We start from the raw sequence: 55,324 nt of genomic DNA, 5'->3' as shown, positions 1-55,324 counted from the left end.
GCCGCAACAGCCGGGCGCAATGGGCGAGACGCGCCCGCGCGCTTGAGGAAAACTGCAGTGACGCGGCGCGCGCCGCGTCACTGCGGCCATTGGACAATGAGAATGTCGAGGTCTTTCTTCGGCGTGAAGTCTTTATGCCGGACCTCGAATTGCGTCGGCGAAATTTTCTTCACGCCCTCGGCGCAGAAGCTCACCAGCGTATCCGGCTTGCCCTTGTCGATGACGAGACGGAAATCACCGATGGGGCCTTTCCAATTGGCGCCCGTCGTCAGCACATAGCCGAGCCAGATTTCGCCATAGATGTCTCTGTTCCCGGTCTTCTGCATGCGCTTGTCGAAGCTCGCGAGCCACTCCTTGTCGATGCAATATTTGCGTTGCTCATTCTTGAAATAGTCGTTCTTGCGCGCGCTCGCGGAGAGCCCGCCCCCGACGCTGCCGCCGAGGAGCGGAACATATTCATGTTCGACCACGACACTCGCATTGGCGGGGAAGGTCTGCGTGCGGGTGACGCTGGTGCGCAGCGACCATAGGGCTGTGTAAAACTGCGCATCCTGCGTGGAGTCGTCGCGCAGGAGGCCTTCGGCGATGAGCTTGTCGCGCTCAGGCTTAGGCGTCTTTTTGACCGCCTCGGCGAAGCTCTGGTCGCGGTAGTTGAGGGGGATTTTCAAGGCGGAAAGCCGGGCCGTGACGTCCATCCCCTTGAAAAACGCTTGCTGGACAATTTCGTGCACGAGCGGCTTGCCGTCGACTGTCGTTTTGAACTTGAGGTCGGCCAGACTGCTCCAGAAAACCTTGTTGTCCAGATAGTCGGGCGGAATGTCGGGCAGGGGGAAGGCGACAAGCGTCTCGATCGGCTGGTCGCTCGTATTGGTGAAGCGATAGGTCACCCGCACGCGGTCGCGAGAGACGTATAAATCCTCGCTGTCCATCCTGATGGAATCGGAGCGCTTCAGCGTCAGCCCGCCGAGCGCGGTCTCCGCCTGGCTGTCATTTGCGTGGGACGGGAATGAAAAGGCGGATGTGAAAGCGAGCGTCACGGCGCCGGCAAAAAATCGAGACATGGCTTCTCCTCTACAGACTTAGCTTAAGCCCCCGAAGTGGCGGCCTCAATCGCCCTGCGCCGCCGCTTGCAATTGTCCGGAGGCCCGGCGACAGTCTCGCGCCTGTTGAGGCGTGAGGAGGGTCTGATGGATGAATTGATTGCGCGCGTTTCGGCTGCGATTGGCGTGGATGCGGGCGTAGCGAGAACGGCGATCGGCCATGTGCTCGCCTTCCTTCGCAAGGAGCTTCCCGACGGCCCGGTCGCCGAATTCATGAACCAGATCGCGGGCGCGCATCAAGCGGCGGACGAGGCTGCGGCGAGCGGCGAGAGCGCGGGCGGCCTGCTCGGCGGGCTTCTCAGCGGCGGGCTGATGGGCCTTGCGACCAAGCTCAATGCGCTCGGCCTCGACATGGGCCAGATCCAAAAGCTCGGCCACGAAGTCTTCGGCTATGCCGAAAGCGTGCTGGGCAAGGAGAAGGTGCGGGAGATCGCCAATTCCGTGCCGGGCTTGTCGCAGTTTCTCTGAGCCGAGAGAATCGCGACTGACCCTCGCGTCAGACGCGATTGATTGTGACAAAGCCTCTGCCGACAAATGCGCCGTCTCGAACCTTCAAGGCGGCGCTTTTTCATGAATTGGCGCGAAACTATTCTCGATTATTGCGAACGCCTCGATGACCGATTCTGGTCCGAGCCGTTCAACGCCGTCTCCAACGCCGCCTTTCTCATCTCGGCCGTCTCCGCCTATGCGATTCTGCGCCGACGCGACGGGCGCGACCTTCCCGCATTGGCGTTGATCGGCGTGACGGCGATAGTCGGCCTCGGCAGCTTCGCCTTCCACACGCTCGCCACGCGCGGCGCCATGCTGCTCGACGTCATCCCCATCGCTATCTTTATCTACGGCTATTTCTTTCTGGCGCTGCGCCGCTTCTTCGGCCTGGGCGCATGGACGGCTGCAGGCGTGACATTCGCCTTCGCCGCCGCGAGCTATACGGTCGACGCGTCATTCACGGGTTTGAATGGGTCGATCGCCTATCTGCCGGCGCTTGCGGCGCTGATCTCTTTTTCGGCTCTCCTGCGTTCGCGCGACCCCGAGACATCCAAAGGGCTCGGCCTCGCCGCAACGACATTCGCCGTATCTCTCGTTTTTCGCACGATGGATCGCGACGTCTGCGGCGTCTTTGCGCTCGGCACGCATTTCGTTTGGCACATGTTGAACGCCCTTGTGCTGTGGCTGCTGCTGACCACCGCGATCAAGCGCGGACCGGCGCGAAGTTCAGGCGATTCCAAGCCAGAAAGCGAGCGAGCCGACGGCCGCATGTGAGGCGGCGACCGGCCAGATGTTGCGCGTCAGCCGATAGGCCGTGGCCCAGACGAGCCCCACGAAAAAAGTATTGGCGAGCAGAAGCGCGTCGCCATAGGCGAGGTGCATCAGCGAGAAGGTCGCGGCGGAAAACAGCACATAATTGGCGCCGCTGATTTGCAGCCTGTCGGCGATGAGCTTGGGGATCGCGCGGCAGACGAGTTCCTGGCAGGGGCTCGAGATCAACACATAGAAGGGCGCGAATCGCATCCAATCGGGCTGCTGCCGGTCGGTGGGGAAGTAGAGCGATTCGAGATAAAGCGCGGCGCCGATGCCAAGGGTGGCGACGCCGCAGCCCAGCCAATGGCGCGCCACCCAGGGCGCATGAAGCCCGAGTTCCGCGATCGAATACCCGGCCAGAAAGCACAGCCCGATACAGAGCAAGGAGATGGCGAGAAGCGCCTCGAAGCGCATGTCGAATGGCAGCAGGCCACAGCGGATCGCCAGGCTCGGCGCCAGCAGAAGCAGGGCGAAACCGAGCAGGGGCCAACTGTCATGGATTCGACGTAGCGCTGTCATGGCAGTGTAATATACAGGCGCCTTGGGGCGTTCCAAGACGATTTAGCGCCAATTTGCCGCGCGATGCGGCCCGTCTCTCCCCGGCGCGTTGGAAGGTTTCCCTGGAGGGCGGAAAAAGCCGCTCGAAGCGCCACAATTTCGCTTCAAACGGGCGTATGAATTCACTCGTTCGTTTGGATTGGGGTTTCCAAAATGCGGAAGAATTTCGACAGCGCTGCGGAGCGGCGGGCGGCTGAAGACGCTCCCTCGATAGTGCGCTTCTCCCTACGCCGTCCGGCGGAGACGAGATCTCGCGCCATATTTCTGGACGCCGCTGTTTGCTTCATGGCGGCCGTGGTCGGCTCGCTCGCGCCGCAGGCGCTCAATTTGCTCGATCTCGCGCCCGATAAGCCGGTCGTGGCGAATGTCGATCCGGAGAGCGGCAAATTCATCGACCGGATACTGGTCGGCGGCCTGCAGCCCTTGTCGTGGGACGACAGGAAGACGCCGCCCCCGCCGGCCTTTCTCTCGGCGCCCGCGCTGCCGGCGGCAGTAGTGGAGACGATCGAGGACGCGCCGAGAAAAACAGTGGCGGCCGTGTCGAAGCCCGTGAAGGAGGCGCAGAGCGTCAAAAAGGCTGAAAGGGCGCCGGAGAAAGCGGCCGAAGCGGCGCCGACGCCGCCGGTGCGCATCGCCGCGGTGGACGCCTCGGCGCCGAACGCCAAGCCAGAGCCCGTTGAGGAAGGATTATTTGCGGCGTTGACGCCATCGAGCGTCTCGACGAAGCTTGCGCCGGTCGGGCAGAGGATGTGGAGCGGGGCGAGATCGCTCGGCGGCTCCGTGGTGGCCGGCGGCTTGAGCTGGCTGGGTTACTGAGGGCTAGGGTTGGAGATACAAGAGAAGGCGCGCGGCGTTACGCGCGCCGCCGAGGCGACGCGGGCGGCGCTCGTCGCGGCGGCGACAGCCGTCTTTGCGGAGCATGGCTACGAGGGCGGCTCGGTGCGCGCGATCACCCAGCGCGCCGGCGCCAATCAGGCGGCGATCAACTATCATTTCGGCGGCAAGGAAGGTCTCTATCGGGCGGTGCTGGAAACCGCCGCGGATGCGCTGGAGAAGGAGAGCTTCCTCGACGCCGAGGAGCTGGATCAGCTCCCGCCGGCGGACGCCTTGCGTCTCTATCTGCGTCAATTTCTGTCGCCGCTCGTCAAGCGTGACCGAGTCAGCCAATATTTGCGGCTCTTCGCCTGGGAGGGCGTCCGCCCAAGCGCGGTCTTCAACAATTTCTTCGAAACGCGCCCGCTGCGCATCTTCCAGCTCGCCGAACGGGTCGCGCGACGCTTTCTGCCAGATGACGCGCCGAGAGACGAGATCATGCTTCGCACCCTGTGGCTGGCGCAGCAGCCAATCTTCTTCGTGCGCGAGACCGAGCGCCTCGCGCGGCCGCCTTTCGCGATGACCTTCGATCAGGCGGGGGTGGAGCGACTCGTCGAACGCCTCGCCGCCTTGAGTCTCGCAGGGCTGACGGGCGCGCAGACGGCGTCTTCCGCGCGGCAAGAGCGCTCGGCGAGCGCCCTTGGTCAGAAGTGATCAGCTTCCGGCAAAGTCAGCCGTCGCATCGATCGACCCCGGGCCCAAGACTACCGGCGTTGACCTCACGCGCGCGGCATGGGAATCCCCCACTGCAAGGGAGCAGTGCGGCATGACTGAAGCCACTGGCGCAAAGGGCGGTCCGGCCCTGGTGACCGGCGCGGCGCGGCGAATTGGACTCGCCATCGCCGGGCGTCTGTCACGCGAAGGACGCCCGGTGATATTGCATGCTTCTCCGCGTTCGGCCGAAGAGGCCGAACTCGCCGCCGAGGCCATCAGACATCAGGGCGGTCAGGCCGCCGTCGCGGTCGCCGATCTCGCCGACCCCGACGCGGTCCAGGGGCTTGTCGGCTTCGCCGCGCGCGCCTTCGGTCCGTTGACGCTCCTCGTCAACAACGCCTCGGTTTTCGAAGTGGACGAAGCCGAGGATTTTGCGCTCGAGCGCTACGAACGCCAGATGGCGATCAATCTGCGCGCGCCGCTGCTGCTGGCGCGCGATTTCGCCGCCGCTTTGCCGGCAGGGGCGCAAGGCGCCATCGTCAACATCATCGACCAGCGCGTCTGGCGCCTCACGCCCCGCTATTTCAGCTATACGCTCTCGAAATCGGCGCTGTGGACGGCGACGCGCACCATGGCTCAGGCCTATGCGCCGCGCATTCGAGTCAACGCCGTAGGGCCGGGGCCGGTGTTTCCCAATGAGGCGTTGGGCGAACGCGACTTCGAGATCGAGACGCACGGCGTGCCGCTGGGCCATGCGGCGGAGGTCTCGGGCGTTGTCGACGCGGTTCTCTTCCTCGCCAACGCCAAGAGCGTCACCGGGCAGATGATCGCAGTCGACGCCGGCCAGCATCTGGCGTGGCGAACGCCCGACGTTGCGTCGGAATGATTGCGTAAACCCTTCGCAAACCATAATTCGATAAATCTGCAACAATTGTTATGCCCTGGACCGCGCGCCTTCAGGCGCGCCTTTTAAAAAGCGCGCCTGAAGGCGCGCGGTCCAAGGTTCACTTGTAGCCTCGGGCGCGCATTTGCGCATGGGCATGAAAAAGGCGCCATCGGCGTCCAGGGAGCGTAAATGCGCGTGCTTGGCATCGAAACCACTTGCGACGAGACGGCGGCCGCCGTCGTGTCGGACCGCCTCGGGGCCGAGGGCGGGGATATTCTCTCCAATGAAGTTCTGAGCCAGATCGCCCAGCATGCGGTCTACGGCGGCGTCGTGCCGGAGATCGCCGCGCGCGCCCATATCGATGTTCTCGACCGGCTGATCGTGCGCGCGCTGGCCAACGCGAAAGTCGACTTGTCGGACATCGACGCCATCGCCGCGGCGGCCGGACCGGGGCTGATCGGCGGCGTGCTGATCGGCCTCACCGCCGCCAAGGGATTGGCGCTCGCCACCGGCAAGCCCTTCATCGCCGTGAACCATCTCGAAGCCCATGCGCTCACGGCGCGGCTCACCGACCCGCTCGACTTTCCCTATGTCGCGCTGCTGGTTTCGGGCGGACATACGCAGCTCGTCGCCATTCGCGACGTCGGCGACTATCGCCGTCTCGGGTCGACGATCGACGACGCGGCCGGCGAAGCCTTCGACAAGGTCGCGAAAATGCTGGGCCTGCCTTATCCCGGCGGCCCGCAGATCGAAAAGCTCGCTCAGGAGGGCGACGCCCGTCGCTTCGATTTTCCGCGGCCGATGCTCGGACGCGGCGGCGCGGATTTCTCGCTTTCCGGCCTCAAGACGGCCGTTCGACAGGAAATCCTCAAGCTCGGAACGCCGAGCGATCAGGACGTGAAGGACATCGCCGCCTCCTTCCAGGCGGCGATTGTCGATGTGATCGTGGATCGCGTGCGCGGCGGCATAAAGCTGTTCACGGAAGGAGAGGGGCGTCCGAGCGGTCTCGTGATCGGCGGCGGCGTCGCCGCCAATGGCGCCATTCGCCGCGCGCTGACGCGGCTTTGCGCCGAGAGCGGCCTGCGTTTCGTCTCGCCCCCGCCGGTTCTGTGCTCCGACAATGGCGCGATCATCGCCTGGGCCGGCCTGGAGCGGTTTAAGCGCGGTTTTCGTGACGATCTCGGCTTCGCGCCGCGGCCGCGTTGGCCGCTCGACGCCATCGCCAGCGGAGCCCACCACGGCAAGGCCTAAAGCGGTGCGTCGCCCATTCGCTTTGGCGCTCGCCGCCATGCTGGTGGCGCCGGAGCCGCAGGCTGCCGGCCCCTTGTCGCAGGAGCCGCTCTTCGCCGGCGTGCGCGTCTATTATGGACCGGGCGAGGCTTTCGAGAGTATCGACGCCAAGCTCATCAATGGCGCGCGCCATTCGATCGACATGGCCGCCTATGTGCTCACCGACCGCGCCCTGGTCGCCGCGCTCGGCCGCGCCGCGATGCGCGGCGTGAAAGTGCGGGTCTATCTCGATGGGGAGGAAACCGGCCGCGGCTCGCCGATCCTGGACGTCGCCGGCGCGCCGAACCTGGAGGTGCGCCGCAAGTCGCGGTCACGCGACCTCATGCATTTGAAATCCTATCAGGTCGACGGCGCCACGCTGCGTTCGGGCTCGGCGAATTTTTCTGTCTCCGGCGAGGTCTATCAGGACAATGACCTGATCCTTATCCAAAGCCCGACCGCGGTGGCCCATTTCCGGGAGGCCTTCGAGCGGTTGTGGGCGAGACCAGATAATCAAAGACAATAGCTGTGAACGGCGCTCAGAATTTATTTTTAGACAATAGTGCTATGTTGACAGTCAAAATTGTTAACGTAGCCAGTCGATCGGGATGATGAATAATATAGTAACAAACGACATAGTGAAATCATTCTCACAATTTCTATCTTCAGCCCTCGAAGCCGGCGACGCCGACTTCGCAGTGTGAAAATAGGAGTGAGAAAATGAAAAAGATTCTTGTCTCGATCGCGTTTGTCGCGATGACGGCTGGGTCGGCTTTTGCGCAAGGCGGCGCCATCACGGTCAATGGCATCTTCACCCCTGGCCCCGTCAGCTTCGGCAGCGTCAGCAACTCCGCCACCCAGAGCCTGACCACGACGGTGACCAACAACTCTCCGGCCTCCGCCGGTAACGCGAGCGCCGCCACGGGAGCCGGCAACAATGGAACGGCGACCGCCCTCTCGGCCGCCTCGACGGTGAACACCCAGACCGTTTCTCCCACCAACTATATCTCGTTCTCGACCAGCCTGGCGCAGCACCTCAACTACTAAGACAAGCGGCCTGGCGCCGAGATTGCGCTAAGGACTGCGGCGGCGCGCAAAAGCCGCCGCAGTCCATCCGAATTTCGAGTGACGACGTTTTCGACTACGCCGCCGTCATTGCGAGCGAAGCGAAGCAATCCAGGGCCATGATGTGGCTCTGGATTGCTTCGCTTCGCTCCTCGCAATGACGGGGAGGTTATATATCAGCAAAAAAGCGCGCGCCGCCGGCTTGGCTCATTTTCCGGTTATTCCAACTCCTCGGCGGCACAGAGGGGCGATGGATGTGGGGGGCCATCGGTCTCGGCTTGAACTTCTTGCGCTTATGCAAATAGTCTTAAATGGTTAATTGACAGCCTGTTTGGCTAATGCCCGCGATCAGTCACGGTAACCGATAAATATACATCCATACGTGTAAAAAAGTGTGCGCTGATTAATCTTCGCTCAATTCTATTTCAAATCACGAAGCCGGCACGCCCGACTTCGCTATGAGTTGAACTAGGAGCGAAACCATGAAAAAGTTTCTTGTCTCGGTCGCGTTCGTCGCTCTGACTGCGGGTTCGGCCTTTGCTGGCGGCGGCTCTATCACGGTCGGGCCCGGCGGGACCTTTGCGCCCGGCGCGGTTTCCTTCGGCGGCGTGTTCAACGCCGCAAGCCAGACCCTCAGCACGTCCGTGAGCAACAATGCCTGGGCGGGGACCGGCGCGGCGACGGCTGCCACTGGCGCCGGCGCCGGTGGAACGGCGACCGCCATTTCGGCCGCTTCGACGGTGAGCACCCAGAATGTTGCGCCCACCAATTATATCCAGTTCTACACCAATCTTCAGCAGAGCCTCAACTACTGAGCAGGCCGCCTGGCGCCGAGACCGCGCGAAGGACTGTGGCGGCGCATTGACGCCGCCGCAGTCTACTTTCTCGTCGGTCTTTCTTGCGTCAGCACTCACGCAATTGCGCCGCACCCACGGAACACCGATCAGAAAAGGACATGATCATGAGGCAGTTTTTGATGGCCGCCGTCGTCGTGATGACCGCCGGGTCCGCTTCCGCCGAAGGCATTTTCGTGAATGCTTCGCCGAACATAAACATCTTGAACCAGGTCATGGTGACCGTGCCGGTCAATGTCAGTCCCGCGACGGCGGTGGCTGTCTCCGTCTACGGGAACGCCGCAGCCAAAGCGACGACGATCAACTTCCAGGGCGTTTCAGCGGCGAACCAAGGCTGGATCAACACCAACTTCGTCTTCGGCAATTAGCGGCGTGGAGCGGCTCCCTTCTTCTAAGGGGCCGCTGCCCGTTCTGTGGCGCGCGACGTCTACCGGTTCGCTGATCCGACGGTTATAGAGACGCGAGGGATATAGCGGATCGGATGGAATGACGCGCGACACGATTGCAGTTCTCGGCGCCGGGGCCTGGGGCGCGGCGCTCGCCAATGTCGCCGCGCAAGGGCGGCGGCGCGTCGCCTTATGGGCGCATGACCCCGGCCACGCCGAGACGCTCGCGCGCGATCGAGAGAACAGACGGCATCTTCCCGGGCTGCCGCTCGCCCATGCGGTCGCGCCGACGAGCGATCTCGCCAGCATCGCCGACGCGCGCGTCGTGCTGGCCGTCGTGCCGGCGCAGGCCATGCGGGATGTGGCGCGGGCGGCGCGTCCCTATCTTGCGGATGGCGCCGCCTTCGTCATCTGCGCCAAGGGGATCGAGCGCGACCGCCGGCATTTCATGAGCGAGGTCGTGGCCGAGGAGCTGCCGCAAGCGCGTCCGGCCGTCCTTTCCGGCCCGAGCTTCGCGGCCGATGTCTGCAAGGGCCTGCCGACCGCGGTGACTCTCGCCGCCGCGGATGAGGCGCTGGCGCAGAGGCTTTGCGAAGCGCTCTCGACCAAGACGTTCCGGCTCTATCGCTCGACCGACATTCGCGGCGTCGAGATCGGCGGCGCTGCGAAAAATGTCTTCGCCATTGCGGCCGGCATGGCCGCCGGGCGCCGGCTCGGCGCGAGCGCGCAGGCGGCGCTGATCGCGCGCAGCTTCGCCGAGCTGACGCGGCTCGGACGCGCGCTCGGCGCGAGAAGCGAGACGCTGATGGGGCTTTCCGGGCTCGGCGATCTGGTGCTGACCTGCGGCTCGGCGCAGTCGCGCAACTTTGCTTTCGGTCAGGCGTTGGGGCAGGGGGCCGCGGTCCAAGACGCTTCCGGCGGCAAGCTCACCGAAGGCGCCTTCACGGCGCGAGTGCTGATCGAGATGGCCCGGAAAGAAGGCGTCGAGATGCCGATCGCCGAGGCGGTCGACGCCATCCTGTCCTTGCGTCTCAGCGTCGACGCGGCGATCGAGGCGCTGCTTATGCGGCCTCTGAAAGCGGAGATCTGAGGGCGCCGGAGATCTGGAAGCCGCCGATCAGATCGGAGAGCCTTCCGGCTTCCATGGCCAAACGACGCATCGTGTCTCGCGTCTCTTCGACCTCCGCGACATTTTCCTGCGTGTTCTTGTCGATCTGTCCGACAGCCACGTTGATTTCCGCCGTGCTCGCGGCGAGGTCGCTCGCGCCATTCGCGATCGCCGCGACGACCGTGTCGATCTTGATCATTTCGGCGAGGATGTTTTCCAGCGCTTGCGCCGTCTGGGCGACAAGCGTCACGCCGCGGTCGACTTCCGTCGAGGAGACCGAAATGAGAGTCTTGATTTGCTTTGCAGCCTCGGCGGAACGCTGGGCGAGCGCGCGCACCTCCGCCGCCACCACGGAAAAGCCTTTGCCCGCCTCGCCCGCGCGCGCCGCTTCGACGCCCGCATTCAAAGCGAGCAAATTGGTTTGGAAGGCGATCTCGTCGATCAGTCCGATGATCTGGCCGATGCTCTGCGACGATTTTTCGATGCGCTCGATGGAGGCGACCGCGTCGCGGACGATCTTGCCGCCCTTCTCAGCTTCGCCGCGCGTCGCGCCGACAATGGCGCTCGCTTTTTCGGCGCCGCTGGCGTTCTGCCGGATGGCGGCGGAATTGCTTTGAAGCGCGCTCGACGCCTCTTCGAGGCTGCAGGCCTGCTGTCCCATCCGCGCCGTCAGATCGTCGGCGGCCTGGGAGATATGATCGACGCTCGCGCCGATGAACGCGACGCAATTCGTCACTTCGGCGATGGCGTCGTCGAGCTGCCGCGCCGTTGCGTTGAGATCGGCCTTCAATTGGCGATAGGTCTCGGGAAGGTCGTCCGTCATCCGATAGCCGAGATCCTTGGCGGAGAGGCGGGAGAGCGCCGCGCCGACGGCGCACAGGGCGCGCTCGCGTTCGGCGTTGAGGGCCTCGGCTTCCGCATTGTGGCGCGCCGCGGCGGCCTCCTTCATGCGGCGCTCTTTTTCGGCTTCCGCCTCCGCCTCGCGCAAGCGTAGCGCGTTGCTGCGGAAATTATTCAGCGCCTCGGCCATATGCCCAATCTCGTCGCCGCGCCCGAGATAAGGGATGTCCGTATCGAGCGCGCCTTCGCTCACGCGCGTCATCGCGTCGATGATGCGGGCGAGGGGAAGCCGGATTTGCATCCCGATAAACCAGAAAGTTCCAGCGACGGCGAGGGCGATCGCGACGGCGGGAATGACGACCAGGAGCATGGCGTTGCGGCGGTGCGCTTCGTCGATCGCGGCGCGACTTTGCTCGAGCTGCGCGAGAGTTTGTTTGGAGAGGCGGGCCATATCGGCGACGATGGCGTCCCGATCCTTGATCGTCGCTTCGTCATTGGCCTGGATCAGCGCGGCCTTGGGAGCGACGTTCAGGCCGAGCTCGATCGTTTCGTTCTGGTAGGCCAAGAACTCGTCGACTCGGAGCTCGAGGCGCTTTCGCTCCTTTTGCGGAAAGCGATCGTCCGGCAGGCGCGAGAACCAATCGGAGGCCAGTTTCGTCTCGGACAAAGCTTGACGCAGCGTCGCGAGGCCCTTCCGGATCTCTCCCTGATCGTCGCGCGCAAAAAGCGAGGTGGCGACGACGGCGACATGTTCGATCGATTGCGCGAGATGGCGCGATTGCAGCGCAAGCTCCCAGGTTTTCTCCATCTGCGCTTCCTGGCGCCTCTGCAGGGACGCCTGCCAATAGGCAAAAGCGGATAAGCCAATGGAGAGCAGCGCAAGGGCGCCAATCACGACGCCGAGTTTCTGTCCTAAACCAAAGCGCATGAAAGCCCCCAGTTGGGTAATGCGGTCGAAATATTTCGCAGCGTCGAGAGCGCTCGAAGAGAGTTCCTGAACGCGTTGGATCGAGCTTGTTTGTTGCGTCAGCGCTCCGAAACCGGCAGGGCCGTATCGGAGGCGATCGCCGTCATCGGCGGGAGGCGCTGGAGCAACGCGGGGCGGAAGCGACGTCATGCCGCCGATGTCTGAAAGTCCGGCCCGGGAACGCCGTAACACTTGATCGTGACAGTTTAATTGCGGGTTAGCGCAGGGCTCAATCTAGGTTAACAATTCCTTCGCAGCCCCGTCATGCCCGCGCTTGTCGCGGGCATCCACGCCAGCACATTACGACACTCGGGGAGAAGAAGCGGCGTTGCTCCCGCTCATGTTCTTAAGCTTTTCTGCGTCGGCGCGGCGTGGATGGCCGCGACAAGCCCGGCCATGACGCTGGAACACAGTCTGCTCGTAAGTCGAATTTCCGAGCCCTTCGGGTTAGCGTCGCGGCCCGGCGCCACGCCGACCGGTCGATTTTACGGCTTTCCATTCGGCAGATTGCCGTGCGCATCGAGAACGGCGCGGATTTTGCGCGCGAGCTGCGCCAGAGTGAAGGGCTTGGTCAGCAGATTGACGTCGGGGTCCAGCATGCCGTCCCGCGCGATCGCGTGCTGGGAATAGCCGGTGATGAACATCACATGCAAAGCGTGACGGCGGAACACCGCCTCGCGCGCGAGCCGGGCGCCGTCCATCTCCGGCATGACGACATCGGTGATCATCAAGGCGATGTCGGCGCGGGCGCGCAGAATATTGATCGCCGCCTTGCCGCTGTCCGCCTCGATCACCGTATAGCCGAGCTCCCGCACCCCTTGCGCCGTGGCGCGCCTGGCTGATTCGTCGTCCTCGACGATGAGCACGATCTCCTCCGGCCTGCCGCGCGGGAACTCCTCCTCCGTCGGGGACGGCTGCGGAATCGCTTCTTCAGCTTCGCGGGCTTCGATATAGCGGGGAAGATAGAGCTTGAGGCAGGTTCCCCGATCGACCTCCGAATAGATTTGGATATGCCCGCCGGACTGGGTCGCGAATCCATGCGCCTGCGAGAGGCCCAGACCGGTGCCTTTGCCGATGGGTTTCGTCGTGAAGAAGGGATCGAACGCTTTGGCGGCGACATCCGGCGGCATGCCGACGCCGGTGTCGGAGATGGCGATCAGGACATATTGGCCGGGTCTGACCTGCGGACGCTCGTCGGCGTAAAGTTCGTCGAGCGTCGTGTTCGCTGTCTCGATGGTGAGCTGGCCGCCGGTCGGCATGGCGTCTCGGGCGTTGACCGCGAGGTTGAGGATGGCGCTTTCGAGCTCATTGGCGTCGACTTTCGTCGGCCAGAGATCAGGGGCGAGCACGGTCGCCAGATGAATATGCGCCCCCAATGTCCGATGCAGAATCGCCGACATGCCGTTGACGAGCGCGTTGACGTCGAGCGGCTGCGGATCGAGCGGCTGGATGCGGGAGAAGGCCAGCAGACGGCGAACCAGCCCCGCGGCGCGATCGGCGCCGTCCATGGCCGAGTCGATCAGCGGATCGAGCCCCCCTTCGTTGCGACGCAGCTTGCGCCGCAAAATATTGAGGCTGGAGACGATGACTCCGAGCATGTTGTTGAAGTCGTGCGCAATGCCCCCGGCGAGATGGCCGAGAGCCTCGAGCTTCTGCGATTGGCGTAGCTGCGCCTCGAGCGATCCGCGCTTGGTGGATTCCGAGATGAGCTCATTATAGGCGTGCTTCAGGGTTTCGCTCGATTTACGGAGCGCGTTCAGTTGCTTTTCAGCCAGAAGAACCGCAAAGACGGCGACGCCGGCGATGAGCACGATCAACGATCCGATCGCCGTTTGCAGCGTGTCCGTCGCTTGCGCCATCTGCTCGTCTCTTCGGCGATGAATCGCATCCTCCTGCGCGATCATTTCCGCGACCAGCGCGTCGATCCGATCGGTTAGCGCTTTGCCTTCGCCCGTCCGCACAATTTCCGCCGCCTCGTCGAAGCGGCCGGCTCTCATGAGGTCGATCTTGCGCTGAAGCTGGTCGAGGCGCTCCGTGAGCAGCGGGCGGAGCTGCGCGAGCCGATCGCTCTGCCCCTCATCATCCGCGACCAGCGCGCCGATTTCCGCGAGCCCCTTCTCGAGCTGCGCGGAAATATCCTCTTTTGGCCGGAGATAGGCGGGGTCGCGGGTGATGATGTAGCCGCGTTCCTCGCTCTCGGCGCGGCGGATGGCGCCGTCGAGCCGGTATAGCGCGCTCTCGACCATGAGCGTGTGGCGCACCCATGCGCCGCTTTCTCGGCGCTGCTGTTCCGTCCGCGCGGTGACGAAGCCCGCGAAGGCCAGAATCGCAAAGGCGACAATCAGGCTGATTGTCTCGACAGAGAGGAACTTTCGCGCCACGGCCATGTGAGTCCATTACGCGACCGATCAGGCGATTTTATGCGACCTTGGGCGCATAACCAGCGTGGCTGCAAAACCGTTCGCTACGGACGCTCCGATAAAGGGAGCGTCCGCCGCCTGATCGCCGCCGGACTCTTACGCTTTCGGAACCTCGCGCACCGCGCCGCGCGCCGCGCTGGTCGTCATGGCGGCGTAGGCGCGCAACGCCGTGGAGATTTTGCGGGGGCGCGGGGTAGCGGGCGCAAAGCCCTTGCCGGCTTGAACCGCGCGGCGGGCGGAAAGTTCCGTCTCGCTTACGGCCAGCGTGATTTTTCTGTTCGGGATGTCGATCTCGATCGGATCGCCGTCCTGCACCAGCGCGATCATCCCGCCCTCGGCCGCTTCCGGCGAGACATGGCCGATGGACAGCCCCGAGGTGCCGCCCGAGAAGCGCCCATCGGTGATGAGCGCGCAGGCTTTGCCGAGCCCCTTCGATTTCAGATAGCTCGTGGGATAGAGCATCTCCTGCATGCCGGGGCCGCCGCGCGGACCCTCGTAGCGGATGACGACCACGTCGCCGGCCGTCACCTCGCCCGTCAGAATGCCGGAGACCGCCGCGTCCTGGCTCTCGAAGACGCGCGCCGGGCCGGAGAATTTCAGAATCGACTCGTCGACCCCCGCCGTCTTCACGATGCAGCCGTCCTGCGCGAGATTGCCGAACAGCACGGCAAGGCCGCCGTCCTTCGAGAAGGCGTGAGCGGCGTCGCGGATCGCGCCTTTTTCGCGGTCGCTGTCGAGCGTGTCGTAGCGGCGCTCCTGGCTGAAGGCTTCCTGGGTCGGCACGCCGCCGGGCGCGGCGCTGAAGAGGGTCTTCGACGTATTGCTCGTCGTCACGCCGATGTCCCATTGGGAGACGGCGCCCGCCAATGTCGCGCTATGGACGGTCGGCCGATCGCCATGCAGCAGGCCGGCGCGCAACAGCTCGCCCAGAATGGCGATGACGCCGCCGGCGCGGTGCACGTCCTCCATATGCACGTCGGCCACGGAAGGCGCGACCTTGCACAGCACCGGCACGCGACGCGACATGCGGTCGATGTCGGTCATGGTGAAATCGACCTCGGCCTCGTGCGCAGCGGCGAGGAGATGCAGCACGGTATTGGTCGAGCCGCCCATGGCGATGTCGAGCGCGATGGCGTTCTCGAAAGCGTCGAAAGTTGCGATCGAGCGCGGCAGCACGCTTTCGTCGTTCTGCTCGTAATAGCGGCGCGCGAGATCGACGATCAGATGGCCGGCCTCGACGAAGAGACGTTTGCGGTCGGCGTGGGTGGCGACGAGCGTGCCATTGCCGGGCAGCGAGAGACCCAGGGCCTCGGTGAGGCAGTTCATGCTGTTCGCGGTGAACATGCCGGAGCAGGAGCCGCAGGTCGGGCAGGCCGAGCGTTCGATCGCCGTGACGTCGCTCTCGGCGACCTTGTCGTCGGCGCCAGCGATGATGGCGTCGACGAGGTCGAGCGCATGTTCCTTGCCCGCGAGCACGACCTTGCCGGCCTCCATCGGGCCGCCGGAGACGAACACCGCCGGGATATTGAGCCGCAGCGCCGCCATCAGCATGCCGGGCGTGATCTTGTCGCAATTGGAGATGCAGACCATGGCGTCGGCGCAATGGGCGTTGACCATATACTCCACGCTGTCGGCGATGATCTCGCGCGAGGGCAGGGAGTAGAGCATGCCGTCATGGCCCATGGCGATGCCGTCGTCGACTGCGATCGTGTTGAACTCTTTGGCGATGCCGCCCGCCTTCTCGATCTCGCGCGCGACGAGCTGGCCCAGATCCTTGAGATGCACATGGCCGGGGACGAATTGGGTGAAGCTGTTGACGACGGCGATGATCGGCTTGCCGAAATCCTCGTCCTTAACGCCCGTCGCGCGCCAGAGGCCGCGCGCGCCCGCCATGTTGCGGCCGTGGGTGGTGGTGCTGGAACGATAGGGAGGCATGGGCGAAGTTTCCTGTCATCAACCGGGTTGGGGAGGCGATAGCCCAGCCGGCGCGCCCCCGCAAGGACCGCGAGCCTTCCGGGACCGCGCGCCTTCAGGCGCGCCCGAAACATGCGCGCCTGAAGGCGCGCGGTCCGGGGGCCAACGTCTACATATGTGGCGAGAGCAAAAGGCGCTATGATCGCTTCATGGCAGCGCTTCCAAAAGACCGCATGACCGTCGAGGAATATCTTGCCTGGAGCGAAAGCCAGGAGGGGCGCTACGAACTTATCGACGGCGTGGTCTACGCTCAGGCATCGGAGCGGGCCGCGCATGCGGAGATGAAAGGGCTGGTTTTCCTGGCTCTTAGCAATGCCCTCAAAGACAAGGGGCGGGAATGCCGCGCCTTGGTCGACGGCATGGGCGTCCGCGTCGGCGCCAAGACCGTGTTCGAGCCCGACGCCATGGTCTATTGCGGACCAAGGCTGCCGCCTGACGCGCTGCTGGTGGAAAACCCGGTCATCGTCGTTGAGGTCCATATCGCCGACATCCGGGCGCAACGACAGCACCCGCAAGCTCGCCGGCTATTTCGCTTTGCCGAGCATCCGGCATTATCTCGTCATAGACCCGGACGACAGGCTCGTTGTGCATCATGAGCGCCGGGACGATGGCGTCGTCGTGAGCCACATATTGACGGAGGGCAGGGTGACGCTCGATCCGCCGGGGCTGTCATTCGCGCTCGAGGAGCTTTACGGCGCGGCCTAGCGCAGGCGCTCTTAAAAAAACGCAAGCCCGAAAGCGCAGGCTTTCGGGCTTTGAGAAAATCCCAAAGGTCACTCTGGCGGTCAGGCGGCCTGGCGGGCGGCGGCGTGGGGGTTCAACTCGTTCAGGCAGGCGACGATGGCGTTGATGGAGGAAAAGCTCTGGCGACGCAGCATGGCCACCGGGAATTCGACGTCGAAGGCCTCCTCGATCGCGAGCATGGTGCGGATGGCCGCGAAGGGAGTCAGGCCCGCTTCATAAAGATCCGCATTGTCGGACAGGGTCTCGATAGGCGTGTGCAGGCGGCCGTTTTCTTGCAGCAGACGGCGGATGGTCTCGATCATCATTCCAACTCCAAAAGCGCGCGCTCGAGGCAAATGCGCGGGGCTCGCGGCTGTCGCTCGAAGTGATGCTGCGATCGTCTCAGGCAATCGTGAACATCGAGGAAAGAAATGGGGCGCCGAGCCTGAACCGAATATGAATTGGTGGAAAATTTGACCGGATTCGCAATATGGTAAGATTAAAGAATGGTAATCGTGTCCGCCGCGATATTGGCGCCGCGCGCGGCGCTGCTTTATGGTTGGGGCGATGAGAAGGCTTGTCGCGCTCCTGACGATTCTGACCGGCCTCGCGGCGGGCGCCGCCCGCGCGCAGCAGGACGAGCCGCCGAGCGTCGGGACCGACGAGAATGGCGGGACCTTTCTGTTCATCCCCGGCGTCGGCAAAATCCCCTTGCCGCCGGGCTCGCGCGGATTTGGCCCAAGCGATCCAACTGATCCTCTCGGGGGGCTCGCGCCGAGGGCGCCCGACCGCAAGCTCGCCAAGCCTCGGCCCGAACCGCCAAAATCGCCAGAAGAGCGGCGCGCCGAGGAGATGAGCCGCCTGTTCGGCCGTCTCGCCGCGGCCGAGGACGACCGCGAGGCGCAAGCCGTTTCGGCCGCCATTCTCGCCCGCTGGTCGGGATCGGGCTCGGACACGATCGATCTCCTCGCCGCCCGGGCGCTTGCCGCAGAGGTCGCCGGCGCGCCGGGGCTCTCCAAAGCCTTGCTCGACTATATCGTCGCTTTGGCTCCTGGCTGGCCCGAGGGGTTCGTGCGCCGGGCGCGTGTCATGGCGTCCGAGGGCGACGCGGCGGGGGCGCTAGCGGATCTGGAAACGGCGGCGCGCCTCGAGCCAAAGCGCTTCGACGCGCTGGAGGCGCTCGGCTCGCTGGCGGAAAAGACCGGCGACAAGAAACGCGCGCTCTCCGCCTATCGTAAGGCCCTCGATATTGCGCCGCGCAACGACGCGCTTCGAAAAAACGAGGAGCGGCTGCGGCTGGAGGTCGAAGGGCGCGATATTTAAGGACGGGCGGGCGGCATAGGGAAACCCGACGTTCTCTCGATCGCTTTCCAGAGAGGGGTATTGCCGGTGACAGACGCGAAACAACTCCCGCCCGACGTCTTGGCGCAGCTTTTTACCGCCGCCCGCACGCATAATGGCTGGCTCGACAGGGAGGTGCCGGACTCTCTCCTGGAGCTCGCGGTCGATTACGCCAAATGGGGGCCGACAAGCGCCAATTGCTCGCCCATGCGGGTGGTCTTCGTGCGCTCGCCCGAGGCCAAGGCGCGGCTCGCGCCCGCCCTGTCGCCGGGCAATCACGACAAGACCATGGCGGCGCCGGCGACGGCGATCGTGGGTTACGACCTCGATTTCCCTGAGCATCTGCCGTTCCTCTACCCTGCGGCGGATGCGCGCGCCTGGTTCGCCGGCAATGACGCGCTGATCCGGGACACGGCCTTTCGCAACGGTTCGCTGCAGGGCGCCTATCTGATCCTCGCTTTACGGGCGGTCGGTTTGGACACGGGCCCGATGAGCGGCTTCGACAACGCCAAGGTCGACGCCGAATTTTTTTCAGGCACCAAGATAAAGTCGAATTTTCTGATCAATGTCGGCTACGGCGATACGGCCAAGCTCTACCCGCGCGGGCCGCGTTTCGCTTTTGAAGACATGGCCCAAATTCTTTGAGGTTTGCATGACGCTCCGAATCATTCCCGCGCGCTTCCTGCCGCATGTGCAGGCGCTGCTGCGCATCGTGACCGCCTTGCTGTTCTTGCAGCACGGAACCGCCAAGCTCTTCGGCTTCCCGCATGTCGCCATGTTCGACAAGGTGACGCTGTTGTCGCTGCTCGGCGCCGCCGGCGTCATCGAGCTTGTCGGCGGCTTCCTGCTGCTGATCGGCTTGTGCACGCGGCCGGCCGCCTTCATTCTCGCAGGCGAGATGGCGGTGGCCTATTTCGGCTTCCATGCTTTCGAGGCGTTCTGGCCGATCCTGAACAAGGGGGAGCTTGCGGCGCTCTACTGCTTCGTGTTCCTGTTCTTCTCGGTCGCCGGGCCGGGCAAATTCGCGCTCGACAAGGAGTAGCCCGTGCCGCGCTCATGGCTGTTGATAGAGATTGTGCTTGGCGGCCAAGGCCATGCCAAATCTATTGACAAGAGAGGCGCGCGACCTATTCCCTTGCTGACATGACCGAGACAGCCGTCACGACCAAGCGACGCTCTCATGCGTGGGCGTTGCCGAACCTGCTGACTTACGGACGGTGTCTCGCCGTGCCCGTGGTGGCCGGGCTGCTGCTCGCCTCGGGCGAGAACTGGACCCGCTGGGCGGCGCTCGGCGTCTATACGGCCGCCGGCGTAACCGATTTTTTCGACGGCTATCTCGCGCGCGCCTGGCAGCAGCAATCGCCGATCGGCCGCATGCTCGACCCGATCGCCGATAAGCTCCTGGTCGCCGCGACGCTTCTCGTGGTCGTCGCCAATCAGACGCTGGTCGGATGGACGATCTGGGCGGCGATCATTATCCTGTGCCGCGAGATCCTCGTCTCCGGCCTGCGCGAATATCTCGCCGAGCTGAAAGTGCGGCTGCCGGTGTCGACCATCGCCAAATGGAAGACAGCGTTCCAGCTTGTGGCGCTCGGTTTCTTCATCGTCGGCCCGTCAGGGGAAGCCGTTCTGCCCGGCTCGCTCAAAATCGGCGAGACGCTTCTTTGGGTCGCCGCCGTTCTGACGCTCTATACGGGCGCCGACTATCTACAGGCGGCGATCGGTCATTTCGGGCAAGACGAGGGGCCATGAAGGCGGTCTATTTCGCTTGGGTCCGCGAGCGGATCGGCGTTTCGGAAGAAGAGATCGCGCCGCCGCGCGAGGTGGAGACGGTGCGCCAGCTCGTCGAATGGCTCGCGGCGCGGGGCGAGGGCTACGCCGCCGCTTTCGCCAATCCCAAGACGATTCGGACCGCCATCGACAAGACCCACGCCGCGCCTGACGCGCCGATCGCAAGCGCGCGCGAGATCGCTTTTTTCCCCCCGATGACCGGCGGCTGAGCGTGGCGCAGATCACGCCCACCATTCGCGTCCAGGCGGAAGACTTCGACGCCGCCCATGAGGAGGCCTTGCTGACGGAAGGGCGCCGCGACGTCGGCGCCGTCGTCGCCTTCACGGGCCTGTGCCGGGACGAGGATGGAACGCTCGATGCTTTGGAGCTCGAGCACTACCCCGGGATGGCGGAGGAGGAAATCGGGCGCGTCGCGGGGGAGGCTCTGTCGCGCTGGCCGCTCGTCGGCCTGACGATCATCCACCGCCACGGCGTCATTCGCCCCGGCGAGCGGATCGTGCTGGTGATCGCCGCCGCGCGCCATCGCGGCGAGGCCTTTGCGGCGGCTGAATTCCTGATGGACTACCTCAAGACCCGCGCGCCCTTCTGGAAGAAGGAGCGCCGGGTCGACGGCGCCGAAGAGGGCTGGGTCGCCGCCAAAAGCGAAGACGACGCTGCGGCGGCGCGCTGGGCGCGATAGCTTTCCCCAGCTTACGGTCGGTCACAAACCGTTCAAAGGCTGAAATTTCTCCCGCAGACGCCAATATCTTATTTGAAAAATCCTACCGTTAGCGCTGGCTCCGATGCGATTTTCGATCTGGGCGCGCGCCTTACTGCCCCGCTTGCTTGCCCCGCTGATCCATATCACTTCTCGGCGCATGAGCAGGGTCGTTGGCGACGTCGAAAATCATGATGAGTCATCCCAGAGCGCCGAGTCCACGACTGTGGAGAGCTGGCGCCAGTGGGAAAATTTTGCGCGGGCGCAGGAACTCGGCCAGATCGGCTGGTGGCGCATGGACACTACCCGAAACATTCTCACCTGGTCGGCCGAGAACTACCGCATTTTTGGCCAGCCCATCGGCGCCCCCCAGACATATGAAACCTTCCTGGCGGCGGTCCATCCTGACGACCGCGCCTATGTCCATGAAAAATGGATCGCCGCGCTACGCGGCGAACCTTACGACCTCGAGCATCGAGTCCTGGTCGACGGCCAGGAGAAATGGGTGCGCGAAAAGGCCTGCCTCGAATTCGACGCGGCGGGGGCGTTGCTCGGCGGTTTTGGCGTCACGCAGGACATTACCGACCGGAAACACGCTGAAATTGCGCTGCAGTGGACCGTGCGTCGCAACGAGCTGCTGACGCGGATCGCGGCGCGGCTGCTGCAGTCGAGCGACGTGCAGGGCGCCGTGGAGGAACTCTGCGCCGACGTCATGCAGTTTCTCGATTGCCAGGCCTTCTTCAATTACCTCGTCGACGAAGAGTCCGGCCGCCTGCATCTCAACGCCTGCGCCGGCATACCCGAGGATCGGGCGCGCGAAATCGAATGGCTCGATTACGGCGTCGCCATATGCGGCGCCGTCGCCCGCGACCGCGAGCGGATCGTAGCCGAGAATGTGTGCGCCAGCGCGGACCCGCGAACGGGGCTCATCGCCTCCTGCGGGATCAAAGCTTACTGCTGCCATCCGCTGATGGCGCAGGGCCGGCTGATGGGCACTTTGTCGTTCGGGGCCAAGACGCGGCTCGCCTTCAGCGACGATGAGATCGAGGTCATGCAGGCGGTGAGCCAGCTCGTCTCCATGGCCATGGCGCGGCTGAGGATGGAGCAGGCGCTGCTCGAAGCCGACCGCCGCAAGGACGAGTTCCTGGCAACGCTGGCGCATGAGCTTCGCAATCCTTTGGCGCCGATCCGAACCGGCCTCCTCGTTCTCAAGCGAACCGGCGCGCAGGGGCCCAACGCCGTTCGCGTTCAGGAGATGATGGAGCGGCAGGTCGATCACATCGTCCGCCTCGTGGACGATCTGCTGGAGGTGTCGCGCATCCGCAGCGGCAAGATCGAGCTCAAGCGGGAGCGCCTCGATCTGCGCGATCTCATGGACCAGGCCATCGAGGCCAGCCAGCAATTTCTCGACGCCAACGGCGTCTCGCTGTCGGTCGTGCGGCCCGACGCGCCGCTCATGATTGACGGCGATCCGGTGCGGCTCGTGCAGGTCATCGCCAATCTTCTCAGCAACGCCGCCAAATACACCCCCTCGGGCGGCCATGCGGAGATCGCGGCCCGGCGCGTCGGGAGCCAGGCGGAATTGACAGTCGCCGACAATGGCGTCGGCATACCGACGGACATGCTCCCGCATGTCTTCGACCTTTTCGCTCAGGTCGATCGGACATTGGGGCGCGCCCAGGGCGGTCTCGGCATCGGCCTCGCCCTTGTGCGCAAGCTGTTGCGCCTGCATGGCGGGCAGGTCGAGGCGCGCAGCGACGGACCCGGCAAGGGGAGCGTTTTCCTGGTGCGTCTGCCGCTCGCCTCAGCCTTTGCGCAGGGCGGGCCGCAACGCGAGGGAGGCCGATCCGCCCGCCGCGTCCTCATCATCGAGGACGATGACGACGTGGTCCATGGCTTGTCCATGCTGCTGCGCGCCCAGGGCGCGAATGTTCAGACGGCTTATGACGGAAAAAGAGGCGTCGAGGCGGTTCAGAGCTTCCATCCCCAAGTCGTTTTCATCGATCTTGGTTTGGAGGGGATGGACGGTTACGAAGCGGCGCGCCGCATCCGCGCCCTGCCGGAAGGCAGGGACGCAATAATCGTCGCCCTCACGCGCTGGGGCGGCGAGACCGCGCGGGAGCATGTGAAAAAGGCCGGCTTCGATCTGCATATCGCCAAGCCGGCTTCCATGGGCGACATCGAACGCGTTCTGGATTTCCGACGCTAAAGACCGTCTCTTAAAGCAGTTGCGCCGGCGCGATCGCCGACACCAGCCAGGCGTGCAAAGCGCCCATGGCCACCGTCAGGAACAGCGCCACCAGCGTGAAGACGTCGAGATTGTCCTTGGGCACCCGCATCATGCGCGTCAGGCCCAGCGAAAAGACGTAGATCCCGTAGAGACCCAGCACGTCGAGGAAACGTAGCCCCGGCACGAGGCCGAAAGCCGAGGCGAGCCAGGCCGGCGTATAGGAATAGGCGGCGAGCGCCAGCGCCCGCCGATCGTCGCTGCGGCCGTCGAAATAGGGCGCCGCCATGGAGATCACGAAGGCGGTCAGGAAGAGCGCGGGCAGGCTCAATGCATATTGCATGACCGCGCGCAGCAGCCCTGCCGCAAAAGTCGGGTGCAGCCCACGCGCGCCAAACAGCCACGACCCCAAAAAGCTCGCGAAGGGCGGTATGGCCGCAAGGACGCCGATATACCGCAGATAAAGGTCGCGGACGGATGTGTTCTCCGCCTCGATCCGCTCCCACTCCTGCCGGGGCGTCAAAATGAGGCCTTTGACCCGGGAGATCATATCCTGCATGGCGTCGTCTTTCCGGCCGGCTTCGGCGCTTCCCCTTGGACCGGCTTGGCCGGCGCTTGTGGCTTGCTCATGACTTGCTTACATGCGAGGGAATGCGCAGGCCAGCATCGACCGCTGACGAAGCCCCAAATAACGTCTAACGCGACAGGCTGCATGAAAAAACTGGCAGAGTATTTCTGGCCCGTCATCGGGCTCGCCGCCGTCATCGGCTCATTTTACCTGCTCTACCACGAGTTCCAGGGCGAATCCGTCGGCACAGAGGTTTGGGCCTATCTCAGGGCCATTCCCGCGTCGGATTATTTCTTTGCGGCGCTCTCGACCTTGCTCGCCTATGCGGCGCTCGCCTGGTACGATCGGATCGCGCTCTTGCATCTGGGCGTGACGCATATTTCGTGGATTTTCATTTCGGTTTGTTCCTTCACCACTTATGCGCTGTCCCACAATATCGGCGCGAGCGTCTTCTCCGGCGCCATGGTGCGCTACCGCGCCTATTCGTCGAAAGGGCTGACGGCGACGCAGGTCGCGACGCTGGTGGTGCTCTGCTCCTACACCTTCGCCTTCGGCAATGTGCTGCTCGGGGGGCTTCTGCTCACCTACGACCCCACGATGATGCAGCGTCTCGCGGGCTTCCTGCCAGACGTCTTCACCCATCCGCACACGGCGCGCACGGTGGGGCTGCTATGTTTGGGCTTCGTCGCGGTCTACATCGTCGGCTCGCTGATGCATTTCAGACCGTTCCGGTTCGGCAAGTTCGAGATCACCTATCCCCGTCCGGCCGTGATGGTCCAACAGCTCTTCGCGGCGCCGGCCGAGCTCATCGGCGCGGCGGGCATCATCTATTTCGCGCTGCCGGAGCAGGGGAATCCGGGCTATATCGTCGTCCTCGCCGCCTTCCTCCTGTCTTTCTCGGCGGCGCTCGTCTCCCATGCGCCGGGCGGACTCGGCGTCTTCGAGCTGGTCTTCATCAATCTGATGCCGGATGTGCCGCGCTTGCAGGTTCTGGCGGCGCTGCTGGTGTGGCGGCTCTTCTACCTCATCGTCCCGCTGCTGGCGGCGCTCGTCGTCGTCGGGCTCTTCGAACGCAAGAAGCTCGTGGAAAAGCTTCGGGGCGAGCCCCGCGCGGCGGAGGGACCGCCGCAGGTCTGAGGCGGTTTGACGCCATTCCGTTTGAACAGCTCGCGTTGGGGCTTGTCATTCCCGGCGGGCTGGCACGCACAACAAAAAAGCCGGCCCAAAAATGGGACCGGCTTTTTTAATTCAGGTCGTAGGATGCGCGCGCCTTACATCCGATATTGCTGCAGGCGCGTCGTGCGCAGTCCTGCGAGGCCGTGCTGGTCGATCGACATCTGCCAGCTCAGGAACTCGTCGACCGTCAGCGTATAGCGGCTGCAGGCTTCGTCGAGGGAAAGAAGACCGCCCCGGACCGCGGCGACCACTTCCGCCTTGCGGCGAATGACCCAGCGCTTGGTGGAAGGCGGCGGCAAATCCGCAATTGTCAGCGGGCTGCCGTCAGGGCCGATGACATATTTGACACGCGGACGGTGCGTCTCGGTCATAATCTTACTCGCATACTCTACGACCACACAGTAACCGCCTTATAGCGCCTGGCCTTTTAAGATTTGCCTAAACGCGCGAGGTCCATAGATAATCAAGTTTAAACCAGATTTTAGGAAGTTTCGGCGCGCCCCAGGCGTCGCCTTGTTTTCGCCAGAGTTTTCGTCCCGTAACCGCACGTCGGAGGCGATCTACTGCCGCTTTATGCACGCAGATTATCGTTAATGCTTCCTGAAATGCTGTGTCTCTATTTGCGTCTCATACCACTTCCGTTTCCCGGCGGGCTGAAAGCCCGAGAATCCAGAGCCACAAGAGCGCTAGTTCTGCCCAGCGCCCGTCATTGCGAGCGAAGCGAAGCAATCCAGGGCGGCGATGCGGCCCTGGATTGCTTCGTCGGCTTCGCCTCCTCGCAATGACGGCGGTGTCCCAACTGCGCGAGCGTCGGGGATGGCGCCGAACCAATTAAGCGGATCTCGTCTCGCTCAGAAGCGGGTGGTCAGCCCGGTCAACCATTCCGGAGACGCCGAGACGAGCGCGGCTTCGAGCGTCTTGTCCGCCCCGCTGAGGATGAGCAGGCCCAAAGCCAGGAAGAGCAGGCCCATCGCCTGTTTCAATCTCTTGCCAGCGGCGAGCAGCGGATCGCGCCAGCGCGCGAAGGCCTTTCTGGACAGGAAGCCCAGGACCAGAAGCGGCGCTGCCGCGCCGAGCCCGAAAACGCCCATGGTTGCGGCGACAGCTCCCAAATCCTCGCCCCGCGAGGCGAGCACGGAGGCGGCGCCGAGCGTCGGGCCAACGCAAGGGCTCCAGATGGCGCCAAGCAGAAGCCCCACGCCGAATTGACCGAATAGCCCTCCCGACGCGCCAGCGCCGCCAAAGGCCGCATTGAGCCGGTCGCTGAACGGACCGCCAGCCGCCGCCACCCGCGCCTGAAGCGCCGGAAAGAGCAGGACGAGGCCGAAGGCCATCATCAGCGCCGCGGCGCCGGCCCGGAAGGCGTCGCCGTCGAGGCCGATGGAGAAGCCGATCGTCGCGACGAAGAGGCCGATCGCCGCGAACGAGAGGGCGACGCCGAGGGCGAGAAGCGCCGGCGCCCATTTATGCTCGGCCGCCGCCGCGCCGAGCACCAGCGGCAGAAGCGGCAGCACGCAAGGCGACAGCGCCGACAGAAGCCCAGCAAGGAAGGCGAGACCGAGGGCGCCGGCGCTCATGTCACAGGGCCTTGTCGAGCAACTCGCCGATCGCCTTGGGGCTCGTCTCGCCGACCGAGCGGCCGACCTCCTGAGCGCCCTTGAAGACGATGATCGTGCTCTGGCTGGTGGCCTTGAAGGCGCGCACCGCATCTTTCTGCCCGTCGAAATCGACGCGGAAGGACTCTACGCCGGAAAATTTGGGGTCGGCTTCGAGCTTGTGCAGGATGGGCTCCTGGGCGCGGCAGGTCGGGCACCAGGGCGCGTAGATATGGACGATAATGCCTTTGCCGGCCTGTTGCGCCGCTGAAAAGGCGCTCGTCGTATAGGCCTGTTCGGCGCTGGCGGGTTGGACGAGAGCGGCGAGCGCCAGAAAAGCGAAGATAATGTTGCGTAACATGGTCATTCCTTGTGCGTTAGCGGGTGAATTCATTCTCGTCGGAGCCAATGAGATAATCCCGTACGAGGGCGCGGGCGCGGCGCAGTCTGCTCTTGGCCGTCGCCAGAGGTATATTTAATCGATCTACAATCTCGGATATAGTAAGTTCCTCGAAATCGCGCAGCAGCACGATCTCGAGATAATGCGCCGGCAAGGATTCCAAAGCGCAAGCAAGCTCGGCCCTCAGCTCGGCGGTCGGGGCGCTGGCGAACCAGGCCTCGAACTTCTCGTCTTCTATATTCTCATGGGCGAGCATCTTGCGCGAGAGGCGCTGACACTCGCGCCGGACCACGGTAAACAGCCAGCCCGCGAAAGACGCCGCGGCCCGCAAGGACGTGACATGGCGGGCGACGACGAGGAGGGTTTCCTGCACGGCGTCGTCGATCTCGCTCGTCGCGCAATGTCGAAGCGCATAGCGGCGGACGTCTGCGCGGCAGTCGACGAGAAGCTGGTCGAGCGCGAGCGCGTCGCCGCGCTTCACGCCCTGGATCAATTGGCTGCGCTCTACGGCCATTCGCTCACTGCTTCAATCGGCGGCCGGCGAGCGCGCAGGCCGGGCAAAAACCCATCATCCCGCTCATCGCCGCCATGACGCCCATCGCCCCGGCGCCAAAACCGATCGCCGTCTTTCCAAGATAGACGATGGCGATCGCAATGAGGACGAGGCCCATGACGACGCGTATTGCACGCTCCCAATTCGGCAGGTTTTTGACATAAAACATCGTCGATCTCCGTGTTCGCGAGGAAGGCCCTCACTGACAAAGAGGGGCTGGGCGGCCGAAAGGATGCGCATGAGGGAAAAAATTTTCGGCGTTTTGCTCGCCGGCGGCCTGTCACGGCGGATGGGTGGCGGCGACAAGCCGCTCTTGGAAATCGGCGGGCGGCCGATCATCGCCCATGCGATCGCGCGCCTCGCACCGCAATGCGACGGGCTCGTGATCAACGCAAATGGCGATCCGGTGCGGTTCGGCGCTTTCGGGCTGCCGGTCGTCGCCGATACGGTAGAGGGTTTCGCCGGGCCGCTGGCGGGGGTGCTGGCGGGAATGGATTACGCCGCCGCGCATCGGCCCGAGGCGACGGATATCGTCAGCGCCCCGGCGGATACGCCTTTCCTGCCTGATGATCTCGTTGCGCGGCTCCGCGCGGCGCGGGAGACGGCTGGCGCGCAGATCGCCGTGGCGGAGTCGGGCGACCGCGTCCATCACGCCGTGGCGCTTTGGCCTGTGGCGTTGCGCGAGGAGTTGCGGCGGGCGCTGGCGGAGGAGGGCGTGCGAAAGGTTTCCGCCTTCATCGCGCGCTACCCGAACGTGAATGTGGCTTGGCCGAAAATACCCCACGACCCGTTTTTCAACGTGAACCGGCCGGAGGAGGTGGAGACAGCCTACGCAATCGCGCAAGGCCGCCCCTAACTCCTTTTTCAGCGACGCCGCGCGCTGTTTCTCTTTAGCAAATAGCCTATTAATGTGCTGGAGTTAACGCGGGCTTTCTCGGACGCGCGGCTTTCAGACATGAGCTTGTCGCGCCTTGCGTATTGTAAATAGACACAATCATCTTTCTGCATATGTTGCGTTTCTGCAACGGCGATGAGCACTTTTCCAACGCGGGAGCGAGGCGCTTGAATTCCTCCTTGAATCATACTTTCATACTAGGAAAGTACGATGATGGAGGGGCGCAATATAATGGCGAAGTGGCGTTTTGTATGCAGACTGCTTTCAAGCACCATTTTGGGCTCTGTTGTCGCCGGAGCGGCCGGAATAGCTCTCGGTCAGGACGCCCAAGTTACGGACGTCGTGGTCAGCAGCAGTGGAAAGGACAAGCCGGGCGAATTGTCGAAACGGAAAATGCAGGTCGAAAAGATTGCGCGGCCAATTGTCGTCATCGATCCCAAGACCGCACAGCGGGAGCAACTGTACAGGCTGGAGGACTTCGCCCAGAAGATCCCGAATTATAGGCCAGGCTCGGGCAATCCCAGAACGGCGCGCCCGGCTATTCGCGGCGTGAGCGCTGGCGCCGGCACCGGGGACGGGTCGGAGTTCGACACGGGTTTCATGCTCGACAATGTGTTCTTCAGACACGTTGGATTTCAATGGGCGGATTACATCGACATCGAATCGGCGGAAGTGGCGCTCGGCCCCCAGGGCACCGCCGGCGGCAAGAACACGACTGTTGGCAGCTTCGTCGTGCGCACCCAATTGCCGTCGTTCGAACGCAAGGCCACTCTCGAAACCCAGTTCGGCAGCTACTCTCACGTGATGCAGCGGGTGAATGTCACGGGGCCGATCATCGACGAAAAGCTCGCTTACCGCATCGCAGCCTATTACGACCATGGCGACGGGTGGTTCCGCGATCAGGTGTCCGGCGCCTCGCTCCTGAACAACAACCGTTGGGGCGCGCGGGGGCAGTTGCTCTATGTTGGCGATAATTTCACCAACAGGTTCATCTTCAATATTTCCCAATCACACGAATACAACAACAACAATGACGGGCCATATGCGGACACGTTTCAAGTGTTCTGGAACGGCACGCGACCCACGCGGACCTATTCGCAAAATCTGAGGCTGCGTCTCGGATTGCCTTTGCTCACCATCGACCCGCGCAAGCCTTTCAACACCGACAATGGCACCCTCGACCAGCGCCTCCACATGGTGTCGAACGAGCTGAACTACAACATCGGCGAAAACGTCTTCACCTCGATAAGCGCCTACGGAAATTTCCGCCTCCTGCCGCGCAACGATATGGGCAACAATCTGACGGAGATCAGCAAAGGCGCCTCCGACACTTATGTCGACCAGTTCTCGCAGGAATTCCGGCTCACCTCGCCGCGCGACGAGCCGCTCGAATGGCAAGCAGGCTTATTCGCCTTTTATGACTATGTCTGGAACCGGGCCAATACGATCTATGGCGGGGACGCCGCCAGATGGTACGGGACCGTCAGCAATGGCGTCGTCACGCCGACGCCTTACCTGCTGCGCGGGATGGCCAGCAATCGCGACGGCAAGGCGCGCGATCTGCAGTTCGCCGCTTACGGAAACGCCACCTATCACGTCGATGAACAACTCGCCCTGACCTTCGGGCTTCGCGATAGCTGGGAGGTGAGATCGGGCTCGAACTTCAGTTGGATCACCGCTGTGCCGGGGAATGGCTCGGTCCTCGACCAGCAGGCGGCGATCGTCGCCGCGGGCGGGCAGCGCTTCTACGATACCGGCGGGCAGAAGGCCACGCTCAACGCGCTGACCGGCATCTTCAACCCGCAATATCAGTACAATGAAAATATCATGCTCTACGGGATTGTCGGCCGAGGCGAGAAAGCCGGCGCCGTCAACACCGGCGCGCAGGGCATCTTCGTCGGCGGGGTCTTCCAGAAATTCCAACCGGTGATCACCAAGCCCGAGACCTCCTGGGATTACGAGCTCGGCGCAAAGTCGGTCTGGTTCGACGGCGGCCTTGTGGTCAACGCCAATCTCTATTGGAACGACATCTATAACTTCCAGACGAACTTCGTCGATACGTCCGTCGTGGACGCCAATGGCGTGCCGACACGGCAGACTTATCTCGGCGTCGCCCCTCACGCGCGCCTGCGCGGTCTCGAATTCGACGGACGCTGGAACGCGTTCGAAGGGTTTTGGTTCAACTTTTCGGGCGCGATCACCGAAGCGCGCTGGATCGACTTCGACGAAGCGCCGATCGACGCCTCCTGGATATGGAATGTTCCCAATAATCCGCCGCCGGGCTTTATACGGCCGCCCACGCAAGTCAGCCGAAGCAACTCGCGCTTCAACGCCGTGCCGGTCTATTCGTTCAATGCGGGCTTCAACTATGAGAGGAAGCTCGGGCGGCTGCTGGAAGGCTTCGGCGAATGGTGGAACCAGCCGGTGACGGGCTTCGTCTACGCGAATGTCGCCTGGCAGGACAAGACGCTCGTCACCGACCCCTACGCCTTCTACCGATATTGGCAGCCAGCCTACGCCATCACCAATCTCGGCTTTGGCCTTCACACGGATGACGAGCGCTACAATCTCAATTTCTGGGTGAAAAACCTGACCAATCAATTGCCCCTGGTGAACAATGGTACGGCAATCGACCCCGGCACAGCGACGGCGCCGTCGACGCTCAACTTTTACCGCTTCCCGCGAACGATAGGAGGAACGCTGCGTATATCCTTGTATTGATCTTCCTTTGAAACACCCCAACTTGGCGCCCTCGCATCGAGGGCGCCCTTTTTGTTTCCTTATCCGTTTCCGGTTGAACAGCTCGCATGGGGGCGTTGTCATTCCCGGCGGGCTAAAAGCCCGACCGGGAATCCAGAGCCAGAAAAGCGCTGGTTTGGCTCTGGATTCCCGATCGCTTCGCTGGCGCGAAGCGTCGGGGACGATACCCGTTACACAAACCCCGGATCGATCGCGACCTGATTCTCCAGCCACTTCGGCGCCGGCAGGTTCAGCCCGCGCAGAAATGCGACGTTGAACAGCTTCGAGGCGTAGCGCGCGCCGCCGTCAGCGAGGATGGTCACGATCGTGTGGCCGGGGCCGAGATCGCGGGCGAGGCGGATTGCGCCGGCCACATTGATCCCCGATGAGCCGCCGAGCAGCAGGCCTTCTTCCTCCGCCAGCGCAAACACGATGTCGAGCGCCTCGCCGTCGGGGATCTGATAGGCGACATCGACCGGCGCGCCTTCGAGATTGGCGGTGATGCGGCCCTGGCCGATGCCCTCGGTGATGGAGGAGCCCTCGGCCTTCAGCACGCCCGTCGTGTAATAGGAATAGAGCGCGGCGCCGAAGGGGTCGGCGAGGCCGATCTTGATCTTCGGATCGCGCGCCTTCAGCGCCAGGCCGATGCCGGCGAGCGTGCCGCCCGTGCCGCAGGCGCAGACGAAGCCGTCGACCTTGCCGCCGAGCTCCTCGTAAATTTCGGGGCCCGTCGTCGCGATATGGGCCTCGCGATTGGCGACATTGTCGAACTGATTGGCCCAGACGGCGCCGGCGGGGTCTTCCTTGGCCAGCCGCTCGGCGAGGCGGCCTGACAGCTTCACGTAATTATTTGGATTGGCGTAGGGGACGGCCGGCACTTCGACGAGCTGCGCGCCCTGCAGGCGCAGCATGTCCTTCTTTTCCTGGCTCTGGGTTTCCGGAATGACGATGACGGTGCGAAAGCCCATGGCGTTCGCCACCAAAGCGAGGCCGATGCCCGTATTGCCGGCCGTGCCTTCGACGATGACGCCGCCGGGCTTGAGCGCCCCCTTGGCGATGGCGTCCTGCACGATGGAGAGGGCGGCGCGGTCTTTCACCGAGCCGCCGGGGTTCATGAACTCCGCTTTGCCGAGGATGCGGCAGCCCGTGGCTTTCGAGGCGGCGCGCAATTCGATGAGCGGCGTGCGGCCGATGGCCTCGATGACGCTGGGGGCGATAGTCATGAAATCTGATTCCTGTCGAACGAGTGACGCCTGTTCCTAACCGGAAGCGGCGCTTCGCTCAAAGGCAAAACTGGCGCCGTGGCGCGCCGTTTCGCCCGGCTGAAGGATGCGCATCGACGGTTTTTCGCAGAGGTCGCCGTGAAAATCCTCCGGATCGCCATATCCGGTCCAGGGCTCGATGCAGAGATAAGGCGCCGGCGGCAGCGTCCAGAAGCCGATATGCGGGCAGTCGTCGAGCCGCACCTTCAGCCGTGCGCCCGCGCCATTGTCGAAGGCGAGGCTGCGGCTCTTCAAATTCAGGAAGCACAGGGCGTCGCGGGCGAACATCTGCGGCTCGAGCGGCAGGCGATTGCCTTCCAGCGGCGTGCGCCGCACCGGCTTCGAGAAGAGCCCGCCGGGGCCGATGATCGGGACGTTGGGGTCTTCATCCTTCTCGAACAGGATGGCGTGCTCGGCCGTCGATCCCGCGAGCGGCCAGCGGAAGGCCGGATGCAGGCCGCAGGCATAGGGCAGGGGCTTGGCGTCGGTATTGGTGACGATCAGATGATTGTCGAGCGCGCCCTTGCGCAGTTGAAACTCCACCTCGAAGCGAAAGGCGAAGGGGTAGAGCGCATGGGTTTCGGCGTCGTCGAGCAGCACGAGCCGCAGATAATCGGCGCGTCGCTCGGCGATCTCGAAGCGCTTTTTCCAAGCGAAGCCGTGCAGGGCCAGCGGATAGGTTTTGCCCTCGACCGTGACTTTGCCGTCGCGCGTCCAGCCCACGACCGGAAAGAGAATGGGCGCGGTCTGGTCCCAGATTTTGGGGTCCTTGGCCCAGATCATGTCGACCCCCTCCGCCCGCCAGGCGGAGAGTTCGGCCCCGAAGGGCAGGATTTCGGCCGTATCGCCGTCGGCTTCGAGAAGAATCGCGTCGCTCATGGTCCTCGACCTTTACACGATTTGCGCCGCCACGGCGGTGCCGGGCGGCGCGCGCATTTCTCAAAGAACGATCGAGGGGCGCGACGGTTTCGCGCGCCGTCGTGACTAGAACTCCACCCACTCCTCCTCGGGAGCGGCCTTCAGCGCCAGATTGCCGCTGCTGCGCGCGCTAGGGACTGCGCGGATTTGCTGCTTGGCGGGCGCCTGAGGCGCACGTGCCCCGCTGATATTGAACTGGGAGGTCAGCGATTTCAGATTGCCGCTGAAACGCGCCAGATTCTGGCTCGTCGCATTGACCTCCTCGGCCATGGCGGCGTTCTGCTGGGTCACGCGGTCGATGTCATGCACGGCGGTGTTGATCTCGCGCAGCACATTCGACTGTCCTTCCGCGCCGACCGCGATTTCATCGACGATGACGAGGATTTTTTTCACCTGATCGACAATCTGGCGCAGGGATTCGCCGGAGTTGTTCGCCAATGTATTGCCCGTCGAAACCTTGGCGTTGGACTCCATGATCAGCTCTTTGATCTGCTTGGCGGCCTGCGTCGCGCGCTGAGCGAGGCTGCGCACTTCCGTCGCCACGACCGCGAAACCACGTCCGGCTTCGCCGGCGCGGGCGGCCTCGACGCCCGCATTCAACGCCAGCAGGTTCGTCTGGAAAGCGATCTCGTCGATGATGCCGATGATCTGGCTGATCTTTTCAGACGAGTGACTGATGTCGTCCATCGCGGTGATGACTTGGCGAACGATCTTCTCGCCGTTCTCGGCGACGGCGCGGGCGCTCTGGACCACTTCGCGCGCATTGCCGGCGCCATCGGCCGTTTCCCTGACCGCCTGGGTGAACTGATCGACGCTGGCGGCCGTCTCCGCGAGAGTCGCCGCCTGGGTTTCGTTGCGGCGGGAGAGGTCGTTGATGGCGCTGAGGATTTCCTGGGCGCTGGCGTCCATCGTGTCGGCGGTCTCGATCACGCCGACCATCGTGGCGTTGAGACGCTCGACGGCGAGGTTGAATGTGCGCCGAAGCTCCTCATAGTCCTTGATAAACTCCTTCTCCAATCTGAACCGGAGGTCGCCCTCGGAGAGCTTCGTCATCCCCGCCGTATATTCTTTGAAGAAGAAGTCGCGGTTCTCGATATACCACTTCGCGCCGTTCTCACGGTCCTTGGCCTGCTCGGCGGCTTTGGCCTTTTGGGTCTGCGCTTCCGCTTCCGCGGTCCGCATCCCGTCGACCACGGATTTGAAATAGGCGACCGACGCGCTCATTTGGCCGATCTCGTCCTGCCGCTCCGCATAGGGCGGTTCCTCCGCTGTCTCGCCCTTTTCCATGGCCGCCATATAGGCGGTCAGGCGGGCGACGGGCTCGGCGAGCCGCTTGCCGGCAAAGAGGCAGAGCGCGGCGACGGCGCCGATGTTCACCGCAGCCAGCGAAAGGCCGGCGCCCAGCAACCAGTAGCTGCTGACAGCCGCGCTTTCGGCGCCGAATTTCAGCAAGAGATAGAAGCCGACGGCTGTCGCAACCGAAATCACGGAAGCAACAATTGATCCGGCCCACAATATCGTACGAGTGATCGACGATTTCATTTTTTGGCTCGCAAAGGGACGTTTGCGTCGGCGGAACGGCCGCAAACAAGCGCAGGGAAGCGCGACGACGTTGTGAGACGATCGGTGCGCGGGGCTTTTTCGGCCCGGATGTCATTCAGGGCTATTGCGAGGCGGCGTCATGCCTTTGGAGGTCGGTCATCGCCGCGTAAAAATGCGTCGGAACTCCAACTCGGACTTGCGACAATTTGAAGCAGGAAGATTGAGAAAACCCTAAGGCGGCATCTGGCAAAAGCGCAACAAAAGCTTGGCTTTTTGGCCAAAAGCTGCAAAAGCGCCGCCATGAGGTTAGACTGGCCTTGGCCTTTGCACAGGCAAGCGTCGAACTCATTTCAACAAGACGGCAATATGTCCCAAACAGTTGCGCCCGCCTTCCTCGGCGTCGAGCGCTCGATTCTCGGCCGGCCGTGGCGGGCGCGGCTCGATCCCGCGGGCGAGGCGATGGCGCTCGCCCTGGCGCAGGCAGAGGGCCTCGACAACCTCCTCGCGCGGATTCTCGCCGGCCGCGGCGTCGGGGTGGCCGACGCGGCCCGCTATCTCGACCCGAGCTTGCGGGATCTGATGCCGGACCCCTCCACGCTGACCGAGATGGACGCGGCCATCGAGCGCATGGCCCGCGCCATAGAGACGGGGGAGCAGATCGCCATTTTCGGCGATTACGACGTCGACGGCGCCTGTTCCTCGGCTTTGCTCATCGATTATTGGCGCGCCGCCGGCGCGCCGGAGCCCTTCCTCCACATCCCCGACCGCATCTTCGAGGGCTATGGGCCGAACGCCGAGGCCATCCGCGCGCTCGCCGAACGTGGCGCGACGCTGCTCGTCACGGTCGATTGCGGCACGGTCTCGCATGAGCCCTTCCAGGTGGCTCGCGCGCTTGGCCTCGACGTGATCGTCCTCGACCACCATCAGGCGCCGCCGGACTTGCCGCAGGCCATCGTCGTGAACCCCAACCGGCAGGATGACCTCTCCGCACAAGGGGGGCTGTGCGCGGCGGGCGTGGTGTTTCTCGCCCTGGCCGGCCTCTCCCGGCTCCTGCGCGGGCGCGGCTGGTGGGGCGCGGCGCGCCCCGCGCCCGATCTTCTCGCGGCGCTCGATCTCGTCGCGCTGGCGACCGTGGCGGACGTCGCGCCGCTTTCGGGCTTGAACAGGGCTTTTGTCGCAAAGGGCCTTCAGGTCATGCGCAACCGCGCCCGCCCCGGTCTCGCGGCGCTGATGGACGCCGCTCGAATGGATGGTCCCCCGCGCGCCTATCACCTCGGCTTCGCGCTCGGTCCGAGGATCAACGCCGGCGGCCGCATCGGCGACGCCGGACTCGGCGCGCGGCTTTTGACCCTCTCCGACACGATCGAGGCGGCGCGTATCGCGCGCGAGCTGGACCGGTTGAACGCCGAGCGTCAGGGCATCGAAAAGCAGGCGCTGGAGGAGGCGATCGCCCAGGCCGAGCTGCAATTCCACAAGTCGAATCGGCTGAGCTGTCTCGTTGTCGAGGGATCGGACTGGCATCCGGGCGTCGTGGGCCTAGTTGCGGCGCGCTTGAAGGAGCGCTTCAACATCCCCTCATTCGCCTTTGCTCTTAATGGCGAAACGGGATCAGGCTCAGGTAGAAGCTTAAATGGCGTCGACATCGGCAAGACGGTTCGCCGCGCCGTCGATCTCGGTCTCGCCATCAAAGGCGGCGGCCACGCCATGGCGGCCGGGGTCACGCTTCTCAAAGACAAACTAGACGATTTCCGCGCCTTTTTAAACGACGCTCTCGCTGACGCCGTCGACGCGGCGCGCGGCGCCGACGCTCTCGTCATCGACGGCGTCATCGCGGGGCGGGGCGTCAGCCTCGACCTCTTGCGGAGGGTGGAGCGCGCCGGCCCATTCGGGCAGGGCAATCCAGAGCCAGTTTTCGCCCTTGCCGAACAGCGGCTGGTCGACGCGGCGATCGTCGGAGAGAACCATATTCGCGCCAGACTGCGCTCGGGCGACGGCGTCGCGGTCGACGCTATCGCTTTCCGGGTCGTCGGCTCGCCGCTGGGCGACGCGCTGTTGCGGGGGCGGGGGGAGCTTTTCCATGTCGCCGGCCGGCTGTCGCCCAATCAATTCCGGGGCGTGGAACGGGTCGAGACCCGAATAATCGACGTCGCCAGAGCATAAGTGGGAGTCCGGCCGAGGTGTGGCTTCGCCGCCACAGCCTGTCTCAAAACAGACAGGGAGGGGCCCGCAAGTGTGCGTGGCCCCAATTTCGCCCCGATCCCGCCCCCAACTCGCCGCCGCGCAATCTTGTCGTTAACGGCAAGTTCAAATTTAAGGGAGAAACTCCCGACGATCGCAACGTATGGCGAATCAACGTCATGCGCGCCGTTTCGAGAAACGCCTGCGGGCGCTGTCGAAGGGGCGATCAGTCGGGAGACGCGGCTGCCCGCCGTCGCTCCCGGGAAGGACCGTTCCAATGCGATCTACCGCGTTTCGGGAGCATGGGCGTTTGTTGACGAAGTTCCAGCCGACAGTCGGCTCCCTGCGCAGATCGCTTCTCCTGCTCTCACTCGCGGCCCTGGCTGGCTGCTCCTCCACCAGCTCGCCGCGCTACGCCGGCGGCGTCGGTTCGAGCGGCGTCGATCCCCGCTACGGGGTCCGGCCGAGCCCGCGAGTCGTTGCGGATGGCGAGGAGGTTCCGAAAGGCGGCGGCAATTATATGGTCGGCAAGCCCTATAAGATCGCCGGCCAGACTTATTATCCGAGCGAAAGGCCCTTGGCCGCCGTCGGCACGGCCTCCTGGTATGGCTCGGACTTTCACGGCCGCCGCACGGCCAATGGCGAGGTCTTCGACCGCGAATCGATCTCGGCCGCCCATCCGACCATGCCGCTGCCGAGCTACGCCCGCGTCACCAATCTCAAGAACATGCGCTCGATCGTGGTGCGCGTGAACGATCGCGGTCCCTATCATGGCGGCCGCGTCATGGATGTTTCGCAACGCGTCGCCGAGGCGCTCGATTTCCGCTCGGTCGGCACGGCGCGGGTAAAGGTGGAATGGGTCGGCAAGGCCGATCTCGCCGGCGACGACGACGCGCGGCTCCTCGCCACGCTGCGCGACGACAGGCAGCCGGCCACGCTCGATGGCGGCGCTCCGATCATGGTCGCCTCGAAGCAGGAGCAGGTTCGTTCAGCGGCGCTCGTTCAACGCGAGCCGGAGCCAGTCCGTCCGGTCGTCAATGACGCCCCTGTCTCTCCTGCGACCGGGGAAAGTGCGGAGATGATGGCTTATGCCCCGGACGCCCGTCCGGAGCCGCTGCCCGAAACACAGACGGCGTCACGATACGAACAATCTGCGAGCGACGCCCAAGGCGCGCCGAATCTGACGGACGGCGGTTCGGTATCCTCCATTCATGGGGTCAAAACAGCGGCTCCCTCGGAGGACAGGATGAAAGCCTTCCAGGCCGCGCCCCTGCCGCCCGTGCGGCCGGCCTCCTTCAGCCGCGATCATGCCTTAGCTCCCGTGCCGCCGATGCGCCAGGCCCTGAACTGAGCCGCGATGGCTAAGTACGCTGCTCGCGTTGCTTTTTAGAGATCGAAGGATCATTCTCCGCCTTGCGTCGCGCAGCCGCTGCGACATTTTTGTGAGCGGAGGGAGCGTTGCTCATACGCCCATTCAGACTGCTGATCGCGATCTTTTTTCTATTGGCCGGCGCCGTTTCGGCCGCCTGGGCGCAGCCTTTTCAAACCAGCGCCCCGCAAGCGATCCTCATAGACGCGGACACCAACACCGTCCTGTTCGAGAAGGGCGCCGACGACTATGTGACGCCCGCCTCGACGGTCAAAATCCTCACCGCCGAGATGATTTTCCATGAGCTGACCGAAGGGCGCCTGAGGCTCGGCGACGAAATGCAGGTCTCCGAATACGCCTGGCGCAACGGCGGCGCGCCGGCCGGCGGCTCGGCCATGTTTTTGAAGGTCAATAGCCGCGCGAGCGTCGAGAATCTGCTCCGTGGGCTCGTCGTCGACTCTGGCAATGACGCCGCGCTCGTGCTGGCGGAAGGCGTCGCGGGCAATGAGGAAGCTTTCGTCATGCGCATGAACAAGCGCGCGGCGGAGCTGGGCCTCGTGAAATCCCGTTTCGGCAATCCCTGGGGCAAGGCGAGCGACGATCAGAAAGTCACCGCCCGCGAGATGGCCAAGCTCGCCCTGTATGTCATCAAGACCTACCCGGATTATTACAAATATTTCGGCGAGAAGGAGTTCACCTGGAACAACATCCGCCAGCAGAACCGCAACCCGCTGCTGACGATGAGCATCGGCGCCGACGGACTGAAGACGGGCAATATCGAGAAGAACGACTTTGGCCTGGTTGGATCGGCCGTCGAGGACGGCCGCCGCCTCATCGTCGCCGTCTATGGCGCCAAGACCGCCAAGGAGCGCGCCGAGGAAGCGCGTAAGCTTCTCCAATGGGGCTTCCGCAACTTCGAGGCGAAGGATCTGTTCAAGGCCGGCGAGCCGGTCGGACCGGCGCAGGTTTACGGCGGGACGAAAGGGTCGATCGAGCTGGTGTCGAAGACCGACGTGAAAGTTCTGCTGCCGCGCAGCTCCAGCGAAAAGCTTTCGGGCAAAATCGTCTATGAGGGGCCGGTGATTGCGCCTGTCGAAGCCGGGCAAAGGATCGGCAAGCTGGAAATCAAGCGCGGCGCGACCGTGATTCTGGAGCAGCCGCTCGAAGCGGCGGAGGCGATCGATCAAGGGTCGCTGCCCGGCCGCGCATTCGACGCGGTTTACGAGTATGCTGCGGGCAAGATTCACGAGAAGCTGTCGGCCAGGAAATGACGGGCGCCGAAAAAGGCCGGTTCATTACATTCGAAGGCGGGGAGGGCGTCGGCAAATCGACGCAGCTCACGCGCCTCGCCGAGCATTTGCGCGGCTGCGGGATCGAAACCGTGACCACGCGCGAACCCGGCGGCACGCCCAAGGCCGAGACCCTGCGACAAATATTGCTCTCGGGACGCGCCGCGCCCTTGGGGACGCTGGCCGAGGCCGCGCTGTTCGCCGCCGCGCGCATCGACCATGTCGATCGGCTGATTGCGCCCGCGCTGTCGCGGGGGGCCTGGGTGCTGTGCGATCGTTTCGCTGATTCGACCCGCGCCTATCAGGGCGCGCGCGGCGGCGTTGAGCGGCAGGTTTTGTCTTTGTTGGAAAAGGCGGCGGTGGGAGAGTTGAAACCCGACCTTACCGTCATTCTCGATCTGGCGCCGGAGGAAGGCCTCGCCCGTGCGGCGATCAGGCGCGAGGCCGCGGGCCTGCGCGTCGACCGCTTCGAGGCGGAGGATGACGGGTTTCACGAGGGATTGCGCCGCGCTTTCCTGGACATCGCCGCCGACGAGCCCGAGCGCTGCTGCGTCGTCAACGCCGCTTTGCCGGCCGATGAGGTGGCGCGCGCCATACGCCAGCTCGTCGACGCCCGCTTCCTCGAAGCGCAGGCCCACGCCGCTCAATGAGCAAGGAGCCGGCGGGGACGCCCGAAAGCGATCGTTTCGACGACGCGCCGCATCCGCGCGAAACGCTGGCGCTCTTCGGCCATGCGCGCGCCGAGCAGGACCTGCTCGACGCCTATCTGAGCAACCGTCTCGCGCAAGCCTGGATCATCGGCGGCCCGGAGGGCGTCGGAAAGGCGACGCTCGCCTGGCGCTTTGCGCGCTTCCTGCTCGCCCATCCGGACCCGGCTGCCGCTGAGGCGCAGGGCGCCCGTAGCCTCGACGTGCCGGCCGATCACCCGGCCGCGCGGCGCGTGGCGACCATGGCGCTCGCCGACATCTTCCTGTTGCGGCGCGAGTGGAACGAAAAGACCAAGAAGCATTTCACCGAGATCCGCGTCGACGACGTCCGCGACATCACGCGATCCTTCCATCAGGGCTCGGGCACGGGCGGCTGGCGCGTCGCCATCATCGACTGCGCCGATGATCTGAACCGCAGCGCCGCCAACGCGCTTCTGAAGCTCATCGAGGAGCCGCCGGAGCGCTCGCTGTTTTTGCTCGTCGCGCATCAGCCGGGCCGCATTTTGCCGACGATCCGCTCGCGCTGCCGCAAACTGATGCTCTCCGCGCTGACGCAGGAGGAAACCGTCGCGGCGGTGGAGGCGCTGGGCGCGCCCTGGACCGATGCGCCCAAAGCCGACATCGCGGCCGCCGCCGCCCGTGCGGAAGGCTCGGTGCGCGAGACGCTGCGGCTTCTGGGCGGCGACGCCATGGTTTTCGACACGAGCGTCGCGCGGCTGCTGCAACGCCTGCCGCAGGTCGATTGGCTGGGCGTGCATTTTCTCGCCGACAAACTCACCGGCCGCGACAATGAAGCGGCCTACGAGACTTTCATGCGCGCTTTGGAGCGCCACCTCGATTCCCGCGTGCGGGCGCTCTCGCAAAACGGCGCGCCAGCCGCGCGGCTGATCGGCTACGCCCGCGCCTGGGACGAGATAAGAGACCTCGCCCGCGAGACCGAGGTGTTCAATTTCGACAAGCGGGCGATGGTGCTGGGGATTTTCGAGCGGCTGGCGGCGGCGGAGGGGGTGAGGTGACGGCTAGGGATGAATATGACTTCTCTCGGGGCGAGCGCGGCAAATTTTTCCGGCCGGACGCAGAACTCTTGCCGCCTGTTCATTCGGGGGGAGAAGTCCGAGCTTTGAGTGCGTTGGTGCGCTGGGATTAGGACCGCGCGCCTTCAGGCGCGCAGATTCTGGCGAGCCTGAAGGCTCGCTCAGATGCTGACAAAGTGGCAGTGACGCCCCTCGTGCTTCGAGACGCCTGCTGCGCAGGCTCCTCAGCATGAGGGGCTTCTAATTCTCCGTCAAACACTTAGGCCTCATCCTGAGGGCGAGCGAAGCTCGCGTCTCGAAGGACGAGGCCGCCTCGGAAATTTGTCAACTAACTTAGCGAGCCTGAAGGCTCGCGGTCCGGGCGCGACGGGAGCGCGCCCTCATTGCCGCCCTCGCGCCGAGTCTGGCTCCCCGGCTTCCTCCAGCAGGCGTAACACAACCGCTGGATCGCGTGGAAATCCCGCCCTTATCCACTCCGCCTGCAGCGCCTTCAACGTCGCGCCGAGCTCGCGCCCCGGGGCGACGCCGCGGGCGATGAGGTCTGCGCCCGTAATGGGAAACGCGGGGGCGGGCGTCTCGTCGAGATATTTCGCCGCCTCTAGCCAATCTCCATCGTCGGGCTCGGCGCGGCTCTCGGTGAAAGCCAGCGCCAGCGCATCCCCCGCCGCCCGGCCGCCGACCAGAAAAAGCATCTCGCGCAGATGCGAGACCGGCGGCGGCTGGTCGATCCCATGCAAGGCCGACAGCGCCTTCGCGGCGGCTACCAGCCGGACGTGTTCGTCATTCGAGAGCCGCAGCCGCGCGCGCAGGCGGTCGGCGTCTTCCACCGTCAGCACGGAAAAGGCGGCGAGGCGCAGCACCGCGTCGGGCTTCTTGCCGCGCGCCGCCTCGAAGGCGGCAAGCCGGGCGAGCCGCGCCGGATAGCCCATGCCCAGCAGCACCTCGATGATCCCGGCATGGGACATGGCGCCCATGACCTCGGGCGCGCGCCGCGCCGGGAGAAGCTTGATGATCTCGGCGCGGATGCGCTCGCGCGAGAGTCGCGCGAGATTTTCGCGGGCGATGATGGACTCATGGAGCCCCGCCCGGTCGAAGCCGCCTTCGCCATGCGAGGCGTTGAAGCGGAAGAAACGCAAGACGCGCAGATAATCCTCGCGGATGCGCGTGGCCGCGTCGCCGATGAAGCGGATGCGCTTGGCGGCGATGTCCGCAAGCCCCCCCGTATAATCGTGGAGCTTGCCGTCGGGCGTGACCGAAAGCGCGTTCACCGTGAAGTCGCGACGCCGGGCGTCCTGCTCGAAATCGCCGCCGAAGCGCACGATGGCGTAACGGCCGTCGGTCTCGACGTCCTCGCGCAGCGTCGTCACCTCGAAGGGCGTGCCGGCGACGACGATTGTCACGGTGCCATGCTCTATGCCGGTCGGCACGCCCTTCAATCCGGCGTCGCGCGCCGCCTTGAGCACCGCTTCCGGCAAAGCCGTCGTGGCGAGGTCGACCTCATGGGGTTGGAGCTTAAAGAGCGCATCGCGCACGGCGCCGCCGACGACGCGCGTTTCGGCGCCGGTCTTGGCGAGCGCGGCGAAGAGCGTCGCGAGACGCGGATCGTCGAGAAGGCGCTCGACCCCTTTCATTGGAACTGGCCCGGGACGAGCCTGCCGTTTTCGACATGGGCCGGGACATAGGCGCCCTGCTGACGCCCGGTGAGGCCTAGGGTCAGCATCCCGGCGATGGCCGTTATGAGCCCCGCGATCGTCAGCAGCGATAACACGCGCCCGTGCCAAAGCTCGGCGACGAAGGGCCAGCGCCTTTGCAGGAGATGAAAGCCCACATAGGCCACAAAGGGCGTCAGAAAGAGCAGGGCGGTTTGAAGCGCGATGCGCCACATGGGCGAGGGGCCTTTATCGAAAATTGCGGTTGTTTCTTAGCATTTTGGTCGCGCTTTCCGTCATTGCGAGCGCAGCGAAGCAATCCAGCGCGGCGGCTGTGGCTCCTGGATTGCTTCGTCGCTACGCTCCTCGCAATGACGATATAGCGGGCTTAGGTGGGTCTTACTGTTCAGTGCTTATCTAGCGGCGGCAGATCGAGGTGCTGCTCCACGCGCCGCATTCGCGCTTCGAGTTCGCTGATGATGACGCCGTGGCCGACGACGGAAGAGTGATAGTCCACAACGGCGCGGCGGAGGCCCACGATCTGGTCGCCAAGCCGCTTTTCAATGGTCAGAAAATCTGACGCCACGTCCGCGCGCAGAGAGTTGATCTCGGAATGGAGATCATCACGGACGCTACGAATTTCCGTGCGAAGGCCATCGCGGATACCGTGCATCTCCGAGCGCATATCCGCCATCTCGCCGCGCATCTCGCGCAGGAGTTGCAAAACCAGGTTTTCGGGTTCGTCGGCCAATGCTCACTCCGCGCCGCTTGGCTGGCTGCCGTAGCTTTCCTCTTTTAGCGCACCCCGGCAGGCGCGTGAAGGCGGCGGCGGCGGCGGCGCTCGAGCGCGGCTATTTCTGCGGCGGCCTGCTTCGCCACAATTCGCGCGCGTTTGACGGCGAGACTGTTCAGCGTCCAAAATCGCGGAAGAGGGACGCCTCCCGCGAAGATTGTTGCGCCCTGGACTGATGCATTCGCGGGCGCCGATCCCTATCTTCTTGGCAACCGTGGCAGATGGACCCCCTCGCGCCCATGAACTCAATCAATGTTGCGCCGCTCGAAACCGCCGTCGCCGAATCGGCCGAGCGGGCGCTGGATCATATCGGGCGCGCCCGCGCCGCCATCGGCGCCGTCATTTTCGGACAGGACGAGGTGGTGGAGCAGGCGCTCGTCACTATTCTTGCCGGCGGCCACGGCCTGCTCGTCGGCGTGCCGGGCCTCGCCAAGACGAAGCTCGTCGAGACGCTCGGCAAGGTGCTGGGCCTCGCCGAGCAGCGCGTGCAATTCACGCCGGACCTTCTGCCTGCTGACATCATCGGCTCGGAAGTGCTGGAGGAGGGCGCCGACCGCACCCGTTCCTTCCGCTTCATCAAGGGCCCGATCTTCGCGCAGCTTCTCATGGCGGACGAGATCAACCGCGCCTCGCCCCGCACGCAATCGGCGCTGCTGCAGGCGATGCAGGAGCATCATGTCAGCGTCGCCGGCAAGCGCTACGACCTGCCGCGTCCTTTCCATGTGCTCGCCACGCAGAACCCGCTGGAACAGGAAGGCACCTATCCGCTGCCCGAGGCGCAGCTCGACCGCTTCCTGCTGCAGATCGACGTGCATTACCCGGACCGCGCCAGCGAGCGCCGCGTGCTGCTGGAGACGACCGGCGACAAATCCGCCGAGGCTGTTCAGGCGCTCGACGCCGAAGAGCTGATGGCGACGCAGCGCCTCGTGCGGCGTCTGCCGGTCGGCGACAAGGTGGTGGACGCTATCCTCGATCTGGTGCGCGCCGCGCGCCCGGGCGAGGGCCATCCGGAGATCGCGCCGCATGTCGCCTGGGGTCCGGGCCCGCGCGCCGCCCAGGCGCTCATGCTCGCGACCCGCGCCCGCGCGCTCGCGACGGGGCGCCTGGCGCCGTCGCTCGACGACGTCGCGGCCCTGGCGGCGCCGGTGCTGCGTCACCGCATGGCGCTGAATTTCGCGGCGCGCCGCGAGACGACTGTCGCGGAGCTGATCGACAAGCTCGTGTCGCGGATCGGCTGATGGCGGTGCGTTTACCCCCTCCCCAACCCTCCCCCGCTTCGCGGGAGAGGGGGCCGATTGTGACCTTCATCGAGAATGCTGATCGTGAGCGTCCCCTCTCCCGCAATAGCCCGTCGAGAGACGGGCGTCTTGCAGACGCCCTTTGGCGGGGGAGGGTCAGGGAGGGGGCGCTTCAGCACCCGCTATGATCCGGCCAATCACCACCACAGCCTACGACCCCGCCGCCCGCACGCAGATCGACGGCGCCGTCGCGGCCGATTTGGCCGCGCGCCTGCCGCGCCTCGTCAATCGCGCCCATGAGATCGCGGCCAGCGTCGCCTATGGCGTTCATGGCCGCAAGCGCGCGGGGCAGGGCGAAACCTTCTGGCAATATCGCCCCTTCACCCATGGCGAGGCGGCGCATCGCATCGACTGGCGCCGCTCGGCGCGCGGCGACCAGCTCTATGTGCGCGAGCGCGAGTGGGAGGCGGCGCACGACTATTTCCTCTGGATGGACTGCTCGCCCTCCATGGCGTTTGTCTCCTCGCTCGCCCAGGATGACAAGCTTTCGCGCGGCGTCACGCTCGGTCTGGCGCTGGCGGATGTGCTGGTGAAGGGCGGCGAGCGCGTCGCCGCATTAGGGCTGACCGCGCCCATCTCCGCCCGCGACGTCATCGACCGCCTGTTGCGCGCGCTCTACGACGGCGCCGCCGATATTTCGCGCGACGAGCTTCCCCCTGAAGCAGCCTTGCGCCCACGCGCGCGCGTCGTGCTCATTTCGGATTTTCTGTGCGACCTCGACGCGCTGTCCGCGCGGCTGCGGGGCTTCGCGGGCGCCGGCGCCTCCGGCGCCTTGCTGATGATCACCGACCCCAGCGAAGAGAGCTTTCCCTTCACGGGCGAGACCATGTTCCTCGATACGGACGGCGGCCCGGCCTTTCATGCGGGCGACGCGCGCAGCCTGCGGGCGGCCTACGCCAAGCGTTTCGACGCGCATCGTGAGGCGGTGCGCGAAGCGGCGCGCGCCAGCGGCTTTCTCTTTCTGCAGCATCACACCGACCGGCCGGCCGCCGAGGCGGCGCTCGCGCTCGCCATGGGCCTGCATGGCGTGGAGGAGACGCTGTAATGGGCGGCCTCTCCTTCGCCGCGCCGCTGGCGCTGATCGGCCTCGCAAGCCTGCCGCTGATCTATTGGCTGCTGCGCGTGACTCCGCCGCGCCCGCGCGAGATCGTTTTTCCACCAACCAAAATTTTGCGCGAGCTGCGGCGCGATGAGGAGACGCCGTCGAAGACGCCTTTATGGCTTCTTCTCATGCGCCTCGGGCTCGCGGCGGCGCTGATCCTCGCCATGGCGGGGCCGGTCTGGAGTCCGTCCGGGACAGTCGCGGCCATCTCAACGCCGACCCTCGTCGCGCTCGACGATAGCTGGGCGGCGGCGCCTTCCTGGGAGAAGCGTGTCGCCGCCGGAGCGTCGATCATTGAAAGCGCCGCGCGCGGCGGCGCCCCGGTCGCCGTCATGACGCTTTCCGAGACCGCCGCGCCGAGCCTCTCCGAGGCGGGGCGCGCATTGGAGAAGCTGCGCTCCGAGCGGCCGAAACCCTATTTCTCCAACCGCAGCGCGGCGGCTGACGCGCTGGCCGCTTTCGCCAAGGCAAATCCTAAGGCGCGGATCGTGTGGATCAGCGACGGTCTCGCGCAGGGCGAGGCGGGCGCCTTCGCCAAGGCGCTGAAGGCCGCCGCTGACGCCGGGGCTCGAGTCGAAGTCCTCACCGACGATCATGCGCCGCTGGCGCTCGCCGCGCCGGCGAATGACGCCGCGACGCTCGGCGTCGACGCCTTGCGCGCTGACGCCTCCGGGCCCGCCGCCGCGACGGTCGTGGCCTATGACTCCCGAGGCCAGATCATTGGCCGCGCCGGCGTCGATTTCGGCGGGGCGCTGCGGGCGAAGGCGACGCTCGATCTGCCGGTGGAGCTGCGCAACGACGTGAGCCTATTGCGCATCGAGGGCGAAAACTCCGCCGGAGCCGTGGCGCTGCTCGACGCGCGCTCGAAGGTGCGCCGCGTCGCTGTTGCCGGCGGCGCCGGACTCGACGAGGCGCAGCCCCTGCTGTCGCCGCTCTATTACCTGGAAAAGGCGCTCGCGCCTTTCGCACAGACCCGCGAAGCCCGGCCCGGCGTAACCGACCCCATCCAGGCGCTGCTCGCCGAGCGACCCAATGTTTTGGCGCTCGCCGACGTCGGTCTAGCGCCCGGCGAAACCTACGAGGCCTTGAGCCGCTTCGTCGAAGAGGGCGGCACGCTCATCCGCTTCGCCGGCCCGCGCCTCGCCAATGCCGCGGACGATCTGCTGCCCGTGCGCCTGCGTCGCAATGGCCGCGTTCTCGGGGGCGCGCTGTCCTGGGAGACGCCCAAGGCGCTCGCCGATTTCGACGCAGCGAGCCCCTTCTTCGGCCTGCCGGCTTCGAAGGACGTCAGCGTCCAACGTCAGGTGCTGGCGGAGCCCGATCCCGGCCTTGCGCAAAAGAGCTGGGCGCGGCTCTCCGACGGCACGCCGCTTGTCACCGCCGAGCGGCGGGGCAAGGGGCTGATCGTGCTCTTCCACGTCAATGCCGATACGAGCTGGTCGAACCTGCCGATCTCCGGGCTCTTCGTGGATATGCTCAAGCGCATCTGCGCCATGTCCGGCGAGTCCGCGCCCTTGCCGGGCGACGAGACGACGGCGACCGCGAGCGACCAGCGGCTGCTGGCGCCGATGAAGGCGCTCGACGGTTTCGGGGCGCTTGGCGCGCCGGGGCCGAACGCTCAGGCGATCACGGCCGATTTCACAGGGGCTGCGAGCGCGGAGCATCCGCCGGGCCTTTACGGGGCGGGCGACGCTTCCGTGGCCTTGCAGACGCTGCGGGCGGAGGACGACATCTCTCGCTTCGATTTCGCGGCGGCGGGTCTTGCAACGAGCGTCCTTGCCTCCGGCGCGCCCATCGACTTTCGTGGCCCGCTGCTCGCCGCCGCGCTCCTCGCCTTTATAGCAGACGCCGTCATCGTTCTGGTTCTCTCCGGCAAGTTGCGCGTGAGGCCGCTGACGGCGGCGGCCGGGGCCGTGATCATTCTTTTGGCTCCCTTGCATGCGCGAGACGCGCGCGCCGAGAACGGCGCGAAGACGGTCGTCTCGCAGCGCGACAAGGAGGCGGCGCTGACGACGCGGCTCGCCTATGTCGTCTCGGGCGATACGAAGATCGACGAGGTGTCGCGCTCCGGCCTCGAAGCCCTTTCGAGAACGCTCGCCACGCGCACGTCCTTTTCGCCCGGCGATCCGATCGGCGTCGATCCGGCGAAGGACGAACTTGCCTTCTATCCCATGCTCTATTGGCCGGTTGTGGCGAGCGCGCCGCAGCCCTCGGCGAAGACCACCGCGCGGGTCGCTAATTATATGCGGCAGGGCGGCACCGTCGTCTTCGACACGCGCGACGCGCTCAATCAGCGGCCCGGCGAGGCGCCGACGTCCGAGACGCAATGGCTGCGCGACTTCACCAAGGGGCTCGATATTCCTGAGCTGGAAGTGATCCCGAGCGATCACGTCATCACCAAGACCTTCTATCTGCTCGACGGCTTCGTCGGACGCTACGCCAGCGGCGAAACATGGGTCGAGGCGTTGCCGCCCGATCCGAAAGAGGGCGCCGCGCGGCCGGTGCGCGCCACCGACAGCGTCTCGGCGATCGTCATCACCTCGAACGATCTCGCGAGCGCTTGGGCGCAGGACAAGCGCGGCCAGCCGCTCTTTCCGCTGACGCCCGGCGGCGCGCGGCAAAGGGAGCTGGCGCTGCGGGGCGGGGTCAATCTCGTCATGTATACGCTGACGGGCAACTATAAATCCGACCAGGTGCATGTGAGGGATTTGCTGGAGAGAATAGGCCAGTGACGCGCGCTCTCGCCCCCTCCCTGTCCCTCCCCCGCTTTGCGGGAGAGGGGACGCTCACGACCAGCATTCGTGCCCCTTCGATGAAGGCGACCATCTGCTCCCTCTCCCGCAAAGCGGGGGAGGGTTGGGGAGGGGGCGCATGACCGATCTCAACCTCACCTTCGCGCCGCTGCTCCCCTGGTCGCTTCTCGCCGCCTTCGCGCTTCTCGGCGCCGCCGCGCTCGCCCTCGGCGCCATGGCGGGCCAGCGCGGAACCGCCCTGCGGGCGCTCGCGCTCGCGCTCGTCCTCGCCGCGCTGACGGACCCGTCACTCGTTACCGAAAAGCGTGATCCGCAAAAGACCGTGGTCGCGGTCGTCATCGACAAGAGCGAGAGCCAGAATTTCGGCGCCCGCGCCGCGCAGACCGAGGAGGCTCGCAAGGCGCTCGACGCGGCGCTTGCGAAATTCGGCGACGTCGAGACGCGCTTCGTCGCCGTCACCAATGACGCCAGCGGCAATGACGGCACCAAGCTTTTCGGCGCGCTGGAGCAGGCGCTCAAAGACGTGCCCCCGGAGCGCGTCGGCGGCGCCTTGCTCGTCACCGACGGCGTCGTGCACGACATTCCCGCCAAGGCCGAGGCGCTGGGTTTCCGTGCGCCGATCCATGCGCTGATCACCGGCAAGGAGAAAGAGCGCGACCGCCGCATCGAGCTTGTCGAGGCGCCGCGCTTTGGCATCGTCGGCAAGGAGCAGACGATCCGCGCCCGCGTGGTCGACACGGGCGGCGACAATGCGCGCGCGCCCATCACCGTGCGGCGCGACGGCGAGAGCCTGCCGACCTACAGCCCCGTGCCGGGGGACATCGTTAATATACCGGTGAAGATCGCGCATGGCGGCGCCAATATCGTCGAGCTGGAAGTCCCGCCCGCCCCGGGCGAGCTGACGCTTGCCGACAATAAGGCGGTCGTCTCCATCGAAGGCGTGCGCGACCGGGTCAAAGTGCTGCTCGTCTCCGGCGAGCCGCATCCGGGTGAGCGTAGCTGGCGCAATCTTCTGCGCGCCGACGCCAATGTGGAGCTCGTCCACTTCACCATCCTGCGCCCGCCGGAAAAGTTAGATGTCACGCCGTCGAGCGAATTGTCGCTGATCGCCTTTCCGACGGCCGACCTCTTCGGGCGCAAGATCAACGAATTCGATCTCATCATCTTCGATCGCTATTCGAGCCAGACGCTGCTGCCCTCGGTCTATTTCGAGAATATCGCGCATTACGTCGAAAACGGCGGAGCCTTTCTCGCGGCGGTGGGGCCGGATTACGCCACGCTGCGCGGGCTTTATTATTCGCCGATCTCGACCATCCTGCCGGCGCGGCCGGACGGCTCATTGTTCGAAGAGGCGTTCAAGGCGCATATCAGCAAGGATGGCGAGAAGCACCCGGTGACGCGCGGCCTGCCCGGCGGCAAGAGCGATCCGCCGCAATGGGGGGAATGGTTCCGCCAGATCGACGCCGATGTGCTGAAGGGAACGCCCATTCTCTCCGGGGCGCGCGACAAGCCGTTGCTCGTGCTCTCGCATGAGGGCAAGGGCCGCGTGGCCTTGCTGCTCAGCGATCAGATCTGGCTCTGGGCGCGCGGCTATGAAGGCGGCGGCCCCAACGCCGACCTGATGCGCCGCCTCGCCCATTGGCTGATGAAGGAGCCCGACCTCGAAGAAGAGGCGCTGCGCGCCGAGGCCCGCGGCCGCGAGGTCACGGTCGAGCGCCAGACCTTGAAGGACGCAGCCGCGCCCGTGACCGCGACCGGGCCCTCGGGCGCGCAGGAGGTGGTCACGCTGAAGCAAAGCGAGCCCGGCCTGTGGCGCGCGCGCTTCGACGCCAGGGAAATGGGCCTCTGGCGCTTCGAGAGCGACGGTCTGACCGCGCTCGTGAACGTCGGGCCGGCGAACCCGCGCGAGTTCCGCGAAGTGGCTTCGACGACCGAGAAGCTCGCGCCTTTGGCCGAGTCGACGGGTGGCACGGTGCGGCGTCTGAGCAAGAATTCCGACGACGTGACCATGCCGCGCCTCGTGGAGATGCGCGACGCGAGCCGCTATGGCGGGTCGGATTGGATCGGCGTTCGACAGACGGGGGCCTCGACGCTCGTCGGCGTGGAGGTGGCGCCGCTGGGGCTCGGGCTTTGGGCGATGCTGGGGCTGTTGGGGTTGGTCGTGGCGGCCTGGGCTTGGGAAGGCAAACGGGGCTGATTTCTACCTTCTATGGCCACTGGGGGCCGTCAATGGACGACGAGGCAAGGCGCCAAAGTGGGCGCCAGCTCAAACCAGCATCCCTAAATGCCGTATTGATCGAGTGTCGCGCCGGGCTCACATTTCGAGCGGGCTGAAGTTCGTTCCGCCGAAGAGGAGGATCAAACATGAAGCGCAGGCATATCCTTGGTTTCTTGATTGGCGCATCTCTGGCGATCGGTTTCGAGCCGGTCGCGGAAGCAATGCCGGCGGCCACGCCCGGAATCGCCGCGGCTGTCGGCGTCTCCAATGGTCCGGTTGTGCAGGTGGTGACGCGCGCTGGCGTCGTGCATCGGTCGACGCGCCGCACGGCGCGGCGTGTGGAACGCCGTCACGCCTACTAAGCGAAGGACGCCTCGTCGCGCTTCGCCAACAAATGGGCGCGGTTCTGGCGGTTTGGGGCGGGGGCTTCTTAGCGGAAGCTTTCGACCTCCACATCCGTCTCCACTCGCGCCCCGCGACGCTCCAGCGTCAATCTTTTCCGCTCTCCCGGCGCGCCGTGAAGCGCGGAGAGAACATTCTCCTTGCTCGCGCCGCGCGCCGCGCCGCCGTCGACCGCCAGTAGCTCATCGCCGATCTCGACGCCCAGCGGCGCTTGCGGTCGAGACGCGGGTTGCGCCACGCCGCCAACGAGGTAGCGTTCTCCCTGGCGCACCAGCGTCACTGGCAGTTGGTCCAGCTCGGCCGCGTCTGGCGCCTTTTGCCGGCGCCAGTAGCTCATGCGGTTCGGATAATCGATCGTCAGCTCGAAATCGCGTAGCGCGTTGGCGCCCAGCCAGCCGATGACGGGCGCGGGCGCCGCCTTGCGCCAATTGTCCCAGAAGAGATCGCCGAACGCGCTTTCCACAAAGCCGCCCAACACCGGGGCCGTGCCGAGAAAGCCTAATTCGCTCAGCTCCACGTTGTCGCCTAGGCGCACGCTCGGGATGCGGAGCACGTCGCCCTCTTTCTCGAAGGCGAAGTCGACCATATTGGCGTTGGCCGCGCCGACGGCGCCATGGGCGCGCAGCCAATCGGGATGGCGGGCGAGCAGATTGCGCGCGATGTCGCCGCGCATCCAACTGTAGCCGCTGCCGGCGTCGATCACGAACGCGCGCGTCTCGCCGTCAATTTGGTCCTCGACGGCGGCGAGCCCCGTTTCCGTATTGAGTTGGATCGGAACGGGGAGGCCTTCCGGCGCCTTGGCGCCCGGCGCGTCCAGCGCAAAGAGGCGCCGGCCGTAGTCGATGCGCAGGACATGATCCGTAAACATCCGCGCCGGCAGCATCGCCTCGACCCGCCGCGGCGCGAAGAGATGGTCGAAAGTCGGAACGCCGACGCCGCCGTCGCCATCTTTGACCTGATCCGCGCGCGCCTCGAAGGCGCGCTCGCCAATCCGGAGGCGCAAGGGCGCGCCGCGATCGAGACCAAGCTCACGATAAAGGTCAGAGGTTAGAACGGGCGCCGCCATGCCCATGTTGAACCAGGCGAGGGCTCTGCGTTCCTGGCCATCCGGCCTCACAAAGGCGACGTCGAGGAGAATGCGGCCCGCATCGAGGATGAAGGGAACGCCGTCTCGCGGCGCCGGAGGTTTCTTGGCTGGCGCGGCGGCGGCTGACACGGCGATCGATAGAGCCGCGACGAGCGACGTAACGATGATGCGCATGCAATGCCTCTTTGAAAATAAAGGGGGAGGGCGCTACCTGGTCTTCTGCTGAAAATTTATTTCTTTGAACGATAATTTTGGCGCTTGGACAAGCCGCGTGTTCGAGTGTCTACGGCAGGGGAGCAACCCCACCCGCCGTCATTGCGAGGAGCGAAGCGACGAAGCAATCCAGAGCCACGTTGCGGCCCTGGATTGCTTCGCTGCGCTCGCAATGACGGCGGCCCCCTATCTGAAATAAACATCTCCGCCGCCACGTTTCAGCCTGCGCGACAAATCACGTAATCTCCTCCCGTTCCCACCCAGGAGATTCGCCCTTGCCCCTCTATCGCGCCATCGGCCTCATGTCCGGCACCTCCATGGACGGCGTCGACGTCGCGTTGATCGAGACGGACGGCGACGCGAGCGTGTCCTTCGGGCCCACGGGTTTCTACGCCTATACGGACGCCGACCGCGCCTTGCTGCGCAATGCGCTGGCCGAGGCCGCGACCATGGACGACCGCGACGCGCGGCCGGGCGTGCTCGCTTTCGCCGAGCGCATGGTGACGGACCGCCACGCCGAGGCGGTCGAGACCTTCCTGCGCGACAACGCTATCGACGCCGCCAGCGTGAATATCGTCGGCTTCCACGGTCAGACCGTGCTGCATCGGCCCAAGCAAAAGCTCACCATCCAGATCGGCGACGGGCAGGCGCTCGCCGATCGGCTGGGCATAGACGTGGCGTACGACTTCCGCGCCGCCGACATCGCGGCTGGCGGGGAGGGCGCGCCCATCGTGCCGGTGTTCCATCGCGCGCTGGTGATGGCGGGCGGCATGAAGGGCGAGGTGGCGCTGCTCAATATTGGCGGGGTGGCCAATGTCACCTATGTCGCTGACGGCGAGCACCCCATCGCCTGCGACACGGGCCCCGGCAATGCGCTCATCGACGACCTCATGCTTCAGCGCACCGGCGCGCCGATCGACCGACATGGCCATATGGCCGCGCGCGGGCGCGTGAACGAGGCCGCGCTGCTGCGCTTGCTCGCCCATCCCTTCTTCGACCAGCCGCCGCCAAAGTCGCTCGACCGCAACGCCTTTGCGCTGGAGCCCATCGTAAAACTCTCGACGGAAGACGCCGCCGCGACCCTTACCGCCTTCACGGCGGCCTCGGTGCTGCGGCTTTTTCCGCATCTGCCCAATCAGCCGCAATTGCTCATCGTCTGCGGCGGCGGCGCGCGCAATCCCATTCTGGTGCGCGAATTGGTGATGCGTCTGCCGTGCAAGGTGACGACCGCCGACGCGGTCGGCTGGTCGGCGGATTCCATGGAGGCGCAGGGCTTCGGCTATCTCGCCGCGCGCCTTTTGGAAGGGCTGCCGATTACCTTCCCCACGACGACCGGCGTTCCACAGGCGCTGCGCGGCGGACGCCTGGCGCGCGCTGGCGGGCGTTGATGCACGCGCTGGACATGGCGGATTAGACTCTTCTTGCAGAGGAGCTGGACTGCTGACAAAGTGGGGTGACGCCCCTCGTGCTTCGAGACGCCTGCTACGCAGGCCCCTCAGCATGAGGGGCTTCTACATCAGCGCCAGACACTTAGGCCTCATCCTGAGGAGCGAGCGAAGCTCGCGTCTCGAAGGACGAGGCCGCCTCGGAGGTTTGTCAATAAACTGACTCTTCTCATAGAGGATCATGCTTTTTTCACCATTTTCCCTATAAGAATGTGCACAGTTCTGTGCGCGAGGAATACGCGGATGAGCACGCCAGCCGACGCGCCGCCGACAAAGGCCGAATGGTTCGCGAGCAGGCGCAGCGTTATTCTCGGCGGCATGGGCGCCATCGGGCTGGGCGTCGGCGCCGCGGTTGTCGAGCATGTCTGGAAGCGCAAGGACCTGACGGCGCGCTTCTTCAACCCGTTTTCGATCAGCAAATTCGATCTGCCGCCAGTGCCGGGCCTCATCGACGCGGCGGGCCACCAGGTTCCCGGTTTTTCGAGCGCCGATCTTGCCGGCAAGCGCTCGCTCCTCGTCATCTGGGCCTCCTGGTGCCCGACCTGCCGCGAGGAGCATAAGCATCTGGTCGCTTTAGCGAAGCGCAATCTCGCGCCCATCTATGGCGCGGACGTCAAGGACCCGCCGGCGCGGGCGAAATATTTTCTGGCGAAAAACGGCAATCCCTTCGTCGCCGTCGGCGCGGATGAGCACACCTATCTTCAACGCGCGCTCGCGGCGAAGGGCGTGCCGGCGACCTTTATCGTCGGACCCGGGCCTGTGGTCGAATGGTCGACTTACGAGGGTCTCGATCCCGAGATCATCGAAAAGGAAATCGTGCCACGGCTGACCGCGAAGGCGCCTTAGCGCACACTCGTCATTGCGAGGCGCGAAGCGACGAAGTAATCCAGGGCGGCAATGTGGCTCTGGATTGCTTCGCTTCGCTCGCAATGACGGAAGTTAGTCGCCCCGCGCGGGGATCAGAATGCGCGGCGGGTTGTTGAGGCGCCGGTCGAGATAGGCGTCCACATGCGCGATCAGCGGCTCGACCTTGTTCTCGAAGAAGTGATTGGCGCCCTCGACCACGGCATGCTCGATGAGAATGCCCTTCTGCGTCTTGAGCTT

At 64.9% G+C, this 55,324-nt stretch carries 55 protein-coding genes (2 of these 55 only partly in view); 35 read left to right on the top strand and 20 right to left on the bottom strand.

Going from position 1 to position 55,324, the window contains the following annotated elements; all coding sequences use genetic code 11:
• Positions 1-46 carry the end of a hypothetical protein gene (locus JJT62_RS06330; RefSeq protein ID WP_202071860.1) on the top strand. It extends 407 nt beyond the left edge of the window, so only the last 46 of its 453 coding nucleotides appear in the window; the start codon falls outside the window, past its left edge; its stop codon occupies positions 44-46.
• Between the two features lie 31 nt (positions 47-77).
• Here the strand turns inward: JJT62_RS06330 and JJT62_RS06325 are convergent, their stop codons facing one another.
• A complete protein-coding gene (locus JJT62_RS06325; RefSeq protein WP_202071859.1) occupies positions 78-1,061 on the bottom strand; it encodes a DUF4424 family protein in 984 nt (327 codons plus the stop codon).
• A 126-nt stretch (positions 1,062-1,187) separates the two neighbouring features.
• Here JJT62_RS06325 and JJT62_RS06320 point away from each other — a divergent pair, with 126 nt between their 5' ends.
• Both JJT62_RS06320 and JJT62_RS06315 read left to right on the top strand, forming a co-directional pair.
• Positions 1,188-1,568 carry a DUF2267 domain-containing protein gene (locus JJT62_RS06320; RefSeq protein WP_202071858.1) on the top strand — a complete coding sequence of 127 codons (381 nt, stop codon included), beginning with the start codon at positions 1,188-1,190 and terminating at the stop codon, positions 1,566-1,568.
• 102 nt (positions 1,569-1,670) lie between these two features.
• Entirely contained in the window at positions 1,671-2,363 is a 693-nt protein-coding gene (locus tag JJT62_RS06315) for a ceramidase domain-containing protein (RefSeq protein WP_202071857.1), read from the top strand.
• Here the strand turns inward: JJT62_RS06315 and JJT62_RS06310 are convergent.
• Positions 2,316-2,921, bottom strand: a complete 606-nt coding sequence (locus tag JJT62_RS06310) for a CPBP family intramembrane glutamic endopeptidase (protein WP_202071856.1) — start codon at positions 2,919-2,921, stop codon at positions 2,316-2,318. The genes JJT62_RS06315 and JJT62_RS06310 overlap by 48 nt on opposite strands.
• Positions 2,922-3,245: 324 nt before the next feature.
• Between JJT62_RS06310 and JJT62_RS06305 the strand changes: the two genes are divergently transcribed.
• The 9 genes from JJT62_RS06305 to JJT62_RS06265 all read left to right on the top strand — a co-directional run bounded on the left by JJT62_RS06305 (position 3,246) and on the right by JJT62_RS06265 (position 10,037).
• The gene (locus JJT62_RS06305; RefSeq protein ID WP_202071855.1) at positions 3,246-3,776 is read left to right on the top strand and encodes a hypothetical protein; all 531 of its coding nucleotides are present in this window, start codon (positions 3,246-3,248) and stop codon (positions 3,774-3,776) included.
• A 9-nt stretch (positions 3,777-3,785) separates the two neighbouring features.
• On the top strand, positions 3,786-4,487 hold the full coding sequence (locus JJT62_RS06300) for a TetR/AcrR family transcriptional regulator (RefSeq protein WP_202071854.1): 702 nt from the start codon (positions 3,786-3,788) through the stop codon (positions 4,485-4,487).
• 112 nt (positions 4,488-4,599) lie between these two features.
• Positions 4,600-5,373 (top strand): SDR family oxidoreductase, encoded by a 774-nt coding sequence (locus JJT62_RS06295; protein ID WP_202071853.1) that lies wholly within the window; start codon positions 4,600-4,602, stop codon positions 5,371-5,373.
• Positions 5,374-5,562: 189 nt separating this feature from the next.
• On the top strand, positions 5,563-6,624 hold the full coding sequence (gene tsaD, locus JJT62_RS06290) for a tRNA (adenosine(37)-N6)-threonylcarbamoyltransferase complex transferase subunit TsaD (protein ID WP_202071852.1): 1,062 nt from the start codon (positions 5,563-5,565) through the stop codon (positions 6,622-6,624).
• Positions 6,625-6,628: 4 nt separating this feature from the next.
• Positions 6,629-7,168 carry a phospholipase D-like domain-containing protein gene (locus JJT62_RS06285; protein WP_202071851.1) on the top strand — a complete coding sequence of 180 codons (540 nt, stop codon included), beginning with the start codon at positions 6,629-6,631 and terminating at the stop codon, positions 7,166-7,168.
• Positions 7,169-7,362: 194 nt separating this feature from the next.
• A complete protein-coding gene (locus tag JJT62_RS06280; protein WP_202071850.1) occupies positions 7,363-7,689 on the top strand; it encodes a hypothetical protein in 327 nt (108 codons plus the stop codon).
• Positions 7,690-8,189: 500 nt separating this feature from the next.
• The gene (locus JJT62_RS06275; protein WP_202071849.1) at positions 8,190-8,522 is read left to right on the top strand and encodes a hypothetical protein; all 333 of its coding nucleotides are present in this window, start codon (positions 8,190-8,192) and stop codon (positions 8,520-8,522) included.
• A 146-nt stretch (positions 8,523-8,668) separates the two neighbouring features.
• On the top strand, positions 8,669-8,929 hold the full coding sequence (locus tag JJT62_RS06270) for a hypothetical protein (protein ID WP_202071848.1): 261 nt from the start codon (positions 8,669-8,671) through the stop codon (positions 8,927-8,929).
• Between the two features lie 118 nt (positions 8,930-9,047).
• The gene (locus tag JJT62_RS06265) at positions 9,048-10,037 is read left to right on the top strand and encodes an NAD(P)H-dependent glycerol-3-phosphate dehydrogenase (RefSeq protein ID WP_202071847.1); all 990 of its coding nucleotides are present in this window, start codon (positions 9,048-9,050) and stop codon (positions 10,035-10,037) included.
• On the opposite strand, the gene JJT62_RS06260 is transcribed toward JJT62_RS06265, so the two are convergent.
• The 3 genes from JJT62_RS06260 to ilvD form a co-directional block, all read right to left on the bottom strand.
• Positions 10,009-11,823: a HAMP domain-containing methyl-accepting chemotaxis protein gene (locus JJT62_RS06260; RefSeq protein ID WP_202071846.1), complete on the bottom strand. Its 1,815-nt coding sequence runs from the start codon at positions 11,821-11,823 to the stop codon at positions 10,009-10,011. The two genes, JJT62_RS06265 and JJT62_RS06260, sit on opposite strands and share 29 nt — an antisense overlap.
• 524 nt (positions 11,824-12,347) lie before the next feature.
• On the bottom strand, positions 12,348-14,249 hold the full coding sequence (locus JJT62_RS06255; RefSeq protein ID WP_202071845.1) for a CHASE3 domain-containing protein: 1,902 nt from the start codon (positions 14,247-14,249) through the stop codon (positions 12,348-12,350).
• Positions 14,250-14,378: 129 nt separating this feature from the next.
• The gene (gene ilvD / locus JJT62_RS06250) at positions 14,379-16,217 is read right to left on the bottom strand and encodes a dihydroxy-acid dehydratase (RefSeq protein WP_202071844.1); all 1,839 of its coding nucleotides are present in this window, start codon (positions 16,215-16,217) and stop codon (positions 14,379-14,381) included.
• 212 nt (positions 16,218-16,429) lie between these two features.
• Between ilvD and JJT62_RS06245 the strand changes: the two genes are divergently transcribed.
• Positions 16,430-16,852, top strand: a complete 423-nt coding sequence (locus JJT62_RS06245) for a Uma2 family endonuclease (RefSeq protein WP_246744743.1) — start codon at positions 16,430-16,432, stop codon at positions 16,850-16,852.
• A gap of 189 nt (positions 16,853-17,041) precedes the next feature.
• Here the strand turns inward: JJT62_RS06245 and JJT62_RS06240 are convergent, their stop codons facing one another.
• Positions 17,042-17,302 carry an acyl carrier protein gene (locus JJT62_RS06240; protein ID WP_202072031.1) on the bottom strand — a complete coding sequence of 87 codons (261 nt, stop codon included), beginning with the start codon at positions 17,300-17,302 and terminating at the stop codon, positions 17,042-17,044.
• 244 nt (positions 17,303-17,546) lie between these two features.
• Between JJT62_RS06240 and JJT62_RS06235 the strand changes: the two genes are divergently transcribed.
• The 7 genes from JJT62_RS06235 to JJT62_RS06205 all read left to right on the top strand — a co-directional run bounded on the left by JJT62_RS06235 (position 17,547) and on the right by JJT62_RS06205 (position 23,017).
• The gene (locus JJT62_RS06235) at positions 17,547-18,302 is read left to right on the top strand and encodes a M48 family metallopeptidase (RefSeq protein ID WP_202071843.1); all 756 of its coding nucleotides are present in this window, start codon (positions 17,547-17,549) and stop codon (positions 18,300-18,302) included.
• Between the two features lie 66 nt (positions 18,303-18,368).
• Positions 18,369-18,965 carry a malonic semialdehyde reductase gene (locus tag JJT62_RS06230; protein WP_370568493.1) on the top strand — a complete coding sequence of 199 codons (597 nt, stop codon included), beginning with the start codon at positions 18,369-18,371 and terminating at the stop codon, positions 18,963-18,965.
• A gap of 7 nt (positions 18,966-18,972) precedes the next feature.
• Positions 18,973-19,362 (top strand): DoxX family protein, encoded by a 390-nt coding sequence (locus JJT62_RS06225; protein WP_202071841.1) that lies wholly within the window; start codon positions 18,973-18,975, stop codon positions 19,360-19,362.
• Between the two features lie 101 nt (positions 19,363-19,463).
• On the top strand, positions 19,464-20,072 hold the full coding sequence (gene pgsA, locus JJT62_RS06220) for a CDP-diacylglycerol--glycerol-3-phosphate 3-phosphatidyltransferase (protein WP_202071840.1): 609 nt from the start codon (positions 19,464-19,466) through the stop codon (positions 20,070-20,072).
• Positions 20,069-20,320 (top strand): molybdopterin converting factor subunit 1, encoded by a 252-nt coding sequence (gene moaD, locus JJT62_RS06215; protein WP_202071839.1) that lies wholly within the window; start codon positions 20,069-20,071, stop codon positions 20,318-20,320. The genes pgsA and moaD overlap by 4 nt, the downstream gene beginning before the upstream one ends.
• Positions 20,321-20,331: 11 nt before the next feature.
• Positions 20,332-20,790, top strand: a complete 459-nt coding sequence (locus JJT62_RS06210) for a molybdenum cofactor biosynthesis protein MoaE (protein ID WP_202072030.1) — start codon at positions 20,332-20,334, stop codon at positions 20,788-20,790.
• A gap of 178 nt (positions 20,791-20,968) precedes the next feature.
• Positions 20,969-23,017 carry an ATP-binding protein gene (locus tag JJT62_RS06205; RefSeq protein ID WP_246744741.1) on the top strand — a complete coding sequence of 683 codons (2,049 nt, stop codon included), beginning with the start codon at positions 20,969-20,971 and terminating at the stop codon, positions 23,015-23,017.
• A gap of 10 nt (positions 23,018-23,027) precedes the next feature.
• Here JJT62_RS06205 and JJT62_RS06200 read toward each other — a convergent pair whose 3' ends face one another.
• The gene (locus JJT62_RS06200) at positions 23,028-23,594 is read right to left on the bottom strand and encodes a Yip1 family protein (protein ID WP_202071837.1); all 567 of its coding nucleotides are present in this window, start codon (positions 23,592-23,594) and stop codon (positions 23,028-23,030) included.
• A 153-nt stretch (positions 23,595-23,747) separates the two neighbouring features.
• Between JJT62_RS06200 and JJT62_RS06195 the strand changes: the two genes are divergently transcribed.
• Positions 23,748-24,740 carry a lysylphosphatidylglycerol synthase domain-containing protein gene (locus JJT62_RS06195; RefSeq protein WP_202071836.1) on the top strand — a complete coding sequence of 331 codons (993 nt, stop codon included), beginning with the start codon at positions 23,748-23,750 and terminating at the stop codon, positions 24,738-24,740.
• A gap of 134 nt (positions 24,741-24,874) precedes the next feature.
• Here the strand turns inward: JJT62_RS06195 and JJT62_RS06190 are convergent, their stop codons facing one another.
• From JJT62_RS06190 to JJT62_RS06170, 5 genes are all read right to left on the bottom strand, one after another.
• Entirely contained in the window at positions 24,875-25,150 is a 276-nt protein-coding gene (locus JJT62_RS06190) for a DUF1153 domain-containing protein (RefSeq protein ID WP_036281596.1), read from the bottom strand.
• A gap of 480 nt (positions 25,151-25,630) precedes the next feature.
• Positions 25,631-26,356, bottom strand: a complete 726-nt coding sequence (locus tag JJT62_RS06185; protein ID WP_202071835.1) for a cytochrome c biogenesis CcdA family protein — start codon at positions 26,354-26,356, stop codon at positions 25,631-25,633.
• 1 nt (position 26,357) lies between these two features.
• Entirely contained in the window at positions 26,358-26,735 is a 378-nt protein-coding gene (locus JJT62_RS06180) for a thioredoxin family protein (RefSeq protein WP_370568492.1), read from the bottom strand.
• A 16-nt stretch (positions 26,736-26,751) separates the two neighbouring features.
• The gene (locus JJT62_RS06175) at positions 26,752-27,288 is read right to left on the bottom strand and encodes an RNA polymerase sigma factor (protein WP_202071833.1); all 537 of its coding nucleotides are present in this window, start codon (positions 27,286-27,288) and stop codon (positions 26,752-26,754) included.
• Positions 27,289-27,292: 4 nt separating this feature from the next.
• Positions 27,293-27,496, bottom strand: coding sequence for a DUF2892 domain-containing protein (locus JJT62_RS06170; RefSeq protein WP_202071832.1), 204 nt, complete (start codon positions 27,494-27,496; stop codon positions 27,293-27,295).
• A 69-nt stretch (positions 27,497-27,565) separates the two neighbouring features.
• On the opposite strand from JJT62_RS06170, the gene mobA reads away from it, so the two are divergent.
• Complete coding sequence (gene mobA / locus JJT62_RS06165) at positions 27,566-28,183, top strand: molybdenum cofactor guanylyltransferase MobA (RefSeq protein WP_202071831.1); 618 nt, start codon at positions 27,566-27,568, stop codon at positions 28,181-28,183.
• A 432-nt stretch (positions 28,184-28,615) separates the two neighbouring features.
• The gene (locus JJT62_RS06160; protein ID WP_246744740.1) at positions 28,616-30,943 is read left to right on the top strand and encodes a TonB-dependent receptor; all 2,328 of its coding nucleotides are present in this window, start codon (positions 28,616-28,618) and stop codon (positions 30,941-30,943) included.
• Between the two features lie 209 nt (positions 30,944-31,152).
• Here the strand turns inward: JJT62_RS06160 and JJT62_RS06155 are convergent, their stop codons facing one another.
• The 3 genes from JJT62_RS06155 to JJT62_RS06145 all read right to left on the bottom strand — a co-directional run bounded on the left by JJT62_RS06155 (position 31,153) and on the right by JJT62_RS06145 (position 34,629).
• Positions 31,153-32,184 (bottom strand): cysteine synthase A, encoded by a 1,032-nt coding sequence (locus JJT62_RS06155; protein WP_202071829.1) that lies wholly within the window; start codon positions 32,182-32,184, stop codon positions 31,153-31,155.
• A 36-nt stretch (positions 32,185-32,220) separates the two neighbouring features.
• Positions 32,221-33,102 (bottom strand): aldose 1-epimerase family protein, encoded by an 882-nt coding sequence (locus JJT62_RS06150; RefSeq protein ID WP_202071828.1) that lies wholly within the window; start codon positions 33,100-33,102, stop codon positions 32,221-32,223.
• A gap of 105 nt (positions 33,103-33,207) precedes the next feature.
• Entirely contained in the window at positions 33,208-34,629 is a 1,422-nt protein-coding gene (locus JJT62_RS06145; RefSeq protein WP_210340581.1) for a methyl-accepting chemotaxis protein, read from the bottom strand.
• A 420-nt stretch (positions 34,630-35,049) separates the two neighbouring features.
• Here JJT62_RS06145 and recJ point away from each other — a divergent pair, with 420 nt between their 5' ends.
• From recJ to JJT62_RS06120, 5 genes are all read left to right on the top strand, one after another.
• A complete protein-coding gene (gene recJ, locus JJT62_RS06140; protein WP_202071826.1) occupies positions 35,050-36,843 on the top strand; it encodes a single-stranded-DNA-specific exonuclease RecJ in 1,794 nt (597 codons plus the stop codon).
• Positions 36,844-37,171: 328 nt separating this feature from the next.
• Positions 37,172-38,212, top strand: a complete 1,041-nt coding sequence (locus JJT62_RS06135) for a septal ring lytic transglycosylase RlpA family protein (protein WP_246744739.1) — start codon at positions 37,172-37,174, stop codon at positions 38,210-38,212.
• A 113-nt stretch (positions 38,213-38,325) separates the two neighbouring features.
• Complete coding sequence (locus JJT62_RS06130; RefSeq protein ID WP_370568499.1) at positions 38,326-39,501, top strand: D-alanyl-D-alanine carboxypeptidase family protein; 1,176 nt, start codon at positions 38,326-38,328, stop codon at positions 39,499-39,501.
• Complete coding sequence (gene tmk, locus JJT62_RS06125) at positions 39,498-40,169, top strand: dTMP kinase (protein ID WP_202071824.1); 672 nt, start codon at positions 39,498-39,500, stop codon at positions 40,167-40,169. The genes JJT62_RS06130 and tmk overlap by 4 nt, the downstream gene beginning before the upstream one ends.
• Positions 40,166-41,242, top strand: coding sequence for a DNA polymerase III subunit delta' (locus JJT62_RS06120; RefSeq protein ID WP_202071823.1), 1,077 nt, complete (start codon positions 40,166-40,168; stop codon positions 41,240-41,242). Before tmk ends, JJT62_RS06120 begins: the two co-directional genes overlap by 4 nt.
• 398 nt (positions 41,243-41,640) lie before the next feature.
• Here the strand turns inward: JJT62_RS06120 and JJT62_RS06115 are convergent, their stop codons facing one another.
• The 3 genes from JJT62_RS06115 to JJT62_RS06105 all read right to left on the bottom strand — a co-directional run bounded on the left by JJT62_RS06115 (position 41,641) and on the right by JJT62_RS06105 (position 43,660).
• Positions 41,641-42,891 carry a CCA tRNA nucleotidyltransferase gene (locus JJT62_RS06115; RefSeq protein ID WP_202071822.1) on the bottom strand — a complete coding sequence of 417 codons (1,251 nt, stop codon included), beginning with the start codon at positions 42,889-42,891 and terminating at the stop codon, positions 41,641-41,643.
• The gene (locus JJT62_RS06110; RefSeq protein ID WP_202071821.1) at positions 42,888-43,145 is read right to left on the bottom strand and encodes a DUF6111 family protein; all 258 of its coding nucleotides are present in this window, start codon (positions 43,143-43,145) and stop codon (positions 42,888-42,890) included. The genes JJT62_RS06115 and JJT62_RS06110 overlap by 4 nt, the downstream gene beginning before the upstream one ends.
• A gap of 170 nt (positions 43,146-43,315) precedes the next feature.
• Positions 43,316-43,660, bottom strand: a complete 345-nt coding sequence (locus tag JJT62_RS06105) for a hypothetical protein (protein WP_202071820.1) — start codon at positions 43,658-43,660, stop codon at positions 43,316-43,318.
• Between the two features lie 281 nt (positions 43,661-43,941).
• On the opposite strand from JJT62_RS06105, the gene JJT62_RS06100 reads away from it, so the two are divergent.
• The 5 genes from JJT62_RS06100 to JJT62_RS06080 all read left to right on the top strand — a co-directional run bounded on the left by JJT62_RS06100 (position 43,942) and on the right by JJT62_RS06080 (position 51,435).
• Positions 43,942-44,940 (top strand): MoxR family ATPase, encoded by a 999-nt coding sequence (locus tag JJT62_RS06100; RefSeq protein ID WP_202071819.1) that lies wholly within the window; start codon positions 43,942-43,944, stop codon positions 44,938-44,940.
• 184 nt (positions 44,941-45,124) lie between these two features.
• Positions 45,125-46,045: a DUF58 domain-containing protein gene (locus tag JJT62_RS06095; RefSeq protein WP_202071818.1), complete on the top strand. Its 921-nt coding sequence runs from the start codon at positions 45,125-45,127 to the stop codon at positions 46,043-46,045.
• Positions 46,045-48,834 carry a DUF4159 domain-containing protein gene (locus JJT62_RS06090; protein ID WP_202071817.1) on the top strand — a complete coding sequence of 930 codons (2,790 nt, stop codon included), beginning with the start codon at positions 46,045-46,047 and terminating at the stop codon, positions 48,832-48,834. The genes JJT62_RS06095 and JJT62_RS06090 overlap by 1 nt, the downstream gene beginning before the upstream one ends.
• 139 nt (positions 48,835-48,973) lie before the next feature.
• A complete protein-coding gene (locus JJT62_RS06085; protein ID WP_202071816.1) occupies positions 48,974-51,052 on the top strand; it encodes a hypothetical protein in 2,079 nt (692 codons plus the stop codon).
• A gap of 167 nt (positions 51,053-51,219) precedes the next feature.
• Positions 51,220-51,435 carry a hypothetical protein gene (locus JJT62_RS06080; protein ID WP_202071815.1) on the top strand — a complete coding sequence of 72 codons (216 nt, stop codon included), beginning with the start codon at positions 51,220-51,222 and terminating at the stop codon, positions 51,433-51,435.
• A gap of 68 nt (positions 51,436-51,503) precedes the next feature.
• Here the strand turns inward: JJT62_RS06080 and JJT62_RS06075 are convergent, their stop codons facing one another.
• Positions 51,504-52,736 (bottom strand): peptide-binding protein, encoded by a 1,233-nt coding sequence (locus JJT62_RS06075; RefSeq protein ID WP_202071814.1) that lies wholly within the window; start codon positions 52,734-52,736, stop codon positions 51,504-51,506.
• A 314-nt stretch (positions 52,737-53,050) separates the two neighbouring features.
• Between JJT62_RS06075 and JJT62_RS06070 the strand changes: the two genes are divergently transcribed.
• Positions 53,051-54,163, top strand: a complete 1,113-nt coding sequence (locus JJT62_RS06070) for an anhydro-N-acetylmuramic acid kinase (protein ID WP_202071813.1) — start codon at positions 53,051-53,053, stop codon at positions 54,161-54,163.
• Positions 54,164-54,463: 300 nt separating this feature from the next.
• Positions 54,464-55,066: a redoxin family protein gene (locus JJT62_RS06065; protein WP_202071812.1), complete on the top strand. Its 603-nt coding sequence runs from the start codon at positions 54,464-54,466 to the stop codon at positions 55,064-55,066.
• Between the two features lie 93 nt (positions 55,067-55,159).
• Here JJT62_RS06065 and JJT62_RS06060 read toward each other — a convergent pair whose 3' ends face one another.
• Positions 55,160-55,324: the 3' portion of an alpha/beta hydrolase gene (locus JJT62_RS06060; RefSeq protein ID WP_202071811.1), read on the bottom strand. Its footprint extends 510 nt past the window's final position; 165 of the gene's 675 nt are visible here — the last part of the coding sequence; the start codon falls outside the window, past its right edge — the gene reads right to left on this strand; it ends in the stop codon at positions 55,160-55,162.

The sequence above is a fragment of the Methylocystis sp. Sn-Cys genome, assembly GCF_016745395.1.
Taxonomy (GTDB): Bacteria; Pseudomonadota; Alphaproteobacteria; order Rhizobiales; family Beijerinckiaceae; genus Methylocystis; species Methylocystis iwaonis.
Note: the sequence above shows the minus strand (reverse complement) of the source record. Positions and strands in the feature narration are given on the sequence as shown.

Excerpts from the sequence above, each read along its gene's own strand:
- recJ (WP_202071826.1), top strand. The coding sequence starts at position 35,050 with ATGTCCCAAACAGTTGCGCCCGCCTTCCTCGGCGTCGAGCGCTCGATT.
- JJT62_RS06195 (WP_202071836.1), top strand. The coding sequence starts at position 23,748 with ATGAAAAAACTGGCAGAGTATTTCTGGCCCGTCATCGGGCTCGCCGCC.
- JJT62_RS06170 (WP_202071832.1), bottom strand. The coding sequence starts at position 27,496 with ATGTTTTATGTCAAAAACCTGCCGAATTGGGAGCGTGCAATACGCGTC.
- JJT62_RS06090 (WP_202071817.1), top strand. The coding sequence starts at position 46,045 with ATGGGCGGCCTCTCCTTCGCCGCGCCGCTGGCGCTGATCGGCCTCGCA.
- JJT62_RS06270 (WP_202071848.1), top strand. The coding sequence starts at position 8,669 with ATGAGGCAGTTTTTGATGGCCGCCGTCGTCGTGATGACCGCCGGGTCC.
- JJT62_RS06205 (WP_246744741.1), top strand. The coding sequence starts at position 20,969 with ATGAGCAGGGTCGTTGGCGACGTCGAAAATCATGATGAGTCATCCCAG.
- pgsA (WP_202071840.1), top strand. The coding sequence starts at position 19,464 with ATGACCGAGACAGCCGTCACGACCAAGCGACGCTCTCATGCGTGGGCG.
- JJT62_RS06240 (WP_202072031.1), bottom strand. The coding sequence starts at position 17,302 with ATGATCGAGACCATCCGCCGTCTGCTGCAAGAAAACGGCCGCCTGCAC.
- JJT62_RS06325 (WP_202071859.1), bottom strand. The coding sequence starts at position 1,061 with ATGTCTCGATTTTTTGCCGGCGCCGTGACGCTCGCTTTCACATCCGCC.
- JJT62_RS06280 (WP_202071850.1), top strand. The coding sequence starts at position 7,363 with ATGAAAAAGATTCTTGTCTCGATCGCGTTTGTCGCGATGACGGCTGGG.
- JJT62_RS06150 (WP_202071828.1), bottom strand. The coding sequence starts at position 33,102 with ATGAGCGACGCGATTCTTCTCGAAGCCGACGGCGATACGGCCGAAATC.
- JJT62_RS06120 (WP_202071823.1), top strand. The coding sequence starts at position 40,166 with ATGAGCAAGGAGCCGGCGGGGACGCCCGAAAGCGATCGTTTCGACGAC.
- JJT62_RS06255 (WP_202071845.1), bottom strand. The coding sequence starts at position 14,249 with ATGGCCGTGGCGCGAAAGTTCCTCTCTGTCGAGACAATCAGCCTGATT.
- ilvD (WP_202071844.1), bottom strand. The coding sequence starts at position 16,217 with ATGCCTCCCTATCGTTCCAGCACCACCACCCACGGCCGCAACATGGCG.
- JJT62_RS06075 (WP_202071814.1), bottom strand. The coding sequence starts at position 52,736 with ATGCGCATCATCGTTACGTCGCTCGTCGCGGCTCTATCGATCGCCGTG.
- tsaD (WP_202071852.1), top strand. The coding sequence starts at position 5,563 with ATGCGCGTGCTTGGCATCGAAACCACTTGCGACGAGACGGCGGCCGCC.
- JJT62_RS06190 (WP_036281596.1), bottom strand. The coding sequence starts at position 25,150 with ATGACCGAGACGCACCGTCCGCGTGTCAAATATGTCATCGGCCCTGAC.
- JJT62_RS06175 (WP_202071833.1), bottom strand. The coding sequence starts at position 27,288 with ATGGCCGTAGAGCGCAGCCAATTGATCCAGGGCGTGAAGCGCGGCGAC.
- JJT62_RS06245 (WP_246744743.1), top strand. The coding sequence starts at position 16,430 with ATGACCGTCGAGGAATATCTTGCCTGGAGCGAAAGCCAGGAGGGGCGC.
- JJT62_RS06115 (WP_202071822.1), bottom strand. The coding sequence starts at position 42,891 with ATGAAAGGGGTCGAGCGCCTTCTCGACGATCCGCGTCTCGCGACGCTC.
- JJT62_RS06110 (WP_202071821.1), bottom strand. The coding sequence starts at position 43,145 with ATGTGGCGCATCGCGCTTCAAACCGCCCTGCTCTTTCTGACGCCCTTT.
- JJT62_RS06200 (WP_202071837.1), bottom strand. The coding sequence starts at position 23,594 with ATGCAGGATATGATCTCCCGGGTCAAAGGCCTCATTTTGACGCCCCGG.
- JJT62_RS06235 (WP_202071843.1), top strand. The coding sequence starts at position 17,547 with ATGAGAAGGCTTGTCGCGCTCCTGACGATTCTGACCGGCCTCGCGGCG.
- JJT62_RS06085 (WP_202071816.1), top strand. The coding sequence starts at position 48,974 with ATGACCGATCTCAACCTCACCTTCGCGCCGCTGCTCCCCTGGTCGCTT.
- JJT62_RS06185 (WP_202071835.1), bottom strand. The coding sequence starts at position 26,356 with ATGAGCGCCGGCGCCCTCGGTCTCGCCTTCCTTGCTGGGCTTCTGTCG.
- JJT62_RS06310 (WP_202071856.1), bottom strand. The coding sequence starts at position 2,921 with ATGACAGCGCTACGTCGAATCCATGACAGTTGGCCCCTGCTCGGTTTC.
- JJT62_RS06155 (WP_202071829.1), bottom strand. The coding sequence starts at position 32,184 with ATGACTATCGCCCCCAGCGTCATCGAGGCCATCGGCCGCACGCCGCTC.
- JJT62_RS06065 (WP_202071812.1), top strand. The coding sequence starts at position 54,464 with ATGAGCACGCCAGCCGACGCGCCGCCGACAAAGGCCGAATGGTTCGCG.
- JJT62_RS06320 (WP_202071858.1), top strand. The coding sequence starts at position 1,188 with ATGGATGAATTGATTGCGCGCGTTTCGGCTGCGATTGGCGTGGATGCG.
- JJT62_RS06265 (WP_202071847.1), top strand. The coding sequence starts at position 9,048 with ATGACGCGCGACACGATTGCAGTTCTCGGCGCCGGGGCCTGGGGCGCG.
- JJT62_RS06295 (WP_202071853.1), top strand. The coding sequence starts at position 4,600 with ATGACTGAAGCCACTGGCGCAAAGGGCGGTCCGGCCCTGGTGACCGGC.
- JJT62_RS06080 (WP_202071815.1), top strand. The coding sequence starts at position 51,220 with ATGAAGCGCAGGCATATCCTTGGTTTCTTGATTGGCGCATCTCTGGCG.
- JJT62_RS06315 (WP_202071857.1), top strand. The coding sequence starts at position 1,671 with ATGAATTGGCGCGAAACTATTCTCGATTATTGCGAACGCCTCGATGAC.
- JJT62_RS06305 (WP_202071855.1), top strand. The coding sequence starts at position 3,246 with ATGGCGGCCGTGGTCGGCTCGCTCGCGCCGCAGGCGCTCAATTTGCTC.
- JJT62_RS06275 (WP_202071849.1), top strand. The coding sequence starts at position 8,190 with ATGAAAAAGTTTCTTGTCTCGGTCGCGTTCGTCGCTCTGACTGCGGGT.
- JJT62_RS06260 (WP_202071846.1), bottom strand. The coding sequence starts at position 11,823 with ATGCGCTTTGGTTTAGGACAGAAACTCGGCGTCGTGATTGGCGCCCTT.
- JJT62_RS06225 (WP_202071841.1), top strand. The coding sequence starts at position 18,973 with ATGACGCTCCGAATCATTCCCGCGCGCTTCCTGCCGCATGTGCAGGCG.
- JJT62_RS06095 (WP_202071818.1), top strand. The coding sequence starts at position 45,125 with ATGATCCGGCCAATCACCACCACAGCCTACGACCCCGCCGCCCGCACG.
- tmk (WP_202071824.1), top strand. The coding sequence starts at position 39,498 with ATGACGGGCGCCGAAAAAGGCCGGTTCATTACATTCGAAGGCGGGGAG.
- mobA (WP_202071831.1), top strand. The coding sequence starts at position 27,566 with ATGAGGGAAAAAATTTTCGGCGTTTTGCTCGCCGGCGGCCTGTCACGG.
- JJT62_RS06160 (WP_246744740.1), top strand. The coding sequence starts at position 28,616 with ATGCAGGTCGAAAAGATTGCGCGGCCAATTGTCGTCATCGATCCCAAG.
- JJT62_RS06100 (WP_202071819.1), top strand. The coding sequence starts at position 43,942 with ATGAACTCAATCAATGTTGCGCCGCTCGAAACCGCCGTCGCCGAATCG.
- moaD (WP_202071839.1), top strand. The coding sequence starts at position 20,069 with ATGAAGGCGGTCTATTTCGCTTGGGTCCGCGAGCGGATCGGCGTTTCG.
- JJT62_RS06180 (WP_370568492.1), bottom strand. The coding sequence starts at position 26,735 with ATGTTACGCAACATTATCTTCGCTTTTCTGGCGCTCGCCGCTCTCGTC.